Annotated in this window: 50 protein-coding genes (2 of these 50 cut by a window edge); 22 read left to right on the forward strand and 28 right to left on the reverse strand. The window is 63.2% G+C overall.

The genetic code is table 11. The annotated features are described in order from the left end of the window. On the reverse strand, positions 1-789 hold the 5' portion of the coding sequence (locus J3A71_RS27910; RefSeq protein WP_016484408.1) for an ATP-binding protein. It extends 525 nt beyond the left edge of the window; only the first 789 of its 1,314 coding nucleotides appear in the window; its start codon is at positions 787-789; the stop codon falls past the left edge of the window. A gap of 13 nt (positions 790-802) precedes the next feature. Beyond that, entirely contained in the window at positions 803-1,543 is a 741-nt protein-coding gene (gene ompR, locus J3A71_RS27915) for a two-component system response regulator OmpR (RefSeq protein WP_016484407.1), read from the reverse strand. 217 nt (positions 1,544-1,760) lie between these two features. On the opposite strand from ompR, the gene J3A71_RS27920 reads away from it, so the two are divergent. From J3A71_RS27920 to J3A71_RS27935, 4 genes are all read left to right on the forward strand, one after another. Then, entirely contained in the window at positions 1,761-4,085 is a 2,325-nt protein-coding gene (locus tag J3A71_RS27920) for a Tex family protein (protein ID WP_095116607.1), read from the forward strand. Continuing rightward, positions 4,085-4,468, forward strand: a complete 384-nt coding sequence (locus J3A71_RS27925; RefSeq protein WP_016484405.1) for a PaaI family thioesterase — start codon at positions 4,085-4,087, stop codon at positions 4,466-4,468. The genes J3A71_RS27920 and J3A71_RS27925 overlap by 1 nt, the downstream gene beginning before the upstream one ends. 154 nt (positions 4,469-4,622) lie before the next feature. Next, on the forward strand, positions 4,623-6,200 hold the full coding sequence (gshA, locus tag J3A71_RS27930) for a glutamate--cysteine ligase (RefSeq protein ID WP_172901720.1): 1,578 nt from the start codon (positions 4,623-4,625) through the stop codon (positions 6,198-6,200). Then, positions 6,200-6,832, forward strand: coding sequence for a TetR/AcrR family transcriptional regulator (locus J3A71_RS27935; RefSeq protein ID WP_023047204.1), 633 nt, complete (start codon positions 6,200-6,202; stop codon positions 6,830-6,832). Before gshA ends, J3A71_RS27935 begins: the two co-directional genes overlap by 1 nt. 123 nt (positions 6,833-6,955) lie before the next feature. Here J3A71_RS27935 and J3A71_RS27940 read toward each other — a convergent pair whose 3' ends face one another. From J3A71_RS27940 to J3A71_RS27975, 8 genes are all read right to left on the reverse strand, one after another. Further along, the gene (locus tag J3A71_RS27940) at positions 6,956-7,171 is read right to left on the reverse strand and encodes a molybdopterin-binding protein (RefSeq protein ID WP_008095172.1); all 216 of its coding nucleotides are present in this window, start codon (positions 7,169-7,171) and stop codon (positions 6,956-6,958) included. Positions 7,172-7,215: 44 nt separating this feature from the next. Further along, positions 7,216-8,028: an aliphatic sulfonates ABC transporter ATP-binding protein gene (ssuB, locus tag J3A71_RS27945; RefSeq protein WP_019096900.1), complete on the reverse strand. Its 813-nt coding sequence runs from the start codon at positions 8,026-8,028 to the stop codon at positions 7,216-7,218. Beyond that, positions 8,025-8,822, reverse strand: coding sequence for an aliphatic sulfonate ABC transporter permease SsuC (gene ssuC, locus J3A71_RS27950; RefSeq protein ID WP_016484401.1), 798 nt, complete (start codon positions 8,820-8,822; stop codon positions 8,025-8,027). The genes ssuB and ssuC overlap by 4 nt, the downstream gene beginning before the upstream one ends. 10 nt (positions 8,823-8,832) lie before the next feature. Continuing rightward, positions 8,833-9,981: an FMNH2-dependent alkanesulfonate monooxygenase gene (ssuD, locus tag J3A71_RS27955; RefSeq protein WP_016484400.1), complete on the reverse strand. Its 1,149-nt coding sequence runs from the start codon at positions 9,979-9,981 to the stop codon at positions 8,833-8,835. A gap of 59 nt (positions 9,982-10,040) precedes the next feature. After that, entirely contained in the window at positions 10,041-11,006 is a 966-nt protein-coding gene (locus J3A71_RS27960) for a sulfonate ABC transporter substrate-binding protein (protein ID WP_016484399.1), read from the reverse strand. Between the two features lie 85 nt (positions 11,007-11,091). After that, on the reverse strand, positions 11,092-11,685 hold the full coding sequence (ssuE, locus tag J3A71_RS27965; RefSeq protein ID WP_209953526.1) for an NADPH-dependent FMN reductase: 594 nt from the start codon (positions 11,683-11,685) through the stop codon (positions 11,092-11,094). A gap of 199 nt (positions 11,686-11,884) precedes the next feature. Next, positions 11,885-12,523, reverse strand: coding sequence for a peroxiredoxin (locus J3A71_RS27970; RefSeq protein WP_016497546.1), 639 nt, complete (start codon positions 12,521-12,523; stop codon positions 11,885-11,887). 165 nt (positions 12,524-12,688) lie between these two features. Next, the gene (locus J3A71_RS27975; protein ID WP_016484396.1) at positions 12,689-14,017 is read right to left on the reverse strand and encodes an OprD family porin; all 1,329 of its coding nucleotides are present in this window, start codon (positions 14,015-14,017) and stop codon (positions 12,689-12,691) included. 643 nt (positions 14,018-14,660) lie between these two features. On the opposite strand from J3A71_RS27975, the gene tauA reads away from it, so the two are divergent. From tauA to tauD, 4 genes are read left to right on the forward strand one after another with little or no spacing between them, the layout of a single operon-like run. Then, positions 14,661-15,632 carry a taurine ABC transporter substrate-binding protein gene (tauA, locus tag J3A71_RS27980; protein ID WP_016484395.1) on the forward strand — a complete coding sequence of 324 codons (972 nt, stop codon included), beginning with the start codon at positions 14,661-14,663 and terminating at the stop codon, positions 15,630-15,632. 13 nt (positions 15,633-15,645) lie between these two features. Continuing rightward, entirely contained in the window at positions 15,646-16,434 is a 789-nt protein-coding gene (gene tauB / locus J3A71_RS27985) for a taurine ABC transporter ATP-binding subunit (protein ID WP_016497543.1), read from the forward strand. Next, positions 16,431-17,270 (forward strand): taurine ABC transporter permease TauC, encoded by an 840-nt coding sequence (tauC, locus tag J3A71_RS27990; RefSeq protein WP_096425459.1) that lies wholly within the window; start codon positions 16,431-16,433, stop codon positions 17,268-17,270. Before tauB ends, tauC begins: the two co-directional genes overlap by 4 nt. A 48-nt stretch (positions 17,271-17,318) precedes the next feature. After that, positions 17,319-18,152, forward strand: coding sequence for a taurine dioxygenase (tauD, locus tag J3A71_RS27995; RefSeq protein ID WP_016484392.1), 834 nt, complete (start codon positions 17,319-17,321; stop codon positions 18,150-18,152). 118 nt (positions 18,153-18,270) lie between these two features. Here tauD and betT read toward each other — a convergent pair whose 3' ends face one another. After that, on the reverse strand, positions 18,271-20,274 hold the full coding sequence (gene betT, locus J3A71_RS28000; protein ID WP_023047206.1) for a choline transporter BetT: 2,004 nt from the start codon (positions 20,272-20,274) through the stop codon (positions 18,271-18,273). 290 nt (positions 20,275-20,564) lie between these two features. Then, entirely contained in the window at positions 20,565-21,497 is a 933-nt protein-coding gene (epsC, locus tag J3A71_RS28005) for a serine O-acetyltransferase EpsC (protein ID WP_060518080.1), read from the reverse strand. A gap of 390 nt (positions 21,498-21,887) precedes the next feature. Between epsC and tcyJ the strand changes: the two genes are divergently transcribed. From tcyJ to J3A71_RS28050, 9 genes are all read left to right on the forward strand, one after another. Continuing rightward, on the forward strand, positions 21,888-22,682 hold the full coding sequence (gene tcyJ, locus J3A71_RS28010; RefSeq protein ID WP_023047209.1) for a cystine ABC transporter substrate-binding protein: 795 nt from the start codon (positions 21,888-21,890) through the stop codon (positions 22,680-22,682). Beyond that, positions 22,679-23,347, forward strand: a complete 669-nt coding sequence (gene tcyL, locus J3A71_RS28015) for a cystine ABC transporter permease (RefSeq protein WP_016484387.1) — start codon at positions 22,679-22,681, stop codon at positions 23,345-23,347. The genes tcyJ and tcyL overlap by 4 nt, the downstream gene beginning before the upstream one ends. A 2-nt stretch (positions 23,348-23,349) precedes the next feature. Further along, positions 23,350-24,108: an L-cystine ABC transporter ATP-binding protein TcyN gene (tcyN, locus tag J3A71_RS28020; RefSeq protein ID WP_016484386.1), complete on the forward strand. Its 759-nt coding sequence runs from the start codon at positions 23,350-23,352 to the stop codon at positions 24,106-24,108. Positions 24,109-24,434: 326 nt separating this feature from the next. Beyond that, positions 24,435-25,676 (forward strand): SfnB family sulfur acquisition oxidoreductase, encoded by a 1,242-nt coding sequence (locus tag J3A71_RS28025; protein ID WP_096425458.1) that lies wholly within the window; start codon positions 24,435-24,437, stop codon positions 25,674-25,676. Positions 25,677-25,817: 141 nt separating this feature from the next. Then, positions 25,818-26,999 (forward strand): SfnB family sulfur acquisition oxidoreductase, encoded by a 1,182-nt coding sequence (locus J3A71_RS28030; protein ID WP_096425457.1) that lies wholly within the window; start codon positions 25,818-25,820, stop codon positions 26,997-26,999. Continuing rightward, positions 26,999-28,390, forward strand: coding sequence for an LLM class flavin-dependent oxidoreductase (locus J3A71_RS28035; RefSeq protein WP_096425456.1), 1,392 nt, complete (start codon positions 26,999-27,001; stop codon positions 28,388-28,390). Before J3A71_RS28030 ends, J3A71_RS28035 begins: the two co-directional genes overlap by 1 nt. Continuing rightward, positions 28,383-29,183 (forward strand): MetQ/NlpA family ABC transporter substrate-binding protein, encoded by an 801-nt coding sequence (locus tag J3A71_RS28040; protein ID WP_060518093.1) that lies wholly within the window; start codon positions 28,383-28,385, stop codon positions 29,181-29,183. Before J3A71_RS28035 ends, J3A71_RS28040 begins: the two co-directional genes overlap by 8 nt. Before the next feature lies 1 nt (position 29,184). Further along, on the forward strand, positions 29,185-30,294 hold the full coding sequence (locus tag J3A71_RS28045) for an ATP-binding cassette domain-containing protein (RefSeq protein ID WP_209953528.1): 1,110 nt from the start codon (positions 29,185-29,187) through the stop codon (positions 30,292-30,294). Beyond that, positions 30,284-30,928 (forward strand): methionine ABC transporter permease, encoded by a 645-nt coding sequence (locus tag J3A71_RS28050; RefSeq protein ID WP_096425454.1) that lies wholly within the window; start codon positions 30,284-30,286, stop codon positions 30,926-30,928. Before J3A71_RS28045 ends, J3A71_RS28050 begins: the two co-directional genes overlap by 11 nt. Before the next feature lie 28 nt (positions 30,929-30,956). Here J3A71_RS28050 and dibA read toward each other — a convergent pair whose 3' ends face one another. After that, positions 30,957-32,852, reverse strand: coding sequence for a phosphodiesterase DibA (gene dibA / locus J3A71_RS28055; protein WP_016484380.1), 1,896 nt, complete (start codon positions 32,850-32,852; stop codon positions 30,957-30,959). 146 nt (positions 32,853-32,998) lie between these two features. Here dibA and desA point away from each other — a divergent pair, with 146 nt between their 5' ends. Further along, positions 32,999-34,183, forward strand: a complete 1,185-nt coding sequence (desA, locus tag J3A71_RS28060) for a delta-9 fatty acid desaturase DesA (protein WP_016484379.1) — start codon at positions 32,999-33,001, stop codon at positions 34,181-34,183. A gap of 99 nt (positions 34,184-34,282) precedes the next feature. After that, positions 34,283-35,311 carry a sensor domain-containing diguanylate cyclase gene (locus tag J3A71_RS28065; protein WP_096425453.1) on the forward strand — a complete coding sequence of 343 codons (1,029 nt, stop codon included), beginning with the start codon at positions 34,283-34,285 and terminating at the stop codon, positions 35,309-35,311. Positions 35,312-35,364: 53 nt separating this feature from the next. Here J3A71_RS28065 and J3A71_RS28070 read toward each other — a convergent pair whose 3' ends face one another. The 5 genes from J3A71_RS28070 to J3A71_RS28090 all read right to left on the reverse strand — a co-directional run bounded on the left by J3A71_RS28070 (position 35,365) and on the right by J3A71_RS28090 (position 44,034). Further along, on the reverse strand, positions 35,365-36,624 hold the full coding sequence (locus tag J3A71_RS28070) for a response regulator (RefSeq protein WP_023048203.1): 1,260 nt from the start codon (positions 36,622-36,624) through the stop codon (positions 35,365-35,367). Positions 36,625-36,762: 138 nt separating this feature from the next. Then, complete coding sequence (gabT, locus tag J3A71_RS28075) at positions 36,763-38,040, reverse strand: 4-aminobutyrate--2-oxoglutarate transaminase (RefSeq protein WP_016484376.1); 1,278 nt, start codon at positions 38,038-38,040, stop codon at positions 36,763-36,765. A gap of 182 nt (positions 38,041-38,222) precedes the next feature. Next, the gene (gene gabD, locus J3A71_RS28080) at positions 38,223-39,665 is read right to left on the reverse strand and encodes an NADP-dependent succinate-semialdehyde dehydrogenase (RefSeq protein ID WP_016484375.1); all 1,443 of its coding nucleotides are present in this window, start codon (positions 39,663-39,665) and stop codon (positions 38,223-38,225) included. A gap of 338 nt (positions 39,666-40,003) precedes the next feature. Beyond that, positions 40,004-41,680 (reverse strand): aryl-sulfate sulfotransferase, encoded by a 1,677-nt coding sequence (locus J3A71_RS28085; protein ID WP_016484374.1) that lies wholly within the window; start codon positions 41,678-41,680, stop codon positions 40,004-40,006. A 17-nt stretch (positions 41,681-41,697) separates the two neighbouring features. Further along, positions 41,698-44,034 (reverse strand): TonB-dependent receptor, encoded by a 2,337-nt coding sequence (locus J3A71_RS28090; protein ID WP_096425452.1) that lies wholly within the window; start codon positions 44,032-44,034, stop codon positions 41,698-41,700. 192 nt (positions 44,035-44,226) lie between these two features. Here J3A71_RS28090 and J3A71_RS28095 point away from each other — a divergent pair, with 192 nt between their 5' ends. Next, positions 44,227-45,141 carry a LysR family transcriptional regulator gene (locus J3A71_RS28095; protein WP_016484372.1) on the forward strand — a complete coding sequence of 305 codons (915 nt, stop codon included), beginning with the start codon at positions 44,227-44,229 and terminating at the stop codon, positions 45,139-45,141. Positions 45,142-45,205: 64 nt separating this feature from the next. Here J3A71_RS28095 and J3A71_RS28100 read toward each other — a convergent pair whose 3' ends face one another. After that, positions 45,206-46,111: a TauD/TfdA family dioxygenase gene (locus tag J3A71_RS28100; protein ID WP_209953531.1), complete on the reverse strand. Its 906-nt coding sequence runs from the start codon at positions 46,109-46,111 to the stop codon at positions 45,206-45,208. A 39-nt stretch (positions 46,112-46,150) separates the two neighbouring features. After that, positions 46,151-47,188: an ABC transporter substrate-binding protein gene (locus J3A71_RS28105; RefSeq protein WP_023048650.1), complete on the reverse strand. Its 1,038-nt coding sequence runs from the start codon at positions 47,186-47,188 to the stop codon at positions 46,151-46,153. Positions 47,189-47,485: 297 nt separating this feature from the next. On the opposite strand from J3A71_RS28105, the gene J3A71_RS28110 reads away from it, so the two are divergent. Together J3A71_RS28110 and J3A71_RS28115 are read left to right on the forward strand one after the other, a co-directional pair. Then, complete coding sequence (locus J3A71_RS28110) at positions 47,486-49,090, forward strand: ABC transporter permease (RefSeq protein ID WP_256587408.1); 1,605 nt, start codon at positions 47,486-47,488, stop codon at positions 49,088-49,090. Beyond that, positions 49,087-49,950, forward strand: a complete 864-nt coding sequence (locus J3A71_RS28115; RefSeq protein WP_016484368.1) for an ABC transporter ATP-binding protein — start codon at positions 49,087-49,089, stop codon at positions 49,948-49,950. Before J3A71_RS28110 ends, J3A71_RS28115 begins: the two co-directional genes overlap by 4 nt. 66 nt (positions 49,951-50,016) lie before the next feature. Here J3A71_RS28115 and J3A71_RS28120 read toward each other — a convergent pair whose 3' ends face one another. The 8 genes from J3A71_RS28120 to J3A71_RS28155 all read right to left on the reverse strand — a co-directional run. Beyond that, positions 50,017-50,304 carry a gamma-butyrobetaine hydroxylase-like domain-containing protein gene (locus J3A71_RS28120; RefSeq protein WP_016484367.1) on the reverse strand — a complete coding sequence of 96 codons (288 nt, stop codon included), beginning with the start codon at positions 50,302-50,304 and terminating at the stop codon, positions 50,017-50,019. After that, entirely contained in the window at positions 50,304-51,269 is a 966-nt protein-coding gene (locus J3A71_RS28125; RefSeq protein ID WP_016484366.1) for a HEAT repeat domain-containing protein, read from the reverse strand. The genes J3A71_RS28120 and J3A71_RS28125 overlap by 1 nt, the downstream gene beginning before the upstream one ends. Further along, the gene (locus J3A71_RS28130) at positions 51,266-52,117 is read right to left on the reverse strand and encodes an ABC transporter ATP-binding protein (protein ID WP_096425451.1); all 852 of its coding nucleotides are present in this window, start codon (positions 52,115-52,117) and stop codon (positions 51,266-51,268) included. The genes J3A71_RS28125 and J3A71_RS28130 overlap by 4 nt, the downstream gene beginning before the upstream one ends. Beyond that, on the reverse strand, positions 52,117-52,899 hold the full coding sequence (locus J3A71_RS28135; protein ID WP_096425450.1) for an ABC transporter permease: 783 nt from the start codon (positions 52,897-52,899) through the stop codon (positions 52,117-52,119). Before J3A71_RS28135 ends, J3A71_RS28130 begins: the two co-directional genes overlap by 1 nt. Before the next feature lie 15 nt (positions 52,900-52,914). Further along, positions 52,915-54,321: an ABC transporter substrate-binding protein gene (locus J3A71_RS28140; protein ID WP_096425449.1), complete on the reverse strand. Its 1,407-nt coding sequence runs from the start codon at positions 54,319-54,321 to the stop codon at positions 52,915-52,917. Positions 54,322-54,439: 118 nt separating this feature from the next. Continuing rightward, positions 54,440-54,685, reverse strand: coding sequence for a ferredoxin family protein (locus tag J3A71_RS28145; protein WP_008096634.1), 246 nt, complete (start codon positions 54,683-54,685; stop codon positions 54,440-54,442). A gap of 162 nt (positions 54,686-54,847) precedes the next feature. Further along, positions 54,848-56,572, reverse strand: a complete 1,725-nt coding sequence (locus tag J3A71_RS28150) for a fumarate reductase/succinate dehydrogenase flavoprotein subunit (RefSeq protein WP_095116582.1) — start codon at positions 56,570-56,572, stop codon at positions 54,848-54,850. Further along, a protein-coding gene (locus tag J3A71_RS28155) for a GntR family transcriptional regulator (protein WP_016484361.1) crosses the window boundary here: on the reverse strand, positions 56,569-56,818 show its 3' end. The gene runs 500 nt beyond the window's last position; 250 of the gene's 750 nt are visible here — the last part of the coding sequence; the start codon falls outside the window, past its right edge; it ends in the stop codon at positions 56,569-56,571. Before J3A71_RS28155 ends, J3A71_RS28150 begins: the two co-directional genes overlap by 4 nt.

Raw genomic sequence — 56,818 nt, forward strand, 5'->3', positions numbered from 1 at the left:
GTCCTCGATATCGCGAACCATGTCGTCACTCAGGTCGCTGTCGCTGTTCAGCAATGACAACGACAGGCGCAGACGCGTCAACGGTGTGCGCAGGTCGTGGGAAACCCCGGCCAGCATCAGCTCGCGCTCGCGCCCGGCTTGTTCGACATCTTCGGCCATCTGGTTGAAGGCCTTGTATACCTCGGTCATCTCGCTGGGCGTGTCGCTGATCGGCAGACGCACACTGCGACCCTGGCCCAGCTGACGAGCGGCGAACACCAGGCGCTTGAGCGGCTGGTTCAACTGGCGCACGAAGATCCAGGCCGACGCGGTGGACAACAGGCCGATGGCCAGGAACCAACCCAGCACGTTCCAGATTTTCTGCCCACGCAGCGGGTGTGGGTACAGTGGCACTTTCAGCCAGCCAGGGCCCAGGCTTGGCGCATTGACCCACAACGCCGGTGGCGCATGGATGCGCAGCCGCACCTCGGTGTCTTCGCCCAGCTCCGCCTGCATCTGCCGTTGGTAGATTTCACTGTAGGGCCAGTGCTGCTCACCCTCGGGCACACCCGACCCGGTCACGCGGATGAGGCCCGCCGCTTCGGCAATCCTGTCGCGGTTTTCTTCGTCGGCAGCCCAATAGGCGCGCAAGGTCAACGCCACACCGTGGCTGTACTGACGGTCGACCAGCACGTCCTCGTTCATCAGCAGGTAGACCAGGGTCAAAGCCTTGCTGAACAGGACGACGATCAACACCAGCCACAGGGTGCGGGCGAAGAAACTCTGCGGAAACCAGAGCGGTGTTTTCATGGACGACGCAGCATCATTTGCCCGCGTTTCCGTCTGGCACGAACACGTAGCCCACGCCCCAGACGGTCTGGATGTAACGCGGCTTGGACGGGTCCGGCTCGATCATGCGGCGCAGGCGCGAAATCTGCACGTCGATGGAACGCTCCAGTGCATCCCACTCCCGACCACGGGCCAGGTTCATCAGCTTGTCGCGGGTCAGCGGCTCGCGGGCGTGCATCACCAGGGCCTTGAGCACGGCGAACTCGCCGGTGGTGAGCATGTGCACTTCGTCGCCACGCTTGAGTTCGCGGGTGGCCAGCGACAGCTCGTAATCACCGAAGGTGACCGATTCGTCCTCACTGCCAGGTGCACCTGGCACGGCAGGCGCCTGGCGGCGCAACACAGCCTTGACGCGGGCCATCAGCTCATCCGGGTTGAACGGCTTGCCCAGGTAGTCGTCAGCGCCCAGTTCCAGGCCCTTGATACGGCTCAGCTCGTCGCCCTTGGCGGTGAGCATGATGATCGGGATCTGGTTGTTCTGCTGGCGCAGGCGCTTGCACGCAGACAGGCCATCCTCGCCCGGCAGCATCAGGTCGAGCACCACCAGGTTGAACACCTCGCGCTGCAGCAGGCGGTCCATCTGCTCGGTGTTGGGCACCGCGCGGGCACGGTAGCCCTTGCTGGTGAAGAAACGTTCCAGCAGGCTGCTGAGCCCCGGATCGTCGTCGACGATGAGAATCTTGTCACCTTCAGCGGTGTTTGCGGTGCCGGTCATGAATAACTCCTCTGATATCGCCGCGCATTATGGCGTAGCCATTGCTGCACGTTGCGTGAGCATTGTTAGCAGATTTTTCCCCCGGCGCCAGTTCCAGCTGGCTGGGCGCCATCACCGCAAGCCGTTTGCGATGGGTATAATGCGCGGCTTTCATCCAGCGCCGCCGGGATAAAAGCCCACAGGCGACCCCCGTATTCACAAATGTCAGGTGGTTTACATGGACAGCATCAACAGCCGTATCGCCGAGGAACTGGGCGTACGCCCCCAGCAGGTCGAGGCGGCCGTGGGCCTGTTGGACGAAGGCTCGACCGTGCCCTTCATCGCCCGTTACCGCAAGGAAGTGACCGGTAGCCTGGACGACACCCAGCTGCGCCATCTGGAAGAGCGCCTGCGCTACCTGCGCGAACTCGACGACCGTCGCGCCAGCATCCTGTCCAGCATCGAGGAACAGGGCAAGCTGACCCCTGAACTGGCCCGCGAAATCAAGCTGGCCGACACCAAGACCCGCCTCGAAGACCTGTACCTGCCGTACAAGCAAAAGCGCCGCACCAAGGGCCAGATCGCCCTGGAAGCCGGCCTCGGCGAGCTGGCGGACGGCCTGTTCAACGATCCGGGCCTTGTGCCAGAGAGCGAAGCCGCACGCTTCGTCAACGCCGAAAAGGGCGTGGCCGACGTCAAGGCCGCGCTGGAGGGCGCCAAGTACATCCTGATGGAGCGCTTTGCCGAGGACGCCGCCCTGCTCGACAAGCTGCGCAATTTCCTCAAGCAGGAGGCCGTGCTCAGCGCCCGCGTGGTAGCCGGCAAGGAGGAAGAGGGCGCCAAGTTCCGCGACTACTTCGCCCACGACGAACTGCTGCGCAACGCACCGTCGCACCGTGCCCTGGCAATCTTCCGCGGGCGCAACGAAGGTGTGTTGAGCGCCTCGCTGAAAGTGGGCGAAGAACTGCCTGGCACCCTGCACCCGTGCGAAGTGATGATCGGCCACCACGTCGGCGTCGAAAACCGCGGCCGCCCGGCCGACAAATGGCTGGGCGAGGTGGTGCGCTGGACCTGGAAGGTCAAGCTGTACACCCACCTGGAAACCGACCTGTTCGGCGAACTGCGCGACAACGCCGAAGGCGAGGCAATCAACGTGTTCGCCCACAACCTGCACGACCTGCTGCTGGCCGCCCCGGCCGGCCCGCGCGCCACCCTGGGCTTCGACCCGGGCCTGCGCACCGGTTGCAAGATCGCCGTGGTCGACGCCACCGGCAAGCTGCTGGACTACACCACGGTGTATCCGCACGCGCCGAAGAATGACTGGGACCGCACCCTATCCATCATGGCTGCACTGTGCGCCAAGCACTCGGTGGAGCTGATCGCCATCGGCAACGGCACCGCCAGCCGCGAAAGCGACAAGCTGGTGGCAGAGCTGGTGAAAAAATACCCAGCGCTGAAAATCACCAAGATCATGGTTTCCGAAGCCGGCGCTTCGGTGTACTCGGCATCGGAACTGGCCGCCCGCGAGTTCCCGGACCTGGACGTGTCGATCCGTGGCGCCGTTTCGATTGCCCGCCGCCTGCAGGACCCGCTGGCGGAGCTTGTGAAGATCGACCCGAAATCCATCGGTGTCGGCCAGTACCAGCACGACGTGTCCCAGCTGAAACTGGCGCGTGGCCTGGACGCCGTGGTCGAGGACTGCGTGAACGCCGTGGGCGTGGACGTGAACACCGCCTCGGTGGCGCTGCTGACCCGTATCTCCGGCCTTAACGCCACGCTGGCGCAGAACATCGTCGCCCATCGCGATGCCAACGGCCCGTTCGCCACCCGTGCAGCCCTGAAAAAGGTCAGCCGCCTGGGTGAAAAAACCTTCGAACAGGCCGCCGGCTTCCTGCGTGTGATGAACGGCGACAACCCGCTGGACGCCTCCGCGGTGCACCCGGAGGCCTATCCGCTGGTGCAGCGCATCGCCGCCGACACCGACCGCGACATCCGCTCGCTGATCGGCGACAGCAGCTTCCTCAAGCGCCTGGACCCGAAGAAGTTCACCGACGAGTCCTTCGGCCTGCCGACCGTCACCGATATCCTGCAAGAGCTGGACAAGCCTGGCCGCGACCCACGGCCCGAGTTCAAGACCGCCACCTTCCAGGACGGCGTCGAAGACCTCAAGGACCTCGAACCCGGCATGATCCTGGAGGGTGTGGTGACCAACGTCACCAACTTTGGCGCCTTCGTCGACATCGGCGTGCACCAGGACGGCCTGGTGCACATCTCGGCGCTGTCGGAGAAGTTCATCAAAGACCCGCGTGAAGCGGTCAAGGCCGGCGACGTGGTCAAGGTCAAGGTCATGGAAGTGGATATCCCGCGCAAGCGTGTCGGCCTGTCCATGCGCATGAGCGACACCCCAGGCGAAAAAGTCGAAGGCAACCGCGGTGGCAACCGTGGCAATGGCGGCAACCGCCAGCAGCCGGCCCAACGCCCGCGTGAAACCGCCACCGCCGCGCCGGCCAACAATGCCATGGCCTCCCTGTTCGCCAACGCCAAGCAGTTGAAGAAGAAGTGATGGACGTACCCCGCGAATACGTCGAAAGCGCCTTCAGCCAGCTGCTGGGCTGCCGCCTGCAACGCCTGGACACGGGTGTTGCAGAGGTGGCCCTGCCGCTGGAGCCGCACTTGCGCAACCGTGGCCAGAAGCTGCACGGCGGGGCGATCTTCAGCCTGGTGGACATCGCCATGGGCCTGGCCTGCTCGGCCAGCCATGGCTTTGACCAGCAAAGCGTCACCATCGAGTGCAAGATCAACTACATGCGCGCCGTCAGCGATGGCGAAGTGCTGTGTACCGCCCGTGTGCTGCACGCCGGGCGGCGAACCCTGGTGGTCGACGCCGACGTAGTCCAGGGCGACAAGCTGGTGGCAAAAGCGCAAGGAACCTTCGCGGTTCTCTAGCTCACCAAGCAGTATCTGCGGTATTTTCAGCAGTGCGCTGGCACTGCTGGAACCCGCGTAAACCAGGCGACAACGCCAGTTCCTTTCTTCCTACCCTTGTAGACCGTTATCTCTACCCCCATATTGGGGCGACTGACGCGTGAAGGAATACATCTTGAGCGAACTCCTCAACCGCCGCCTGAGCCTGCTCGGCGCCAATCTTCCCCTGCTCAAGCAGTGCCTGCACGGTATTGAGCGCGAATGCCTGCGCGTGACCGATGAAGGTCGCCTGGCCCAGACCCCGCACCCGGAAGCACTGGGATCGGCGCTGACCAACGAGCAGATCACCACCGATTATTCCGAGTCGTTGCTGGAGTTCATCACCCCTGCGCTGGCCGACCCGGCCAAGGTGCTCGAAAGCCTCGAAGAGACCCACCGTTTCGTCTACAGCAAGCTGGGCGACGAATACCTGTGGAGCCCTTCGATGCCGTGCACGCTGCCGGCCGAGGAGGACATCCCGATCGCCGAGTACGGCAACTCGAACATCGGCAAGCTCAAGCACGTGTACCGCAAGGGCCTGGCCCTGCGCTACGGCCGCACCATGCAGTGCATTGCCGGCATACATTACAACTTCTCGCTGCCCGAAGCCCTGTGGCCACTGCTGCGCGAAGCCGAAGGCAGCACGCTAGACGACCGCGACTACCAGTCGTCGGCCTACATCGCGCTGATCCGCAACTTCCGCCGCTACAGCTGGCTGCTGATGTACCTGTTCGGCGCCTCGCCGGCGCTGGACAAAGGCTTCCTGCGTGGCCGCCCGCACCAGCTCGAAGAGCTGGACGCCGAAACCCTGTTCCTGCCCTATGCCACCAGCCTGCGCATGAGCGACCTGGGCTACCAGAGCAACGCCCAGGCCGGCCTCACGCCTTGCTACAACAACCTGGCCAGCTACACCGACAGCCTGCGCAAGGCCGTGGGCACGCCCTACCCGCCTTATGTTGAGGTCGGTACGCACGTGGACGGCGAATGGGTGCAGCTGAACACCAACATTCTGCAGATCGAGAACGAGTACTACTCGAACATCCGCCCCAAGCGCGTTACCTACACCGGCGAGCGGCCGATACAGGCCCTGACTTCGCGTGGCGTGCAGTACGTGGAAGTGCGTTGCCTGGACATCAACCCGTTCCTGCCGGTAGGTATCGACCTGACCGAGGCACGCTTCCTCGACGCGTTCCTGCTGTTCTGCGCCCTGGAACACAGCCCTCAGCTGGACAACGGCGAGTGCGGCCAGTGCACCGACAACTTCCTGACCGTGGTCAAGGAAGGTCGCCGCCCGGGCCTGGAGCTGCACCGCAATGGCCAGCCGATCAGCCTGAAAGGCTGGGCCGGCGAGCTGATCGAGCGCATCCGCCAATTGGCCAACCTGCTCGACCAGGCGCAAGGCTCTGATGAGCACGCCAAGGCGCTGGATGCCCAGCAGGCCAAGGTCGACGATGCCTCACTTACCCCGTCGGCCCAGGTGCTGGCACGCATGACCGAGCATGACGAAAGCTTCGTCCAGTTCTCGCTGCGCCAAAGCCGTGTGCACGCCGAGGCTTTCCGCGAGCAACCTCTGAGCAATGACAAGCAGCAGGCATTCGAAACGCTGGCCCGCGAATCGCTGGCCAAGCAGTCCGAGCTGGAACAAGACGAAGTCGGTGACTTCGACCTGTTCGTCGGCGCCTACCAGGCCAGCATCCTGGCAATCAGCAACTGATGAACCGCACCGCCACCCCGCGCAAGCCGCGCGCCAGCAGCCAGGCCAGGATCGAGGCGATCCTGGCGGCTGCGCGTGAGCTGCTGGCCGAACAAGGGGTGGCGGCACTTTCCATCTACAGCGTGGCTGAGCGGGCACAGATTCCGCCGTCGTCGGTGTATCACTTTTTCGCCAGCGTGCCGGCCTTGCTGGAAGCGCTGACGGCCGATGTGCACCGGGCGTTTCGCGAAGCGCTGGGCGCAGCGATCGACAGCAGCGCGTTCAGCACCTGGCACGAACTGTCACGGCTGATCGAAGAGCGCATGCTTGATATCTACAACGAGGATGCGGCGGCGCGGCAGCTGATTCTGGCGCAGCATGGCCTGAGCGAGGTGGTGCAGGCCGATCGGCAGCACGACATGGAACTGGGCGACTTGATGCACAAGTTGTTCGACCAGCATTTTCACCTGCCGGTGATGCCGCTGGATGTGGACGTGTTTGCGCTGGCCATGGAGCTGAGTGACCGGGTGTATGCGCGGTCGGTGCAGCTGCATGAGGCGATCACACCGCGCATGGCCGAAGAAGGCAAGCGGGTGTTCGAGGCGTATCTGGGGTTATACCTGCCGCCGTTTCTGGCCAAGCGTTCCTGCTGAAGTTATTGGGGCCGCGTTGCGGCCCATTCGCGGCAAGGCCGCTCCTACAGGAGATCGCATTCCCGTGTAGGAGCGGCCTTGTGTCGCGATAGGGCTGCCAAGCAGCCCCAATATCGAGCAGCATCACAGCTTGGCGATAGACACTTCAGTCGATTTCACAAAGGCAATCACTTCGCTGCCAACCTGCAGCTCCAGCTCCTTTACCGAGCGGGTGGTGATGACCGAAGTGACGATACCCGAAGCAGTCTGCACGTCGATTTCCGACAGTACCGGGCCTTCGAGGATCTCTTTCACGGTGCCTTTGAACTGGTTGCGGACGTTGATGGCTTTGATGGTCATGATGTCATTCCTTCTCTATGGCTTCAGTCTGGTGAGTGAGTCATTCAGTGCGCCCAACGCAGCTGCGTGGGCAGAGGGGCTACAGGATCCGGCTCGGGCGCAGTGCCCGGGGCCGACAGAACACGGTTGAGCACTTCGCTTTCCAGCGCGGCCAGGCGGTGCGAACCACGCGCGCGGGGCCGTGCCAGGTCGACGGTGAGGTCGAGCCCGACCTCGCCGTCCTCGATCAGGATCACCCGGTCAGCTACGGCTACCGCCTCGCTGACATCGTGAGTGACCAGCAGCACGGTGAAGCCGTGCTGACGCCACAGGCGTTCTATCAGTTGCTGCATCTCGATACGGGTCAATGCATCCAGCGCACCCAGCGGCTCGTCCAGCAGCAGCAGGCGTGGCTGGTGGATCAGCGCCCGCGCCAGGGCCACGCGCTGTTTTTGGCCACCCGACAGGGCTGCCGGCCATTCATTGGCGCGGTCGGCCAGGCCAACCGCCTCCAGCGCTTCCAGCGCACGTGGGCGCCAGTCACCCGACAGGCCCAGGCCAACGTTGTCGATCACCTTCTTCCAGGGCAGCAAGCGTGCGTCCTGGAACATCAGGCGGGTTTCTTCGCGGGCCTCTTCCAGCGGCGCAGCGCCGGCCAGCAACTGCCCGGCCGTAGGCTGGTCGAGCCCGGCCAGCAGCCGCAGCAGGGTGCTTTTGCCGCAGCCGCTGCGGCCGACGATGGCAACGAACTGCCCCGCCGGAATGTGCAGGTCGATGCCCTTCAATACTTCGCGCTGGCCAAAGGTCTTGCGCAGGCCGTTGGAGGCCAGCGGGATGCCACGCAACAGGCGTGGCGGCTGTTCCTTGAGCACGGTCATGCGCCCTCCTTCTTGGCCACTTGATAGGCCGGGTGCCAGCGCAGCCACACACGTTCCAGGCCGCGAGCGGCGAGGTCGGCGAGTTTGCCAAGCACGGCATACAGGACGATGGCCAGTACCACCACGTCGGTCTGCAAGAACTCCCGGGCGTTCATCGCCAGGTAACCGATACCGGCGTTCGCCGAAATGGTCTCGGCCACGATCAGGGTCAGCCACATGAAGCCCAGTGCGAAACGCACGCCCACCAGGATCGATGGCAGTGCACCCGGCAAGATCACCTGGCGGAACAGGCCGAAGCCGGACAAGCCATAGCTGCGCGCCATTTCTACCAGCGCCGGGTCGACATTGCGGATACCGTGGTAAGTGTTCAGGTAAATCGGGAACAGCGTGCCCAGCGCGACCAGGAAGATCTTTGCCGACTCGTCGATACCGAACCACAGGATCACCAGCGGGATCAGCGCCAAGTGCGGCACGTTGCGGATCATCTGCACCGAGCTGTCGAGCAGGCGTTCGCCCCAGTTCGACAGGCCAGTGATAAAGCCCAGCACCAGGCCGATGCTGCCGCCGATGGCGAAGCCCAGGCCGGCACGCCAGCCACTGATGGCCAGGTGTGTCCAGATATCGCCGCTGCGCACCAGCTCGACGCCGGCGCTGACGACAGCGCTAGGTGCCGGCAGGATGCGCGTCGACAGCCAGCCAGCGCTGACCGCCAGTTGCCAGACTGCCAGCAGCAGCACCGGCAGTGCCCACGGCGCCAGGCGCTGGGTCAGGGTGGAGGAAGTTGCACGACTCATGGCCCGGCCCTCAGCTCTGTGACACGGACTTGGGCAGGATGTCGTTGGCCACCATCTCGCCGAACGGGCTTACGTAGCCACCGGTTTTGGGTTGCTCCGGGCGCTGTACATCAAGGTGCGGGAAGAGCAGTTCGGCAACCCGATACGACTCTTCCAGGTGTGGATAACCCGAGAAGATGAAGGTATCGATCCCCAGGTCGGCATATTCCTTCACCCGCGCCGCGACAGTCGGGCCATCGCCTACCAGTGCGGTGCCGGCACCGCCACGTACCAGGCCAACGCCTGCCCACAGGTTGGGGCTGACTTCCAGGTTGTCACGGTTGCCGCCATGCAGGGCAGCCATGCGCTGCTGGCCCACCGAGTCGAAGCGCGCCAGCGAGGCCTGGGCACGGGCGATGGTGTCATCATCCAGGTGCGAAATCAGGCGGTCGGCGGCGGCCCACGCTTCTTCGTTGGTTTCGCGCACGATCACGTGCAGGCGGATACCGAAGCGTACTTCACGGCCTTGAGCAGCGGCTTTTTCGCGCACCTGGGCGATCTTTTCGGCAACGGCTGACGGTGGCTCGCCCCAGGTCAGGTACAACTCGACCTGTTCGGCGGCCAGGTCTTGGGCGGCCTCGGACGAACCGCCGAAATACAGCGGCGGGCGTGGTTGCTGAATCGGCGGGTAAAGCAGCTTGGCGCCCTTCACCTGGATGTGCTTGCCGTCGTAATCGACGTTTTCGCCTTCCAGCACCTTGCGCCAGATACGGGTGAACTCGACCGAGGCTTCGTAGCGCTCCTGGTGGTTCAGGTGCAGGCCATCACCGGCCAGCTCATCCGGGTCGCCACCGGTCACCAGGTTGAACAGCGCACGGCCATTGGACAGGCGGTCCAACGTTGCAGCCTGACGTGCTGCCACGGTCGGCGAAATGATGCCTGGGCGCAGGGCAACCAGGAATTTCAGATGCTGGGTCACAGGAATCAGCGACGCTGCCACCAGCCACGAGTCCTCGCAGGAGCGCCCGGTAGGGATCAGCACCCCACCAAAACCAAGGCGGTCGGCGGCCTGCGCGATCTGCTGCAGGTAACCGTGGTCGACCGCACGCGCGCCGTCGGAAGTGCCCAGGTACTTGCCGTCACCGTGGGTCGGGAGGAACCAGAAAATGTTAAGGCTCATTGGAGTTGTCTCCTCAAGGGTGGCTCAGCCAGGGCGGCGCCCCGGCACGGGCGAATCAATCAAGGCGCGCTAGCGACCTTGGCCGGGGGTGTCCAGATCACGTCCTTGATGCTCAGCGGCTTGGGTATGAGCTTGAGCGCCTGGAAGGTGTCGGCGATTTTCTGTTGCGCGGCCACTACCTCGGGGGTCAGCGGTGCAGCACCGTAGCCTTGGCGCTTGACCGAGGTCAGGGTGATGTCTGCGGGCAGGCCGAGCAGCGGTGCGACCTGATCGGTCACTTCCTGCGGGTTGGCCTGGGACCACTCGCCCACCGCGCGCACTTCTTCGACCAAGGTGTTGATCACCGTCGGGTGCTGGGTCGCATAGTTGCGGGTGGCCAGGTAGAACTGGTGGTTGTCGACCAGGCCCTTGCCATCACGCAGGGTGCGCGCCTGCAACTGTTGTTCGGCGGCGGCCTGGTACGGGTCCCAGATCACCCAGGCATCGACGCTGCCACGCTCGAATGCGGCGCGGGCATCGGCCGGGGGCAGGTAGACCGGCTGGATATCGCTGTACGTGAGGCCGGCGTCTTCCAGTGCGCGGACCAGCAGGTAGTGCACGTTGGAGCCTTTGTTGAGGGCGACTTTCTTGCCCTTGAGTTCCTTGACCGACTGGATTGGCGACCCCTTGGGCACCAGGATCGCCTCGCTGTGCGGCGCGGGCGGCTCGTAGGCCACGTAGAGCAGATCAGCGCCGGCGGCCTGGGCAAATACGGGTGGGGTCTCGCCGGTAACACCAAAGTCGATGGAGCCGACGTTCAACCCTTCAAGCAGCTGCGGGCCGCCGGGGAATTCGGTCCACTGCACCTGCACGCCTTGCTCGGCCAGGCGCTTCTCCAGCGTGCCCTTGGCCTTGAGCAGCACCAGGGTGCCGTATTTCTGGTAACCGATACGCAGGCTTTCGGCCTGGGCTTGGGTAATGGCGCCGAAGGACACAGCCGCCGCAAACAGGGCGACCAGACCGCGACGCAAGAAGACTGTGCGCATGGCGCTCTCCTGTGCGAATGAGGTTCGGGTTGCACCTGCTTGCCTCGTTGTCGGGCCAGTAAGGTGGTGAAGCGGGTAGTGCCGTTCAAATGCTCCAGCGGGCGCTGATCAGGCGTTCGTTCAGCACACCGGGGGCCACCGGGCGTGGCCGACGGGCCAAGGCAACGTGGAAGGTTTCAAGCGAGTCGTGCAGGCGCTCTTCCAGCGCTTGTACCAACTGCGCGGGCTTGGCGCCTTCTGCGTAAGCCACCTGGCTGTCGTCGGCGAAGATCCCTTGCAGGGTCTCTTGCGCCTTGAGTGCCGACAGCACCGGCTTCAATGCGTAATCCACCGCCAGCATGTGGGCGATGCTGCCGCCAGTGGCGATTGGCAACACGATCTTGTGGGCCAGGGCGCGTTCGGGCAGCAGGTCGAGCAAAGTTTTAAGGGCACCGGCAAACGAAGCGTTGTACACCGGGGTGGAAACGATCAGGCCATCGGCCTGGGCTACCAGCTGCTGGAAGTGCTGCACATGCGGGCTGTCGAAGCGGGCGTGCAGCAGGTCTTCGGCGGGGAAGTCACGTACCTGGAACGTCACCACCTCGACGCCACGGTCCTGTAGCCACTGGCGTGAACGCTCTAGCAGCACGCCGGAGCGTGAACGGAGACTTGGGCTACCACCGATTGAGACAACCAGCATTGCTGAGCTTCCTTGTGTTCTGTTGGAGGTGACATTAACAGCTGCTACATATATCTAGAAATCATATTTTTTCATTTGTTTATTCCATTATTGTCTTTGCTCGCGACGCGGCCCACACATTCTGCGCAGGCATAAAAAAGGGCCGTCGAAACGGCCCGAAAATCCCTGCTTGGCTAAGAGCAATGCAACGAGGAATCCATTAACGGTTTGGCTGAGGGGTCAGGCGCAGATAGGGTTTGACCGCCCGATATCCTTTGGGGAAGCGCTGCTTGATCTCTTCCTCATCTTTGAGCGAAGGCACGATCACCACCTCATCGCCGTCCTGCCAGTTACCGGGTGTGGCGACTTTGTGGTTGTCGGTCAGCTGCAGCGAGTCGATCACCCGCAGGATCTCATTGAAGTTGCGCCCGGTACTGGCCGGATAAGTGATGGTCAGGCGCACCTTTTTGTTCGGGTCGATGACGAACAGCGAGCGCACAGTCAGGGTGTCACTGGCGTTCGGGTGAATCAGGTCGTACAGGTCGGACACCTTGCGGTCGGCATCGGCAATGATCGGGAAGTTGACCACCGTGTTCTGGGTTTCGTTGATGTCCTCGATCCACTTATGGTGCGAGTCGACCGGGTCTACCGACAGGGCGATGGCCTTGACCCCGCGCTTGGCGAAGTCGTCCTTGAGTTTGGCGGTCAGGCCCAGCTCGGTGGTGCACACCGGGGTGAAGTCGGCCGGATGGGAGAACAACACCCCCCAGCTGTTGCCCAGCCACTCGTGGAAGCGAATTTTGCCTTCGCTGGAATCCTGTTCGAAATCGGGGGCGATATCGCCGAGTTTAAGGCTCATGGGCTGCGGCTCCTTGGCTGGGTTCTGTACCGTATGGGTTCAATGTGCCTGCATTCGGTTAAAAACAAAAAGAATAAATAACGATTTATTTATAACCATAATGCATACAAATTTGCAGGCACAAAAAAGCCTCGCATCACGCGAGGCTTCTTGTTCAGCTACGGCTTACAGGAAGTTGTAAGTGTAGTTGAAGATCAGACGGGTCTGATCCTGGTCAGCCAGCGAACTGGTGCCGGTGCCGCGGTACACACCGTGACGCAGGCTGGCGCCCAGGCCCTTGAAGGTGCCGTCCTGGATCACGTAGTCGATACGGGCATCACGCTCCCACTCGCTGAAGTGGCCGTTGCCGTTGGCATTTTTACCGTCTTCACCTTTCAGGTAGGCAACCGATGCTTTCAGGCCCGGCACGCCCAGGCGAGCGAAGTCGTAGGCGTACTGACCGAAGGTGGTGTTTTCACCGGCCTTGGCGAACTGGTTGATCATGCTGTCAGTGAACAGGTAGAAGCTGGAACCGCCGGCGCCTTCGTTGCGGCCATTACCATCTACCACGCTGCCCTGGTTCAGCCAGACGAAGCCACCGTCGTCATTGACGCGCTGATGGCCGAGCATCAGCGAGTGGCCACCCAGGGTGTAGGTGAACATCGCGGACCAGGTCTTGTTGTCGACCTCGCCAGTGTTCTTGGCATAGCCACCGTTGTTGTTGAAGCGGTAGCCGGCCTCGCCGTTCTTGCCGTCGCTGCTGCTGTCGAAGTAGCGCAGGTCGGTCTTGAACGACTGGTCGTCAGCGATCTTGAACACGTGAGTCGCGCCCAGGAAGTGCTGCTTGTAGAAGTCTTCCAGGTTCGAGTAGTAGTACTGCAGGGTCAGGTCTGGCGTGAGCTTGTAGTCCAGGCCGCCGTAACGGAACTTGTTGCTGTCCTGGGTAGCACCCGCTACCGACAGGCCGGTACGGTTGCTCGAAGCACGGCCCATGGCGTGGGTCAGCTGACCGGCGTTAATGGTCAGGTTGTCGATTTCCTTCGACTGGATGGTGCCACCCTCGAAGGTTTGCGGCAGCAGACGGCCATCGTTGGAGACCAGGATCGGCAGGTTCGGCGCCAGGGCGCTACCGTAGTGAACTTCGGTCTTCGAGAAGCGTGCCTTGGCGTTACCACCCACACGGGCCCACTGGCTTACAGCCGAACCGTCGGTGTCGCTTGGGAAGAAGGAGCTGTTGTCAGGGTGCTTGCCGCGGCCACCATCCAGGTGAATACCCCACAGGGCCTGGACGTCCACACCGAAACCAACGGTGCCTTCAGTGAAACCGGACAGGTAGTCGAGCTTGAAGCCCTGACCCGATTCACGGTTGTCAGCGCCACCGTCACGGTTGTCGTTGTTGAAGTACATGGTGCGCGAGCTAAGCGACAGTTTGCTGTCTTCGACGAAACCGGCAGCGCCTGCTTGTTGGGCGAGAACCCCCAGTGCCACGGCCAGGGCCAGGCTGGACTTGTACATGTTTTGCTCCTCTACGTTCTAATTTTTGTGTATCTCTGGCGGAGGGATCTGCTGCCCCTTCTCACCGTGGATTGGCGATTTAGTCCCAAAGCGTGACCACTAAGTCAATCGTTTCTAAACGTTTCGCGACTTTGGTCTAAGACGCCAGCTGCGCTACAGGATAATGACAATCCTATAAATCCAAAATGACCGTTTTATGAATTGGTAAGATTTTTACGGAATATGGTTGGAACCTTTACTGCCAAACGTTGTAGCAACTCCGCCATTCATAACCATCGGTTATTTGCAAACGTTTGCTCATAACCTAATACCGTATCGTTCTATAGGGACGACAAAGCCTAGCAGCCCGCTCTGATTTCGCCACTGGGCAGGTTGCCCCACAGAAGCGGCGGCCTTTTACGGTCTTTGTGGGAGCGGCCTTGTGTCGCGAAGCGGCCCCAGGACTTCAGCTTCGCCGCGTAAAATGCCGGGGCCGCATTGCGGCCCATCGCGACACAAGGCCGCTCCCACAAAGACCGCACTCCCCTTGGGCTTAAAGCATTTGGCTCCTAAGCTAATGCAAAAAAGTTATTTATTTAGAAATTCTTAGATCATTTAGTCTTCTCGCCATCCAACACCCTGATTGCCTGACGAGAGGTCCACCATGATCCCGCACGCTCCGCTGCGCCTGTTCGCTGCCCTGACCCTCGCCAGCACCAGCTGGTTTGCTCAGGCCGCCGACCTGACCGTGGCCTATCAGACCACCGTCGACCCGGCCAAAGTGGCCCAGGTCGATGGCGACTACGAAAAAGCCAGCAAGGCCAGCATCGACTGGCGCAAATTCGATAACGGCGCAGACGTGATCACTGCGGTGGCCAGCGGCGACGTGCAGATCGGCTACCTGGGCTCCAGCCCGCTGGCCGCTGCCGCCACCCGCAAACTGCCGGTCGAAACCTTCCTCATCGCCACCCAGATTGGTGCCGGTGAAGCCTTGGTCGCCCGCGACAGCATCAAGACGCCACAAGACCTGATCGGCAAGAAGGTCGCCGTGCCGTTCGTTTCCACCGGCCACTACAGCCTGCTGGCCGCCCTGAAAAGCTGGAACATCGACCCCTCCAAGGTCCAGATCCTCAACCTGGCGCCGCCGGCCATCATTGCCGCCTGGAAACGTGGTGACATCGACGCCACCTACGTCTGGGACCCAGCCTTGGGCGTGGCCAAGGAAAATGGCAAGGTGCTGATCACCTCTGGCGAACTGGCCCAGAAAGGCGCACCTACTTTCGATGCCTGGATTGTGCGCAAAGACTTCGCCGAGAAGCACCCCGAGGTGGTCAAAGCGTTTGCCAAAGTCACCCTCGATGCCTACGCCGACTACCGCAAGGACCCGAAAGCCTGGCTGGCCGACAAGGGCAACGTAGACAAGCTGGTGAAGCTGTCCGGCGCCAAGGCCAGCGACATCCCGGTGCTGCTGGAGGGCAACGTCTACCCACTGGCCGCAGACCAGGCCAACGCCCTGGGCGCGCCGACCACCCAGGCACTGACCGACACGGCCAACTTCCTCAAGCAGCAAGGCAAGGTCGACGCCGTACTGCCGGACTACTCGCCGTACGTCAGCGCCAAGTTCCTTCCAAACTGATCCGGAGCCCGTCATGGCCTTGCTCGAGCTGGAGCGCATCAGCGCACAGTACCCTGGCGCCAGCACCCCGGTGCTGGCCGACATCAACCTGAGCCTGGGGCCACGCCAGCTGCTGGTGGCCCTGGGGCCTTCCGGCAGCGGCAAGACCTCACTGCTCAACCTGATCGCCGGCTTTGTCGCCCCCAGCGGCGGGCGCATCACCCTCGACGGCGTACCGGTGCAAGGCCCTGGTGCCGAGCGCGGTGTGGTGTTCCAGGACGATGCCCTGCTGCCATGGCAGAACGTGCTGGGCAATGTCGCCTTCGGCCTCGAACTGGCCGGTGTACCCCGCGCCCAGCGTGAGGCCAAGGCCCGTGAAATGCTCGCCCTCGTCGACCTCGATGGCTTCGGCGAGCGGCGCATCTGGCAATTGTCCGGTGGCCAGAAGCAGCGCGTCGGCCTGGCCCGCGCGCTGGCAGCCGACCCACGGGTATTGCTGATGGACGAACCGTTCGGCGCCCTCGACGCGTTCACCCGCGAGCAGATGCAGGAATTGCTGCTGCAGGTGTGGCAACGCACCGCCAAGCCGGTGTTCCTGATTACCCACGACATCGAAGAAGCGGTGTTCCTCGCCAGCGAACTGGTACTGCTGGCGCCCAACCCGGGGCGCGTGGTGGAACGCCTGCAACTGGACTTCGGCCAGCGCTATGCGGCTGGCGAATCGGCCCGGGCCATCAAGTCCGACCCCGCCTTCATCGAAACCCGCGAGCATGTACTGGCGCGGGTGTTCTCCCAACGCCAAAGCCTGCAGGAGCGCGCATGAGCAGCCTGGACCTGCCGGTCGCCGGCAAACACACCGCACAAACCCGGCCCGCCGCCAAGCTGCGCCGACCACTGTCCACTCGCTGGATCAGCACCCTGACCTTGGCCAGCCTGCTGCTGGTCTGGTGGCTGGTGACGGCCGCCGGCTGGATCGAGCCCCTGTTCCTGCCCTCGCCCGGCGACATCCTGGCCAGGGCCTGGGCCCTGCTGACCCAGGGCTACATGGACGCCAGCCTGTGGCAGCACCTGGGCGCAAGCCTGGGCCGTATCGGCCTGGCGCTGGTGGCGGCGACCCTTACCGCGATCCCGGTCGGCATCGCCATCGGCTACAACCGCGTGGCCCGTGGCATCCTCGACCCGCTGATCGAGTTCTACCGGCCCATCCCGCCGCTGGCCTACCTGCCGTTGATCGTCATCTGGTGCGGTATCGGCGAGCTGTCGAAGGTGCTGCTGATCTACCTGGCGATCTTCGCCCCGATCGCCATTGCCACCGCCACCGGTGTGCGCACGGTCGACCCGGCCAAGCTGCGGGCGGCGCAGTCGCTGGGCGCGACCAAGGCCCAACTGATCCGCCATGTGATCCTGCCCAGTGCGCTGCCCGACATCCTCACCGGCATCCGCATCGGCCTGGGGGTCGGCTGGTCGACACTGGTAGCCGCCGAGCTGATTGCCGCCACCAGCGGCCTGGGCTTCATGGTCCAGTCGGCGGCGCAGTTCCTGGTCACCGATGTGGTGGTGCTGGGCATTTTGCTGATCGCCCTGATCGCCTTCGCCCTGGAAATGAGCCTGCGGGCCCTGCAACGCAAACTGGTGCCCTGGCACGGGCAGAGCCACTGATTGCCGACTGACCACGCCGGCAACCCGGCGCCTAGAACGAGAAAAAACATGAGCCTGACCGTTACCCCTCTCAGCCCGGCCCTCGGTGCCCAGATCAGCGGCGTGGACATCAGCCGCGATATCACTGCAGAAGAGCGCGACGCCATCGAGCAGGCGCTGCTCAAGCATCAGGTGCTGTTCTTCCGCGACCAGCCGATCAACCCGGAGCAGCAGGCGCGCTTTGCCGCCCGCTTCGGCGACCTGCACATTCACCCGATCTACCCCAACGTGCCGGAAACCCCGCAGGTGCTGGTGCTCGACACGGCAGTCACCGATGTACGCGACAACGCCGTGTGGCACACCGACGTGACCTTTTTGCCGACCCCGGCACTGGGCGCGGTGCTCAGCGCCAAGCAGCTGCCCGCTTACGGTGGCGATACCCTGTGGGCCAGCGGCATTGCGGCCTTCGAAGCCTTGTCGGCGCCGCTGCGTGAAATGCTTGATGGGCTGACCGCCACCCACGACTTCACCAAGTCGTTTCCGCTGGAGCGCTTTGGTACCACGCCGGAAGACCTGGCGCGCTGGGAGGCCACACGGCGTAACAACCCCCCGCTGTCGCACCCGGTAGTGCGCACACATCCGGTGAGCGGGCGCCAGGCGTTGTTCGTCAATGAAGGGTTCACTACACGCATCAATGAACTGAGCGAACTGGAGAGCGATGCGCTGCTGAGGCTGCTGTTCGCCCATGCGACGCGACCGGAGTTCAGCATTCGCTGGCGTTGGCAGGAAAATGATGTAGCGTTCTGGGACAACCGCGTGACCCAGCATTTTGCGGTGGATGATTACCGGCCGAACCGGCGGGTGATGCACCGGGCGACCATCCTGGGGGATGCACCTTTCTGACAGATTTTCGGAGGCCTTTGGCCTCCATTCGCAGCACAAGGCTGCTCCTGCAAGGGATCGCGTACCCTTGTAGGAGCAGCCTTGTGCTGCGAATGGGCCGCAAAGCGGCCCCGGCGATCTAACGGACCAGATGCAGGTACTGCATGTGCCGCTCGTACTGGTCGAGGATGTCGTTGATGATCTGCTCTTTGCTGTAGCCCACCAGGTCATAATTCTGGCTGCCTTCGCTCAAGTGCACCTCCGCACGGTAATAGCGGCGGTTCTTCAACTCCTGCGCACCCAACCCACCCAGGGCGAACGATGGCGTGAAATAGCCACGCATCTGCACCTGGTAAATGAACGGCTGCTCCTCGCCATGGCCAATTTTCAGGCTGACGTTGTCATGGCTCGGGTCATCCTGGGTGATCAGCACCAGGCCCTTCTGCTCGAACACTTCACGCACATCGGCAATCGCCGGGCGCACCACGTCGTCCATGAAGCGGTACACCTCATCACGCGACGGGAAGTGCACCGCCTGGCTCAGGCGCTGGCGCCAGCCGCCACGGCCGCGACGTGACTGGGCGAACGGGGCCAGCGAGTGCATCTGCGCGATCTGCCGTTGCGACTCCAGGTAGAACGCCTTGTGCAGCCCCCACATCATGCACAGCAGGATCAGCGAGAACGGCAACGAGGTCAGTACCACCGCCGACTTCAGCGAATCGATGCTGCCCGCGAACAGCAGTGCGCTGGTAATCAGTGCAGTCATGGCGCCCCAGAAGATACGCAGCCAGTTCGGGCCGTCCTCATCTGCATCGCCACCCTTGGCCGACAAGGTCGACAGCACCACGGTGCCTGAGTCGGCCGACGTCACGAAGAACACGAAGCTGATGAACACCGTGGTGGCGATCACCGCCTTGCTCCACGGGTAGGTTTCCAGCAGCAGGTAAAGGCTCATCGACGGGTTATCCAGTGCCGACTGGCCCAGCGCGGTCATGCCGTGATTGATGACCTGGTCCAGAGCGCTGTTACCGAAGATCGACATCCACGCCAGGGTAAAGCCCAGCGGAATCAGCAGCACGCCGAAGACAAACTCGCGAATGGTGCGGCCGCGGGAAATGCGCGCGATGAACAGGCCCACGAACGGTGCCCAGGCAATCCACCAGGCCCAGTAGAACACCGTCCAGCCGCCCAGCCAGTCGCGGTTTTCACCGTAGGCATACACGTCGAAGCTTTTGCGTGGCAACGCGCCCAGGTAATCGCCAAGGTTCTGGATCAGCGTGTTGAACAGGTGCTGTGTAGGCCCGGCAAACAATACGAACAACAGCAGCGCGCAGGCGAGGAACAGGTTGATGTCGCTCATCACCCGCACCCCCTTCTCTACCCCGGCGACGGCCACGGCCACCGCCGCGCCCATCATCAGGGTGATGAGGATCACCTGCACCCACTGGCTGTGGCTGATGCCGAACAGGTAGTCCAGACCGGCGTTCAAATGCAGCACGCCAAAGCCCATGTCGGCACCCAGGCCGAACACCGTGGCGATGATGCCGAAGCCATCCACTGCGTAGCCGATCGGCCCGTTGATGCGCTTGCCAATCAGCGGGTACAGCGCCGAACGTAATGCCAGCGGCAGGTTGTGGCGATAGGCGAAGTAGGCCAGCGCCATGCCGACGAAGGCGAATACGCCCCAGCCATGCAGGCCCCAGTGCAGGAACAGGATCTGCATCGCCTGGCGCCCGGCCTCGGCCGTGCCCGCTTCGCCCTGGGGCGGCTGCAACATGTGCGTCAGCGGCTCGGAGACACAGAAGAAGAACAGGGTAATGCTGATACCGGCGGCAAACAGCATGCCGGCCCATGAGAGGTAACTGAACTCGGGTTCGTCGTGGTCGGCACCGAGCTTGATCTTGCCATAGCCGGACAAGGCGGTGACCACCACGAAGACCAGGTACAGCGTCATGGCCAACATGTAATACCAGCCGACCGTATTGGCCGCCCAGTTCTGCGCCGCCAGCAGCCAGTCGCCTGCGGCTTGCGGGTTGGAGATGACCACCAGGCCAAAGATGAGGATAAAACTTGCCGCAAAGTAGAACACCGGGGGGTTCATGCGGATTTTGCCATTGGCAGCGGAAGTGTTCGGTGCACTCATCGGGCGTGCACCTCGTCGAATGACGTGAGGTTCGAAATGAACGGGTTCAGCAAAGGAATCCTCCTGTTGAACACCGGCAGCGGACCAGCGTTTTTCATTGAACAAGCGTTCAAGTTAAACATGGATCGGTTTTCAATGCGAATTGGGGCGCTGATTGGTGTTGTCCTGTACCGGCCCTTTCGCGGGTAAACCCGCTCCCACAGGTACTGCACAAGCCTCAGTCTTTGCGGGGTACCTGTGGGAGCGGGTTTACCCGCGAAAGGGCCGGTACAGGCTAAGCAAATGCTAGATCAATTCTTGTCCTGGCAATCCAGCTGCAGGTTGGCCTGGGTGATGTTGCTTTCAGCAGGCACACTGCGGGTCAGCCACACGTTACCGCCAATGGTCGAACCCTTGCCGATGGTAATACGCCCCAGCACCGTGGCCCCGGCGTAGATCACCACATCGTCCTCGACAATCGGATGGCGCGGCAGGCCTTTGTGCAGGGTGCCGGACTCATCGCTGGGGAAGCGTTTGGCGCCCAGGGTCACCGCCTGGTAGATACGCACGCGCTCGCCGATGATCGCGGTTTCACCAATGACCACCCCGGTACCGTGGTCGATGAAGAAGCTCGGGCCGATCTGTGCGCCCGGGTGAATATCGATACCGGTGGCCGAATGCGCCAGCTCCGAACTGATCCGTGCCAGCAGTGGCAGGCCGGCCCGGTACAGGTGGTGCGCCAGGCGGTGGTGGATGATCGCCAGGATACCCGGGTAGCACAGCAGCACTTCATCGACGCTGCGCGCGGCGGGGTCGCCGTGGTAGGCGGCCAGCACGTCGGTGTCGAGCAGCACCCGCAACTCCGGCAGCGCGGCGGCAAAGCCCTGGATGAGGCTCAATGCCTGGGCATCGACGCTGGCCAGCTCAGCCTTGCTTTGCCGGGCGGCATAGCGCAACTCCAGGCGCGCCTGGGTCAGCAATGCAGTCAGCGCGGCATCCAGGGTATGGCCAACGTAGAAGTCTTCGCTCTCTTCGCGCAGGTCCACAGGCCCAAGGCGCATGGGGAACAACGCGCCGCACAGTTGCTCCAGGATCTGCCGCATTGCTTCACGCGACGGCAGCTCACGCCCGCCCTGTTCGCCAATGCTACGGCCATTGCGGGTGCGCCATTGCTCACGGGCGCCACGCAGGCCAGTGACAATGCTGTGCAACTGCCAGTGCGCGGATGAAGGTTGTTCGCTCACGGTTTTCTCCTGCCGTATAGGCCATCTGGTTTTTCGCCAGGCCCGGCCCTTTCGCGGGCACGCCCGCTCCCACAGGTACAGCACCGCTATTGAGCCCTGTGCTGTACCTGTGGGAGCGGGCGTGCCCGCGAAAGGGCCGGGCCTGCCTACATGCGATCCACTCTACGGCAAATCCGTCCCTTGGAAAAAACAACGCTTTATTCCATCCTGCGCTAAGTCAGGCATAAGCCGCGATGACGTAGCGAGCATCCTCGCCTACCCTCAAAGCAGGCAGCACCTGGCACAAATCAAAAATGAAATAACAAAATAATCTTTTATTATTTCCTGGCCTAAGCAGCCAACCCTATAGTCGCCACCTCACTACTTACACAACAAGCGCGGGGCTCTGACATGTCGAAATTCGCCAAACCGCTACTCAACGCCAGCCTGGCCATCCTGCTGGGTGCCGGCCTGCTCAGCCAGGCGTTCGCCGGCGAGCAGTTGAAGACCATCCAGGAAAAAGGCGTGATCAACGTCGGCCTCGAGGGCACCTACCCACCGTTCAGCTTCCAGGACGAGAACGGCAAGCTGGCGGGCTTCGAAGTGGAGCTTTCGGAACTGCTGGCCAAGGAGCTGGGGGTCAAGGCCAAGATCCAGCCGACCAAGTGGGATGGCATCCTTGCCGCGCTGGAATCCAAGCGCCTGGACGTGGTGGTCAATCAGGTGACCATCTCCGAGGAGCGCAAGAAGAAATACGATTTCTCTGAGCCCTATACCGTTTCGGGCATCCAGGCCCTGATCCTGAAGAAGAAAGCCGCGGACCTGAACATCAAGACCGCGCAAGACCTGGCCGGCAAGAAAGTCGGCGTGGGCCTGGGCACCAACTACGAACAGTGGGTCAAGCAAGACGTCCCGAAAGCCGAAGTGCGCACCTATGAAGACGACCCGAGCAAGTTCGCCGACCTGCGCAACGGCCGTATCGATGCCATCCTGATCGACCGCCTGGCCGCGCTGGAATACGCGCAAAAAGCCAAAGACACCGAACTGGCCGGCGATGCCTTCTCGCGCCTGGAAAGCGGCGTGGCGCTGCGTAAGGGCGAGCCTGAACTGCTGGCGGCCATCAACAAGGCCATCGACAAGCTAAAGGCTGACGGCAGACTGGCCAAGCTGTCCGAAAAATACTTCGGTGCCGATGTCACCAAATGATTGCTGAAAGCCTGCAACTCGTTGTCGACTCCGCGCCCTTCCTGCTGAAGGGCGCGGGTTATACAGTGCTGCTCAGTGTCGGCGGCATGTTCTTCGGCCTGCTGCTGGGCTTTGCCCTGGCGCTGATGCGGCTGTCGAAGCTCTTGCCGCTGAACTGGCTGGCGCGGATCTACGTGTCGTTCTTCCGCGGCACGCCGCTGCTGGTGCAGTTGTTCGTGATCTATTTCGGCATGCCGCAGATCGGCATCGAACTCGACCCCATCCCGGCTTCGCTGATCGGCCTGTCGCTGAACATGGCGGCCTACATTTGCGAGATCCTGCGCGCTGCAATCTCCTCGATCGACCGTGGCCAGTGGGAAGCCGCAGCCAGTATCGGCATGACCCGCGTCCAGGCCATGCGCCGGGCGATCCTGCCACAAGCCTTGCGTACCGCCCTGCCCCCGCTGGGCAACAGCTTCATTTCACTGGTCAAGGACACTGCGCTGGCCGCGACCATCCAGGTGCCAGAGCTGTTCCGCCAGGCGCAGCTGATTACCGCACGCACCTTCGAAGTGTTCACCATGTACGTGGCGGTCGCAGTCATCTACTGGGTGCTGTGCAGCATCCTCGCGCACTTCCAGAACCGCATGGAAGCGCGGGTCAACCAGCATGACCAGGAGCAATGAGCATGATTGAAGTCAAAGGCCTGACCAAGCAGTTCAAGGGCCAGACCGTGCTCAACGGCATCGACCTGACCGTGCAGCCCGGCGAAGTGGTGGCCATCATCGGCCCCAGCGGCTCGGGCAAGACCACCTTCCTGCGCTGCCTGAACCTGCTGGAAACCCCCGACGCCGGGCAGATCAAGATAGGCGCCATCAGCATCGATGCCAACCGCCCGCTGGGTGGCCAGCAAAGTGCGATACGCCGCCTGCGCCAGCAGGCCGGGTTCGTATTCCAGAACTTCAACCTGTTCCCCCACCGTACCGCCCTGGAGAACGTGATCGAGGGGCCGGTGATCGTCAAGAAGACGCCCCGCGAGCAAGCCATCGAACTGGGCCGGCGCCTGCTGGCCAAGGTCGGTCTGGCAGGCAAGGAAGACGCCTACCCACGGCGCCTGTCGGGCGGACAGCAGCAGCGGGTGGCCATCGCCCGCGCCCTGGCCATGGAGCCGGAGGTGATCCTGTTCGACGAACCCACCTCGGCACTGGACCCGGAGCTGGTGGGTGAAGTGCTGGCGACCATCCGCGGCCTGGCCGAGGAGAAACGCACCATGATCATTGTCACCCACGAGATGAGCTTTGCCCGGGACGTAGCGAACCGGGTGATCTTCTTCGACAAGGGCGTGATCGTGGAACAGGGCGAGGCCAAGGCACTGTTTGCGGCGCCGAAGGAAGAGCGTACCCGCCAGTTCCTGCGCAAGTTCCTCGGCACTGCCGCCTCCGAGTAAACCTGTTCCGGCCTCTTCGCGGGCACGCCCGCTCCCACAGGTGTCGCACCGGTTTCAATACCTGTGCAGTACCTGTGGGAGCGGGCGTGCCCGCGAAAGGGCCGGCACATCTGTAACAAATCCCTCCTTCTATACATATTCCAAAGAGTTAGTTCATAAACTTTTTATAAAGCATTAGGGTATATAAACCGGACCACCGGACCAGCACACATTTGTCGCGACCAGCTGTAGCGACACAACTTTTTTGTGAGGTCAGGAATGGTCAGGATCACAATCACCCCAGTGCGTATCGCCAGGGCATTGAGTGCAGCCAAGGAGCGGTACTGATGTCCAGCCAGCCAAATACCCAATTCCATAGCGATCTCGACAGCTCGCCCCTGCTGCTGCCGGCCAAGGTACTGCGCACCGACGCCGAAGCCCTGCAAGCGGCCCGTGAACTGGCCGAGGTTGCCCGCGAGCAAGCCGCCCGCCGCGACCAGCAACGCAAACTGCCGTGGGCGGAGATCGAGCTGTTCACCCGCAGCGGCCTGGGCAGCATCAGCGTACCCAAGGCCCACGGCGGCCCCGACGTGACGTTCGAAACCGTGGCCGAAGTGTTCCGCCTGATCAGTGCCGCCGACCCGGCCCTGGGGCAGATCCCGCAGAACCAGTTCGGCATGCTGCAACTGATTCGCCTGACAGCCACCGAGGCGCAACAGGCGCTGATCTTCCGCAGCGTGCTCGACGGCTGGCGCATCGGCAATGCCGGCCCCGAACGCGGCACCAAGGACACCCTCACCCTCAAGGCCCGGATCACCCGCGCCGGCGACAGCTATCGCATCAGCGGCGAGAAGTTCTATTCCACCGGTGCCCTGTTCGCCCACTGGGTGGCGGTAAAAGCCCTCGACGAGGAAGGTCGTCAGCGCCTGGCGTTCGTGCGCCGTGGCAGCCCGGGGCTGCGCATCGTCGATGACTGGTCCGGGTTCGGCCAGCGCACCACCGCCAGCGGCACTGTATTGCTGGACGAGGTGCCGGTAGACGCGGAGCTGGTGATCGACAACTGGCGCCAGCGTGACATCCCCAACATCCAGGGCGCAGCCTCGCAGCTGATCCAGGCGGCGATCGACGCCGGCATTGCCGAAGCGGCAATCGACGATGCGATCACGTTCGTGCGGGAAAAGTCCCGCCCGTGGATCGAAGCCAACGTGGACCGCGCCAGTGACGACCCTTATGTGATTGCCGACATCGGCCGCCTGAAGCTCGAACTGCACGCTGCCGAAGCGCTGCTACGCAGAGCCGCGCGGGTACTCGACGAGGTCAATGCTGCGCCCATCGACGCAGCCAGCGCGGCACGCGCCTCGATTGCGGTGGCCGAGGCCAAGGTGCTGACCACCGAAATTGCCCTGCAGGCCAGCGAGAAGCTGTTCGAACTGGCCGGCAGCCGCGCCACCCTTGCCGAGTTCAACCTCGACCGCCACTGGCGCAATGCCCGGGTGCACACCCTGCACGACCCGGTGCGCTGGAAGTACCACGCGGTGGGCGCGTACCACCTCAACGGCACCCTGCCTGCGCGGCATTCCTGGATCTGATTTGCTGCCTTTGGGGCTGCTGCGCAGCCCTTCGCGGGCTTGCCCGCTCCCACAGGATTACCGCCGCCTGAACTGGCATCACTTTACCTGTGGGAGCGGGCAAGCCCGCGAAGGGCCGCGAAGCGGCCCCCGGAGAACTCTATGACAATCGCTATCATCACCAGCGACGCCCAGGCCCTGGCCGTCGCCGAAGACATCGCCCAGCAACTGCGCCGCGACAGCGCCCTGCGCGATCGCGAGCGCCGCCTGCCGCATACCGAGCTGGAGCTGTTCACCCGCTCCGGCCTGTGGGCCATCAGCGTGCCCAAGGCCTTTGGCGGCGCCGGCGTGTCCAACGTCACCCTGGCCAAGGTCATCGCCCGTATCGCCCAGGCCGACGGCTCGCTCGGGCAAATCCCGCAAAACCATTTCTACGGCCTGGAAGTGCTGCGGGTAAACGGCACCCCCGAGCAGCAACAGCGCCTGTACGCCGAAGTACTCGCCGGCCGGCGCTTCGGCAATGCGCTGGCCGAGCTGGGCACCAAAACCGCCAACGACCGCACCACCCGCCTGAGCCGTGACGGCGACGGCTTTCGCATCAACGGCCGCAAGTTCTATTCCACCGGCGCCATCTACGCCCAGCGCATTCCCACCTCGGTCGTCGATGAACAAGGCGTGCAGCAGCTGGCCTTCGTCCCGGCCGATAGCCAGGGCTTGCAGGTGATCGACGACTGGAGCGGCTTCGGTCAGCGGACCACTGGCAGCGGTTCGGTGGTGTTTGACAACGTGTACGTCAGCGCCGCCGATGTGGTGCCGTTCCAGAGCGCGTTCGAGCGCCCCACGCCGGTCGGGCCGCTGGCGCAAATTCTTCATGCTGCCATCGACACTGGCATCGCCCGCGCCGCTTATGAAGATGCCCTGCACTTCGTGCGCACCCGCAGCCGCCCGTGGGTCGACTCGGGCCTGGACAAGGCTACGGATGACCCGCTGACGCTGAAGAGTTTCGGCCACCTGGCGATCCGTCTGCATGCCGCCGAAGCCCTGCTGGAGCGCGCCGGCGAATACCTCGACCGCGCCCGCGACGACAGCACGGCCGACAACGTGGCCGCCGCCTCCATTGCCGTGGCCGAAGCACGTGCCATCAGCACCGAGATTTCGCTCGCTGCCGGTACTGCCCTGTTCGAACTGGGCGGCAGCCAGGCAACGCTGGCCGAGCACAACCTCGACCGCCACTGGCGCAACGCCCGCGTGCATACCCTGCACGACCCGGTGCGCTGGAAGTATCACGCCATCGGCAACTACTACCTCAACGATACCAACCCGCCACGCCGGGGGACCATCTGATGGCCAGGCAGATTCTGCTCAATGCCTTCAACATGAACTGCATCGGGCACATCAACCATGGCCTGTGGACCCACCCACGGGATACCTCGACCCAGTACAAGTCCCTGGAATACTGGACCGATCTGGCCCGCCTGCTGGAGCGCGGCCTGTTCGACGGGCTATTCATTGCCGACATCGTCGGCACCTACGACATCTACGGCCAGTCGCTGGACGTCACCCTCAAGGAGTCGATCCAGCTGCCGGTCAACGACCCGCTGCTGCTGGTTTCGGCCATGGCTGCCGTCACCCGCCACCTGGGGTTCGGCCTTACCGCCAACCTCACCTACGAAGCGCCATACCTGTTCGGCCGGCGGCTTTCCACCCTCGACCACCTGAGCAATGGCCGGGTGGGCTGGAACATCGTCACCGGCTACCTCGACAGCGCCGCCCGGGCCATGGGCCTTGAGCAGCAACCCGAGCATGACCGTCGCTACGACCAGGCCGACGAATACCTGCAAGTGCTTTACAAGCTGCTGGAAGGCAGCTGGGCCGATGACGCGGTGGTCGCAGACCGCAAGCAGCGCGTCTATGCCCGGCCCGACAAGGTGCGCAAGGTCAGCCACCACGGCGAGTTCTACAACGTCGAGGGCTATCACCTGAGCGAACCCTCGCCGCAACGCACCCCGGTACTGTTCCAGGCCGGCAGCTCGCAGCGTGGCCTGGCGTTCGCCGGCAACCATGCCGAATGCGTGTTCATCAGTGGCCAGGACAAGGCCGCCACCCGCGCCCAGGTCGACAAGGTGCGCGCTGCCGCCCAGGCCGCCGGGCGCGACCCGCAAGCGATCAAAGTGTTCATGGGCATCACGGTGGTCGTCGCCCCTACCGAGCAAGCGGCCCAGGCCAAGCATGCCGAATACCTGCGCCATGCAAGCCCCGAGGCCGGCGTCGCGCACTTCGCCGCCTCCACCGGCATCGACTTTGCGGCCTACGGGCTGGACGAGCCGATTGGCTTCAGCCAGGGCAATGCCATCCAGTCCGCCACGCGCCAGTTGCAGAACAACGCCTGGACCCGCCGTCGCCTGCTTGAACAGCACGCCCTGGGTGGCCGCTACGTAACCCTGGTCGGCTCACCGGAACAAGTGGCCGAACAGTTGATCGCCTGGATCGACGAAACCGGGCTGGACGGTTTCAACCTGACCCGCACCGTCACCCCGGAAAGTTTCGAGGACTTCATCGACCTGGTCATCCCGCAGTTGCAACAGCGTGGCCGCTACAAGACCGCCTATGCCGAAGGCACCCTGCGCGAAAAGCTGTTCCAGGCCGACCACCCGCACCTGCCCGCCGACCACCCGGGCTCGACCTACCGCTTTACCCCAACCCCTGCCCCGACTGGAGCCCTGCACCATGCTTGAGAAACTGTTCCGGCCCGTCGCGGCCATTGCCCTCACCCTGGGCCTGTCCGCCAGTGCCCTGGCTGCCGAACCGCTGAAGATCGGCACCACCTCGGCTTTCGCCATTCCGCTGGAAGCCGCCGTGGAAGAAGCGCACAAGCAAGGCCTGGAAGTGAAGCTGATCGAATTCAGCGACTGGATCGCGCCCAACGTCAGCCTCAACAGCGGCGACATCGACGTGAACTACTTCCAGCACATCCCGTTCCTGGAGAACGCCAAGGCTGCTGCGGGCTTCAACCTGGTGCCTTACGCCTCGGGCATCATCAACAACGTTGGCCTGTACTCGAAAAAGTACAAGAGCTTTGCCGAGCTGCCTGAGGGCGCCAGCGTGGCGATCGCCAACGACCCGATCAACAGCGGCCGTGGCCTGCAACTGCTGGCCAAGGCCGGGCTGATCACCCTGAAGCCAGGTGTTGGTTACAAGGCCACCGAGGACGACATCGTCGCCAACCCGAAAAAGCTGAAAATCCTTCAGGTCGAGGCGGTTCAGCTGGTCCGCGCCTACGACGACGCCGACCTGGTGCAGGGCTACCCGGCCTACATCCGCCTGGCCAACACCTTCGATGCCACCTCGGCATTGCTGTTCGACGGCCTGGAAAACAAGGAATACGTGATCCAGTTCGTCATCCGCCCGCAAAGCAAGGACGACCCACGGCTGGCCAGGTTCGTCGACATCTACCAGCACTCTCCGGTGGTGCGCGCAGCATTGGACAAAGCCCACGGCAAGCTCTACCAAGCCGGTTGGGAAGGCTGACATGCGCCAGGCCCACGCGCTCAGGGCGCCTGCACCACAACCATCGCCGCCACCGGTCAAGGAACAGGCCCTGCGCCCGGAGGTCAATGAAGCCCATGTACGCTTTATCGGCCTGGGCAAGACCTACCCTGGCCAGCCGCAACCGGCCTTGCAAGGCATCGACCTGAACATCCCCCATGGCGAGATCTTCGGCATCATCGGCCGCAGCGGTGCCGGCAAGTCTTCACTGCTGCGTACCATCAACCGCCTGGAGCAACCCAGCCAGGGCCGGGTGCTGATCGACCAGGTGGACATCGCGCCTTTCGATGAGGACCACCTGGTGGCGCTGCGCAGGCGCATCGGCATGATCTTCCAGCACTTCAACCTGATGTCGGCCAAGACCGTATGGCAAAACGTCGAACTGCCGTTGAAAGTGGCCGGCGTGGCCAAGGCCGAGCGCCAGCGCAAGGTGCGCGCTTTGCTTGAGCTGGTCGGTTTGCAGGAAAAGCACCACGTGTACCCGGCGCAGCTGTCTGGCGGGCAGAAACAGCGCGTCGGCATTGCCCGGGCGCTGGTACACGACCCCGCGATTTTGCTGTGCGACGAAGCTACCTCGGCGCTGGACCCGGAAACCACCGCTTCGATCCTTGAGTTGCTGCGCGACATCAACCAGCGGCTGGGCCTGACCATCGTGCTGATCACCCACGAAATGGCGGTAATCCGCGATATCTGCCACCGGGTGGTCGTGCTGGAGCGCGGCGAAGTGGTCGAGCAGGGCGAAGTCTGGCGGGTGTTCGGTGCCCCACGCCACGAGGTCACCCGCACCCTGCTAGCGCCGTTGCAGGCCAGGTTGCCTGCCGCACTGCAAGCCAGCTTGCGGGCCAGCCCGGTAAGCCGCGACAGCGCTGTAGTGCTGAAACTGACCCTGCTCGGTGAGCCCGAGCTGTCTGCTTTGTTCAACGATCTGGGCGGCCGCGTACGCCTGCTGCAGGGCGGCGTGGAAACCATCGGCGAGCATGCCTTGGGGCAACTGATCCTGTCGGTGCAACATTCGCCGCACGACACCCATCAACTGCTGGAACGTGCCCGCCGCTGGGCCGAGGACGTGGAGGTACTGGGCCATGTGGTTTGATCGCCTGCTGGACGGCTTGCTCGACACCTTGCTGATGGTCGGCGTGTCGTCGCTGATCGCCCTGCTGGTGGGGGTGCCCATGGCGGTGCTGCTGGTCACCAGCGACAAGGGCGGAATCTTCGAGGCACCGTTGCTGAACCGGGTGCTGGGCGCCTTCGTCAACCTGTTCCGCTCGATCCCGTTCCTGATCCTGATGGTCGCGCTGATCCCCTTCACCCGCCTGGTGGTAGGTACCACCTACGGGGTGTGGGCGGCGGTGGTGCCGCTGACCATTGCCGCCACGCCGTTTTTTGCGCGCATTGCCGAGGTCAGCCTGCGCGAAGTCGACCATGGTTTGGTGGAAGCTGCACAGGCCATGGGCTGTCGGCGTTGGCACATCGTCTGGCACGTGCTGTTGCCCGAGGCGCTGCCGGGCATCGTCGGGGGTTTCACCATTACCCTGGTGACCCTGATCAACTCCTCGGCCATGGCCGGTGCGATCGGTGCCGGGGGCTTGGGCGACATTGCCTACCGGTATGGCTACCAGCGCTTTGACAGCCAGATCATGCTGACCGTGATTGCCATGCTGGTGGCGTTGGTGGCGTTGATCCAGCTGAGTGGGGACCGCCTGGCGAAGGGCCTGAACAAGCGATAGACGAGGGCCGCAAAGCGGGCCCTGGGTCTCAATCCCAGCGAAGATCCGCAGCCGGCACCGGCCGCCCGAACCAGTACCCCTGCCCCAGCTGACACTGCTCCAGCAGCAGGAAGCTGGCCTGCTCCGCCTGCTCGATGCCCTCGGCATGCACCTGCATGCCCATGCTGCGTGCCAGGGCAATGATTACCCGCACGATCGCGATGTCATCCTCATCCAGAGGCAACCCGGCAACGAAGCCCTGATCAATTTTCAGCTTCTGCACCGGCAAACGCTTGAGCCGCAGCAACGACGAATACCCGGTGCCAAAGTCGTCGATGGCCAGGGTCACGCCCAGCTCGCGCAAACGGTGCAACTGCTCCAGCGCCACTTCCGGGTCTTCCATCACGGCGCTCTCGGTGACTTCCAGCTCCAGCAGCGCCGGCGCCAGGCCGGTGTCGTGCAGCACTTCGGCAACCTGCTGGTACAGCTCGTGCTGGCCAAACAGCCGGCTGGAGATGTTCACCGCCACAAATGCCAACTGCCGGCCTTCGGCCTGCCACTGCACCATTTGCAGGCAGGCCTGGCGCAGCACCCAGGTGTCGATTTCGGCAATCAGCCCGGTGCGCTCGGCAATCGGGATGAACTCGCCCGGCGGCACAAGGCCGCGCTGGGGGTGCTGCCAGCGCACCAGTGTCTCGACCCCGACCTGCCGGCCTGTCGCCAGGTCATGTACCGGCTGGAAGTACACCCGCAGCTCATCCTGCTCCAGGGCCCGGCGTAGCTCACCGGCGGTCTCGACCCGCTGTTGGGCGTGAGCAGTCAGCTCTTCGGTGTACAGCGCATAGCAGGCCCTGCCGTTGCTTTTGGCCTTGTACAACGCCGCGTCGGCATTACGCAGCAACTGCTCGGCGCTCAGGGCGTCGCTGGGGAACAGGCTGATACCGACGCTGGCACTGATGAACAGGCGATTTTCCTCGAACAGGAACGGCTCGCGCATGCGTTCGATAATGCACTGCGCCAGCTTGCCCGCCTGGCCGACCTGCTGGCAGTTCTCGGCCAGCACACCGAACTCGTCGCCACCCAGGCGTGCCAGGGTCACGCCATTGCCCAGCACCTCGCCCAGGCGCTCGCCCACCAGCTTCAGCAACTGATCACCGATGGTGTGGCCCAGGCCGTCGTTGATACTCTGGAAATGGTCCAGGTCCAACAGCAGCAGGGCACAACCGCGCTTGTTGGCCTGAGCGGCCGCCAGGGCCTGCTCGACCCGGTCGGTGAACAGCAGGCGGTTGGGCAGGCCGGTGAGCGGATCGTGGTGGGCCAGGTAGGCCAGTTCCTGCTCCGAATGCTTGATCGCACTGATATCACTGAACACCGCCACGTAATGGCTCAGCTCACCGTCGTCATCGCGGATGGCGCAGATGGTCTGCCATTGCGGATAGATTTCGCCGCTTTTGCGCCGGTTCCAGATTTCGCCGCTCCACTCCCCCTGCTCGGCCAGGGTGGCAAAGATCTGCTGGTAGAACGCCTGGCCGTGGCGGCCCGATTTGAACTTGCTCGGGCGCTGGCCGATCACCTCATCCTGCTGGTAGCCGGTGATGCGCATGAAGGCACGATTGACGTGCACAATCAGGCCCTGGCGGTCGGTGACCAGCACACCTTCGAGGGTACTGTCGAACACTGCAGCAGCCATGCGCAGCCGCTCGCGGTCCTCGCAGCGCAAGCGCGCACCAATGCCGATGAAGTTCAGCAGCCGCACCCTCGAAACATAGATCAGCACGGCACTGAACAACACCCACAGCACCACATTGATCTGCCGCCCCACGGCCAGTGCCAGGGGATCGTCAGCCATGCCGTGCAGCATCACCTCGGCCAGCGCCAGCCAGAGGATCGAGAGCACCACATACAGCGCAGCCATGCGCAAGGCGTCGCGAACGGAAACAGACATGTCGGGTGGAAAAGCCCATCAAAAAGGAGTGGGCATTATAAAGGCTGAAACATGTCGTGACCTCCTATCTAAACGGTTGACTGGTTTTATTTCCCCGCCAAGGGATAATCAGCCCTTCCCCCCGCATTTCGAGGGTATTTACATCTATGTGGTATAACGGCCTGCTCGACTTGTCGGCCTGGCAACTGGTCGGCATCACTCTGCTGATGACCCACGTGACCATTGTCAGCGTCACGGTCTACCTGCATCGCTACTCCGCGCACCGGGCCCTGGAGCTCAATGGCGCGCTCAAGCATTTCTTCCGCTTCTGGCTGTGGCTGACCACGGCGCAGAACACCCGTGAATGGACCGCCGTCCACCGCAAGCATCACGCCAAGTGCGAAACCCCCGACGACCCGCACAGCCCGGTGTACAAGGGCCTGGGCACGGTGCTGCGCAAGGGTGCCGAGCTGTACCGTGAAGAGGCGCGCAACCCCGAAACCCTGCGCATCTATGGCAAAAACTGCCCGGATGACTGGATCGAGCGCAACCTCTACTCGCGCTACAAGCTGGGTGGGATCGCGCTGATGGCGGTGATCGACCTGCTGCTGTTCGGTACCGCCGGCATCACCATCTGGGCTGTACAGATGATGTGGATTCCATTCTGGGCCGCCGGTGTGGTCAACGGCCTGGGCCATGCCCTCGGCTATCGCAACTTCGAATGCCGCGATGCTGCCACCAACCTGGTGCCTTGGGGCATCGTCATCGGGGGCGAAGAGCTACACAACAACCACCACACCTACCCCAACTCGGCCAAGCTGTCGGTCAAGCGTTGGGAGTTCGACATGGGCTGGGCGTGGATACGCCTGTTTTGCCTGCTGCGCCTGGCCAAGGTGCAGCGCGTGGCGCCAATCGCCCACCGGGTGGCCGGCAAGGCAAGCCTGGACATGGACACCGCCATGGCTATCCTCAACAACCGCTTCCAGATCATGGCCCAGTACCGCAAGCTGGTGATCGGCCCGCTGGTCAAGCAGGAGCTGGCCCGGGTGGACGCTTCGGTGCGCCACCACTTCCGCCGCGCCAAGCGCCTGCTGTCGCGTGAAACCAGCTTGTTGGAAGACCGCCACCATGTGCGTATCGAGTCCATGCTTGCCCATAGCCAGGCGCTGAAGACCATTTACGAAAAGCGCCTGGCCCTGCAGCAGATCTGGGCGCGCACCAGCGCCAACGGCCACGACATGCTGGCTGCCATGAAGGACTGGATACACGAGGCCGAAACCAGCGGCATCCACGCCCTGCGCGACTTCGCAGCACAACTCAAGACCTACTCCCTGCGCCCGACCGGCGCCTGACCGCCGTTGATCGGCACGCCCCATTTCGGTGCGTGCCGTTCGGAACTTAGCCACCTCGACTCCACTCAAATTTGGCACATCGCCCGCGTGGCGGGCCGGATGCTGGCCGCACGCTTTTACGTCGAGACCCGCTTCGTGCACATGGCCAAGAATATTCCAACGACATTGCCCGGCACCCCGCCTCCCGAAGCCGCCAAGACTTTACTTGCGCTCCTGCACGCCCAAGGCGAGGTAGCCCGCCTGAGCGAGCGCGATCAGCTGTTCAGTTCGTTGCTGGACAGCGTCAACGCGGTGCTCTGGGCATTTGACTGGGAAACTCGTCAGGTGCTGTACGTAAGCCCCGCATACGAACGCATCTTCGGCCGCCCGGTCAGCCTGTTGCTGGCCGATTACAACGAATGGCGTGACAGTATCTACCCTGACGACCTCGAGTTCGCCGAGCGCAGCCTGGCCCAAGTGCTGCTCAAGGGCGCTGTGGAAGACCGCGAGTACCGCATCCTGAATGCCGACGGGCAACTGCGCTGGCTGAGCGACAAGTGCTATATCAACCAGCAACACGTGGGCGACCGGGTAATCATTGTCGGTATCGCCGAAGACATCACCGAGAAGAAGCAGCTTGAAGGCGAACTGCAGCGCCTGGCCACCACTGACGTGCTGACCCAGAGCAGCAACCGCAGGCACTTCTTCGAATGCGCCCAGCAGGCCTTCGACAGCGCCCGAGAAGACGGTACACCGCTGGCCTTCCTGCTGCTGGACATCGACGACTTCAAACGCATCAACGACAGCTACGGCCACCAGGAAGGTGACCAGGTACTGCAACACATCGCCGACAGCGGCAAGGCCGTGCTACGCCGTGGCGACCTGTTCGGGCGCATTGGCGGCGAGGAGTTTGCGGCCGTGTTCCCCGGTTGCAATACGCAGGTGGCCGAGCAGATTGCCGAACGCTTGCAGCGGCAGATCCAGCGGTTGAGTTTCATCCACGGTGAGCAGACGTACGGGGTGACGGTGAGCCAGGGGCTGACCGGGCTGACCGAAGAAGATGTGGCACTGGACAGCCTGTATGCCCGGGCCGATGCGGCGATGTACCAAGCCAAGCGGCAAGGCAAGAACCAGATCGTCCGCGGCTGACCCATCCTGCGCAGGTAATGGTATGACTGGGGCTGCAAAGCGGCCCCAACATCTCAGCTGGGCGCTTCAGCCTCCGCCACAGGCGGCTCTTCCTGGGGCTTCACCTCCGGGTTATCCACCTTGCGCAGCCGGTTCAGCTCCGGCAGGCCCATCTTCAGCAAGCGCGCGGTCTTGCCACTGGCCACTTTCTCCAGCCCCTGCTCGGCCGGCAGCCGCGACAACTGCCCCGCCAGGTTCATGGCCAGGATCTCCCGCGAATACACGCCGCCGCCCAACTGGTAGATCGCCGCGATCAATTCGCGCAAGGCCAGCGGCAAACGCCAGCGTGTCCGCAGCGCCGAGCCGAACGCTGCTCCGAACTCATCCAACGATTGCTGCACGTTATGTTCGTCTAGCTCGCCCCCGGCCAACCGCCACTCTTGCAGGCAGCGCAACACGGCCAGGTCGCCCAGGCAATGCAGCAACCCCGCGCAATAGCAGCGCCCTTCGTCCAGCTCGAGCATGCGCGCCAATGTACGGCCATATTCGGCCGTATGCAGTGAAAGCTGCCAATACCCGGCCGCGTGCTGCGCCAGCAACGGGTCGCTGAGCCGTGCACTGCGCTTGAGGGTCATGCCCAGAATCAGATTCATGCTCTGGGTGCTGCCAAGCTTGTTCAGGGCCTGCAGCAAGGTTTGCACCGGCGCTTCACGGTGCAACGCAGCGCTGTTGGCAGCCGCGATAAGGACGGCGGTAACCTGAGGGTCGTTACGCACTTCCTCTTCGAGCACCTTCAGGTTCAGGCCCTGAGGGTTGAGCGCCCGCTTGATCGCCACCTGCACGTCGGCCAACAGCGGCCCGCCATCGGCGGTAGCACGGCGCTGCTCAAGGTAGGTGGGCAGGCTGGCACCTGCCTGCAACGCCGGCACCGGGCAGGCGATTTCTTCGCCAACGGCCAGCAGCAGCTCTTCCAGGCGCTTGCGCAGGTTGTCCAGGTTCAGGGGTTTGCTCAGGTAGGCAGTGGGGTGCAGGGGCAACACCTCGCGCACACTGGCGCTGTCGCTGCGGTTGCTCATGAGGATGAACGGCAAGCCCGGCCCTTTGGCGCGCACCTTGCGCAACAGGTCCAGGCCATCGACACCGGCCAGCTCGCGGGCGGCGATAATCAGGTCTGGCTTGCTGGACAGCGCGCTGAGTGCCTGCGCCCCATCGGCGCACACCTGCAGGCGGGCATCGCAGCGCACACTGAGCAGCATCTCGCTGAGCATGTCACGCACCCACGGGTCGCCTTCCACAATCAGTACGCTGGGTGGGGTGGGGTCTGCAGCGTTCATCGCCAACTACTCCTGAATAGCCTGACACACGTTCCGTCGCAGCTTCCAAAGCCAGTCCTCCGACAACCATAGCGCCACATGGCTTTTCAGGGCACAAAAAAAACCCGCCGAAGCGGGTTTTTTCAGAAGCGCGTCACATCAAGCGAGTTCAGCGAAGCACTCTTCGATGATGGCCAGGCCTTTGTCCAGCAGTGCGTCTTCGGCAGTCAGCGGTACCAGGATACGCAGAACGTTGCCGTAGGTGCCGCAGGACAGCAGGATCAGACCCTTGTCGCGTGCCTTGGCAACAACCTGGCCAACAGCAGCAGCGTTCGGGGTGTGAGTGCCTTTCTCGAAGACTTCAACAGCAATCATCGAGCCCAGACCACGGACGTCGCCGATGATCGGGTGCTTCTTCTGGATTTCGCGCAGGCCAGCGGTCAGGCGCTCACCTACAGCCTTGCTGCGGTCCAGCAGTTTTTCTTCTTCGAACACTTCGATCACGGCCAGGGCCGCGGCGCAAGCGATCGGCGAACCGGCGTAGGTGCCGCCCAGGCCGCCCGGGGCGATGGCGTCCATGTACTCGGCCTTGCCGCACACACCGGCCAGCGGGAAGCCGCCAGCGATGGATTTGGCGAAGGTGGTCAGGTCAGGCGCAACGCCCATCTGTTCCATGGCGAAGAAGGTACCGGTACGGCCAGCACCCGTCTGAACTTCGTCGGCGATCAGCAGGATGCCGTGCTGGTCGCACAGCGCGCGCAGGCGCTTCATCAGCTCTTTCGGCGCTGGCAGGAAGCCGCCTTCGCCTTGTACCGGCTCGAGGATGATCGCGGCGATGTCACGCGGCTCGGCGTCGTTCTTGAAGATGCGCTCGACCGAAGCAATCGCGTCGTCAACGCTGATACCGTGCAGTTCGCTCGGGAACAGGGCGCGGAAGATGCCGCCTGGCATCAGGCCCATGCCAGCGGAGTACGGCACGACCTTGCCGGTCAGGCCCAGCGTCATCATGGTACGGCCGTGGTAGCCGCCGGTGAAGGCGATGACGCCAGCACGGCCAGTGGCAGCACGGGCGATCTTGACGGCGTTTTCAACGGCTTCGGAGCCGGTGGTGACCAGCAGGGTCTTCTTGTCGAAGTCGCCTGGGACCAGCTTGTTGATCTTTTCGCACAGCTCTACGTAGGGTTCGTAGGCCAGCACCTGGAAGCAGGTGTGGCTGACTTTGGTCAGCTGCTCTTGCACGGCTGCAACCACTTTCGGGTGCAGGTGGCCGGTGTTCAGTACTGCGATGCCGCCGGCGAAGTCGATCAGTTCGCGGCCTTCAACGTCGATCACGGTCGAGTTCTTCGCGGTGTCGACGAAGATCGGGTGGATCTGGCCAACGCCACGTGGGACGGCAGCTACACGACGTTGCATCAAGGATTCGTTGGTCTTGCTCATAATGCCCTCATTGCGCCGACAGGAATGGCGCTTTTATTCGGGGGTGGCTGGGAGTGCTCGCGCACAGTATTCGTTGATCGACTGCCGTAAACGCCCTGGCCACCAGGTACTGCGATGTAAAAAAGGCCAGCGAGACGTCGCTCTCGCGCCCCGCTGGCAGAGGTAAAGCCTTTACCGTGCTATCAGACGCTGATGCACAGGTATTTGATTTCGAGGTAGTCCTCGATACCGTATTTGGAACCTTCGCGGCCCAGGCCCGAAGCCTTGATGCCACCAAACGGTGCCACTTCGTTGGAGATCAGGCCGGTGTTGATACCCACCATGCCGTATTCCAGGGCTTCGGCAACACGGAACACACGGCTCATGTCGCGGGCATAGAAGTACGAAGCCAGGCCGAACTCGGTGTCGTTGGACATGGCGATGACTTCGGCTTCGTCTTTGAAGCGGAACAGCGGCGCCAGTGGGCCGAAGGTCTCTTCCTTGGCGACAGCGGCGGTTTTAGGCACGTCGACCAGGATGGTCGGCTCGAAGAAGTTGCCTTCGATCAGCTTGCCACCGGACAGCACCTTGGCGCCTTTGGAGACGGCGTCTTCGATGTGTTCCTGAACCTTGGCGACAGCTTTACCGTCGATCAGCGGGCCCGTGGTGGTGCCGTCTTCCAGGCCGTTACCGATCTTCAGCTTGGCAACTGCAGCGGCCAGCTTCTGGGCGAACGCGTCATAAACGCCGTCCTGCACGTAGATACGGTTGGCGCAGACGCAGGTCTGGCCGTTGTTGCGGTACTTGGAGATGATCGCGCCTTCAACCGCCTTGTCCAGGTCGGCATCGTCGAACACGATGAAGGGGGCGTTGCCACCCAGCTCCAGGGAAACCTTCTTGATGTCCTTGGCGCACTCTTGCATCAGCTGGCGACCGATTTCGGTCGAGCCGGTGAAGGACAGCTTGCGTACCAGGGAGTTGCCGGTCAGTTCGCCGCCAACTTCGCCAGCGCTGCCGGTCACGACGCTCAGCACGCCAGCCGGGATACCGGCACGGTGGGCCAGCTCGACCAGGGCCAGGGCGGAGTAAGGGGTTTGCGAAGCAGGCTTGAGCACCATGGTGCAGCCAGCGGCCAGGGCCGGGCCGGCTTTACGGGTGATCATGGCGGCCGGGAAGTTCCACGGGGTGATGGCCGCGGTAACACCGATTGGCTGTTTGATGACGATCAGGCGCTTGTCTGGCTGGTGGCCCGGGATGGTGTCACCGTAGACGCGCTTGGCCTCTTCGGCGAACCACTCGATGAACGAGGCGGCGTAGGCGATTTCGCCCTTGGCTTCGGCCAGTGGCTTACCTTGTTCGGTGGTCATCAGGCGAGCCAGGTCGTCCTGGTTCTCGATCATCAGTTCGAACCAGCGACGCAGCTTGGCCGAACGCTCTTTGGCGGTCAGTGCACGCCAAGCCGGCAGGGCCTTGTCGGCAGCTTCGATGGCACGGCGGGTTTCCGCGGTACCCATCTTCGGCACGGTGCCGATGACTTCACCGGTGGCCGGGTTGGTCACCTTGATGGTCTGGCCATTGTCCGCATCCAGCCACTCACCATTGATGTAGGCTTGCTGGCGGAACAACTGAGCGTCTTTGAGCTGCATGTCGGCTTCCCGAATTGTTGATTGTTGAAAAGCGCCCAAGGCAGGGCATCGAGCGTTTGAAATCTCAAACGAATGCTAAGCGGCTGCTGGGGTGTTGGACAATAGGCTGTTCGAAAAAAAGAACGAATGGTTGAACAGCCGGGCGGAAATTTCATCATTTGGGTAGTGGCAACCGGCCTCTTCGCGGGCACGCCCGCTCCCACAGGTACTGCACCGAATTGGAGACCGGTGGGGTACCTGTGGGAGCGGGCGTGCCCGCGAAAGGGCCAGTACAGGTTAGACGAACGGGCTGAAGGAAATGTGAAGGGAGGACCGACGGCCCTCCCGAAGGGGATGGATCAGAATGCCTTGGCCAGGTCGATCACCAGAGCCCGGTAGCCAACACTGCCCGGCTGCCGGCTATGCACCTTCAACTCCACCAGCACCTCCTGGGTCCCGCGCCGTACTTCGTTGAGCACGGTGGTGGTCAGTTTCTCGGGGGTCAGGAAGTTCACCGAAGCCGAATAGATGAACTGGGTGTCGGTCTCTGGCCGGTAAGCCACCACCGAGGTCACCGGGCTGTACCACTCGTCGCCACGCTCCTTGCCGTACTCCCACACCTGCTCGACCGTGCCCTTGGCCTCGTCGATACGGTACTCCACCGCCCGGCTGTAGTTGCCGGCAAGCCTGGTTGGCGCAAAGTCGCGCCCCCAGCCGTTATCGAACACCGTCAGCGTGCCTTTGCCGGTCAGCCAGGCGGTGTGCTGGGTCCACGACCAGTCGAAGCTTGCGCTCGCAACCGGCGTCAGCACTTTATCGCGCAGGCGCTCAGGCCAGCCTTGGGGCGAGGCCAGAATCCACTTCACCTGCTTGTCGCGACCAATCTTCACCACGCCCTGATGCCGTGCTGAAACGATGATGCTGTCGTCATCGGCGTCGTAATCGATGGCATTGACGTGTGCCCAGTTGCGCCCGGTACCCACCCCCGGGGTGTCGCCGAAGGGCAAGTCGCCCTCGGCCAGTTCATTCGCCAGACGCTCGTCTTGCTTCTGCACCCCTTCCGGCAACTGGATAGCCGCTTTACCCAACGTTTCCAGCAGATCGCCACGGTAGGGGTCGAGGATCTGGTTGAGGTCCCAGAAGTCCAGTACGTCCCCGGCCTCACTGACCTCGATGATGTGGTCGCGAATCGAACGTACACGTTTGCCGTCGGGGCGCCGGTAGTCGCTGGTGCCCACCCGCAGCAGGTAGGTGCCGTTGGCGGTTTCGCGGATTTCGTGGGAGAAGTCGGCGAACTTGTCGGGCAGGCTGCGCTGCCAGATGCGCCGACCCAGCAGGTCGTACTTGGAGTAGGTCTGGCCCTGGCCCCAGATGAGCTTGCCGTCGCGGGTCTGCTGGAAGCCCATGGTGCCGCCCAAGCCATCGCGACGGTTGGAGTCGTGGATCTGTTCGATATCCAGGTACCAGCGCACATCGCCATTGCTGTCGGCAATCCAGTTGTTGCCCACCTGGTCCCATTCCGCTGCGCCACCCAGGGCATTCCACTTGAAGGCGCGGCCGCCCGGGATGTCACCCTGCAGGTGGTTGAACAGGTACAGGCGCTTTTCAAAGCCTGGCGCTACCTTGACCGGCTGCACTTCCGGCAACGCGGCGGTCTGCCTGGCCACCACCGGCAGGCGCACGGCCGGGGCGTAGATCTGGTACTGCTCGCGAATGCGCTCGCCGTCGAGCTTGTAGGTCACCTCGACCTGGTTGACGTAGTCCGGGTACAGCCCGAATACCGGGATGCCGCCGTAGGTCCACAACGAACGGTCAGACACGTCATAGACAATGTCCACACCGCGCTCGCCACGCCCCAGTACACGCACATGCGCATCACTCAGGCTGCGCCCGCCGTCGCGGATGATCGCGGTCAGCGGCGCCAGGCGGTACGGGTTCACAACCACATCGCCGAGCAGCGCCTCGTCACGCTCGGGAACCTTGGCGGTCAGGCAGGCGCCTTCAGGCAGTGCAGGGGTTTCGGTCTTGGCATTCATGGCAAAGCTCCTTGTGCTCAGAAGTCGTAACGGGCAGTGGCGCCGAAGGTGCGCGGGGTGCCGAGCACGCCGGCATAGCCACCGTTGGCGGAGTTCCACAGGCTGGTGAAGTAGGTTTTGTCGCCGGCGTTTTTCACCCACAGCGACAGGTCGACCACGCCATCGCCCTGGTCCAGGCGCACACCGGCGGAAAGGTTGACCAGCGCATAGCTGGGGATCTGGCCGAAATCGGAATCATCGATGGTGCCCACGGCCTTCGAGCGGAAGGCATAGCTGGCAGTGACGTAAGGCTCGACATGCTCGGTGGCTTGCCACTTGTACTGGGTGTTGAGGTTGGCGATGTACTTGGAGGCGCCGACCACCTGGTGGCCGGACAGGTCGCAGGTGGCGGTGGCATTGGCCAGGCTCACCTCAGGCGGGCATGGGGCATCCTTGTATTCGGTGTAGCGCACGTCGTTCCACGAGCCGTTGAAGTTGACCGTGAGGCCGCGGATCGGCAGCGCCGTGGCTTCGAACTCCAGGCCGCGCGAGCGCACGCTGCCGGCGTTGGCCAGGTACTGCACGCGGTTGATCTGGTCGTAAACGTTGGCCTGGTAGCCATGCACCTCGGCCCAGAACAGGTTGCTGTTGAGTTGCAGGCGACCGTCGAACAGGGTGCTTTTCAGGCCCAGTTCGGCGTTGTTTACCCGCTCGGTACCCACCAGCAGCGAATCGGTGCCCAGCCGTGGTGCAGCGCCAACAGTAAGGTTGACGCCACCAGACTTCTCACCGTGGGTCAGGGTGGCATAGCCCAGCAGCTGCTCGTTGAAACGGTAGCTCAGGCCCAACAGGCCGGAAGGGCTGAAGCTGTACTGGTTGAGGTCGCCCGAATCGTAGGCCCCTATCCGGGCTTGGCGCGCGGCAGCAGCGGCCCCGGTTACAGCGGTGCCGCCGTCAGGTGCGTCGCGGGTCACCCAGGCGCTCTTTTCTTCATAGGTACCGCGCACGCCGGCGGTGAAGTCCAGGCGGTCGGTGACATGCCAGGTGCCCTGGGCGAACAACGCATAGCTGTCGGTATCGATGTGCCCGTCACCAATGCTGTTGACGTTGTTCAGCGCACCGGCCGGTGTGAGGTTCCAGACATCCGCCTGCGGCCCGTAGTAAGTAAAGGATTTGTTGTCCAGGTCCTGCTTGAAGTAATAGGCACCCAGCACGTAGTCGAAGGCGCCACCCGTAGGCGAAGCCAGGCGGATTTCCTGCGAGTACTGCTTGTCACGTACCGAAACCCCGGCGCTGTAGAACACCGGTACGTCAAGACCATCGTCGTTGCGCGGGGTGAAGTCCCACCAGCGGTAGGCAGTGATCGAAGTCAGGGTGAAATCATTGGGCAAGGTCCAGTTGGCCTCCACCGAAGTGCCGCCCTGGAACACCGTCACCTGCTGGTCGGCGTCGAAATTGACCTTGCGATCCTTGCCCGACACCAGCGTCGCGCCCGCCTGGGCGGCCAGGCTTTCGTAGCGGTTGACGCCATTGATGGTGGGGCCGGTGCTGTACAGGCTGAGGATGCCGTTGTTGGAGTCTTCTTCGTTGTATTCGCCAATCCAGCGCAGGTTGAATGTTTCGCTGGGCTTGAACAGCAATTGTGTGCGGAAGCCTTGGCGCTTGCCGCCGTTGAGGTCGTCACCGTTGTGGATGTTCTTCACATAGCCGTCGTCTTCGGTGCGGTAGGCACTGATGCGCCCGGCCAGGGTCTCGCTGATCGGCCCCGAGAAGCTGCCTTGGGTTTGCAGATAGCCGTCTTCGCCAATCGACTGCTGGATGCTGCCTTCGCGGTGGAAGGTCGGCTTGCGCGTAGTGATGTTGAGCACGCCGGCCGTAGTGTTCTTGCCGAATAGCGTGCCCTGCGGGCCGCGCAGCACTTCCAGTTGCTCCACATCCAGCAGGTCGAATACCGCCATGCCGGGGCGGCCGAGGTAGACGTTGTCCAGGTAGATGCCGACGCTGCCCTCCAGGCCATCACTGGCCGGATTGTTGCCCAGGCCACGGATCGAGATGCTCGACTGACGGGCATGCACGTAGGCGACGTTGGTGCTGGGTACCAGTTGTTGCAAATCCTGCACGCGGTAGATGCGCTGGGTTTCCAGGGTTTCGCTGTCCAGCACGCTGATCGGCGTGGGCACGCTTTGCGCGGTTTCCTCGCGGCGGCGGGCATTGACCGTGACGGTGCCGAGCTTGGCCTCCTGCTCCACCGCCGGGGTGGCGCTGACCGGCTCTTCGGCGAAGCTGCCAGAGGACGCCGCCAGTAGCACGCCGGCGGCCAAGGGTTGCAAGGTGAAACGCGACGCGCGCGCAGGCCAACGAGAAAGTCCGGACATGCAAATGCTCCTTGAGGCGTGGGCCCTGGCGAGCATTTCCGTTGGCGGAACCGAATCGCGGTCAGTCGGGCTTATATTCTTTTAAGTGATATAAATATTTGTAATTCATATTTAGTGGAATAAGTAACACCCTTTATAAGGGGACTCACCCTTGTCAGCAATTGCATTTGACCGAAGGTTTTAATGTAGAAAATGCATATCGATCTGCGTCAGCTGCGCCACTACATCGCCCTTGTCGAGCACCGCAGTTTCGTGGCCGCTGCGGCGGCGGTGAACCTGTCGCAATCGGCCTTCAGCCGCAGTATCCAGACCCTGGAGCACAACATCGGCTGCCGCCTGGTCGACCGCGCCAGCAAGGAACTGGCGCCCACCCGCCAAGGCTTGCTGGTGCTGGAGCATTCGCGGCGGCTGGTGCATGGGGCGCACAATCTGGTCAATGAGATCCACCAGTTCAACGGCGCCACGACCGGGGTGGTGCGCTTTGGCTCGGGCCCTGCGCCAGCCGGTGGCCTGGTGCCGCGGGCGGTGGCGCGCTTCGTGGCCGAGTACCCGGCGGCGCGCACCTGCTTCCAGGTGGACAACTGGCAGGCGCTGAACCGCAAGCTGGTTGCCGAAGAGATCGAGTTCTTTGTCGCCGACACGCGCCAGTTCGAGTCCGACCCGGACTATCAGGTGCACAAGCTGACGCCACAACGCTGGCATTTCTGCTGCCGCGCCGGGCACCCTTTGACCGAGCAGGAGGCCGTGCAGGCACGCGACCTGTTCGACTACCCGATGGCCACTACCTTCCGCCCGCCGAACATCCGCAAGATCCTCAGCGACCTCAGCGGGCGCCAGGACTTCTTGCCAGCGGTGGAGTGCGAGCACGGGTATGCGTTGCTGAATGTGGTGATGCATTCGGACACCATCGGCATTGCCTGCAATGCCAATTTGCGGCCGTATCAACGCGAGGGCGGGCTGGTGCAGTTGAAGCTGGCTGACCTGACACCGGAGCAGGAAGAGGCGTGCCATACCCGCTATGGGGTGGTAAGCCGGGTGGGGTATGGCTTGTCGCCGTTGGCGCAGGGGCTGGTCAGGCAGTTGATTGCCTGTGATACCGAAATGTGAAGGCGTGCGAAGCCAGATGTAGGAGCAGCCTTGTGCTGCTCCTACACAGGGTTCTCTACTGGGCTCAGCCCTTGCGGGTAGTCCGGCTCAATTGGCCATCCACGCCCACCGGCACCTCTCCCGCCAAGGTCACACGCCGTACCACCCGTGGCTGGGTCCCGTAGTCATCCACCGCATAATGCTGCGTCGCGCGGTTATCCCAGATCGCCACATCCCCCGCCTGCCAGCGCCAGCGCACAGTGTTCTCCAGGCGCGTCACATGCCCTTGCAGCACAGCAAACAGGTGCTGCGAATCCGCCAGCGAATAGCCTTTGATGCGTTTCACGAAATGCCCCAGTTGCAGCGCCCGCTCTCCGCTGATCGGGTGTACGCGCACCACCGGGTGTTCGGTTTCGTACACCGTGGAGGTGAACACCTTGCGGTAGCGCTCCAGCTTGGCCGGGTCCACGTCGGGCTTGATGCTGGCGTAGTCGTATTCGTTGCTGTGCACCGCCCACAGCTTGTCGGCCAGTTCGCGCAGCGGCTCGGGCAGCTCCTGATAAGCCGCAGCCGTGTTGGCCCAAACGGTATCGCCACCCGAAGCCGGCGCTACCACGCTACGTAGGATCGAAGCCTTGGGGTAGGCGTCGACGAACGTCACGTCGGTGTGCCAGGAGTTGGCCCGCTGGCCTTCGGCGCCATCGAGTTGCAGCAGGTAGCTGGTGCCATCCACCACCGGCACGGTGGGGTGGGCTACCGGCTCGCCAAGCCGTTTGGCAAAGCCTTCCTGGCTTTGGTCATCCAGGTGGGTCTGATCACGGAAGAAGATCACCTTGTGCTGCACCAGTGCAGCCTGGATGGCCTCGATGGTGGCGGAATCGAGGTCGGCGGACAGCCTGACCCCGCGAATTTCCGCGCCGATACGGCCGGCAACCGGGTGAATGTCGAGTTCAAGGGCTTGTGGCGCGGTGGCCAGGGCGGCATTGCTCATGGTCATGGTCCTTGCGGTCATTGTCGGGTTTTTGAAGGTTCAACGGGCGGCCTGCACGGGCTGTTCCTGTTGCAGCGCCGCATCGAGGAAGCGTGGCTCGACCCAGTCGGCTACCTGGAAGCCACGGCGGATCAGGCGCTCCTTGGCGGCCAGGTCTACGCCCTGCTGCAGCTGGCCTACGAAGTCAGCGTCCAGGCGTGGATCGAAGTAATGGGCAAGGTCTTCCTTGGCCAGGTCATCGCTGAGGATGTTGCGCGGCCAGTTGGCGTTGCTGGCCACCAGATCGATATAGGCCTGGCGGTTGTGTTCATCGCGCAGCCAGGCACTGGCTTGCTGCTGGGCATTGATCAGGCGCTGGACCAGCTCGGGGTATTTACGGATGAAATCGCCGGTGCCCAGCAGCACCGCCTGAGTGCTGCCGGCCCCTTCCAGGTCACGCGAATTGACCGGGAGCTCGACCAGCCCGCGCTCTCGCAAAGACAGCAGGTTCGACAAACCCCAGGTGGCGTCGATCTGTTTGGCGGCCAGCGCAGCATTGGCGGCGTTTAAATCCAGGTTGATCACTTTCAGCTCACGCTCGGAAAGCCCCTGGCTGGCCAGGGCGCTGGCGAACGACAGCTGGTTGGCTGTGCCGCGGAACACCGCCACGCGCTTGCCCTTGAGGTCTTGCAGGGTCTTGATGCCAGAGCCGGGCACCACGCCCAGGTAGCTCTTGACCCCACGCACGCCAGCCGACAGCACGCGGGTGTCCAGGCCATTGGCCTTGCCGACGATCGCGGCCAGGTCGCCCAGATAGGCGAAGTCAGCCTGGCCGTTTGCCAACGCCTCGTTCACCACGGGCCCGGCGCCTTTGAAGAAGTGCCAGTCGATGCGGATGCCGTCCTTGGCAAATGCCTTCTCCAGTAGCTGCTGGTCACGCAGCACATCGACCACGCCACCGGCGCTGGGCTTGCTGCCGGCACTGAGGTCGGGCACGGCGATGCGAATGCTTTCTGGCTTGGCGGGTTCAGCCGCGTGGGCACCGAGGGTGAAAGCCAGCCCAAGGGCGGTAATCAGGTGGCGCAACGGGGTTTTCATGGCAAGGCTCCTTGGCAGGCTGCCACCGGCGATGGCCGGCGCTTTGGCCAGAAGCTAGGCAGGTCTGGTTAGAACCTACAAAGATCAAAACTTCATCTTTCAGTAACTGGAAGGCATAAATCAGGCGACATGCGGGGCTGCGGGGAGCTTGCGGAAAACGCATGGAAAATATGAGGAAAACGCAACGCAACAGGGCTTCCGTATGCAGGGAACGCATGCTCTTATCTCTTGAAGATCACTTTATAGTTTTTTTAATTCCATAAGTGAATAACCTAACAACGCTTCGAGAGATGGCCGATGAATGGAGTGCTGAGCAGGAATCGGGGGGGGCCGCTACGCGACCCATTCGCGGCGCAAGGCCGCTCCCACAGGGATCGCATACGCTCTGGGAAACGGGTTCTTCCCTGGTTGTTGCCTGTGATGATTGCACTGCTTTGGGGGGTGGCGAGCCGCCAGCACTGGATGAGCGAGCAGATCCTGCCGGCACCGGCACTGGTGTGGCAAAGCGCACTGGAGTTTGGCTCCGGCGAGCTGTGGGGGCACCTGTGGATAAGCCTGCAACGGCTGTTCTGGGGGTTGGCGGCGGGCATTGCCAGCGGCCTGCTGCTGGGGGTATGGCTGGGTGCTTCGCGCCGGGCGCAGACGCTGGTACTGCCGACGTTCGTGGCGCTTGCCCAGGTCCCCACCCTGGCCTGGATTCCGTTGTTCATGTTGTTCTTCGGCATCGGCGAGCTGCTCAAGCTGGTGGTGCTGGTAAAAGCCGTGGTGGTCCCCGTGACCTTGCACACGCTGGTGGGTGTACGCGATGCCCAGCCAAAACTGCGCGAGGCCGCTGCGGCTCTGCGCCTGCCAAAGCACCTGCTGTTCCTGCGCCTGTTGCTGCCAGCTGCCCTGCCCGCCTTCCTCACGGGCGTGCGCCTGGCCCTGGCTACTGGCTGGACATCGCTGTTGGCGGTCGAGTTGCTGGCCTCCAGCGAAGGGATCGGGTACCTGATGGTTTGGGGGCGACAGCTGTTCATGCTCGACCTGGTGATGCTGTGCATCCTGGTGATCGGCCTGGTCGGCGCCGCGCTGGAGCGCAGCTTCTCAGCGCTGGAAAAGCGCCTGCTGTATTGGCCGCAACCGGCCACTGGCGAGCAGCAGCGCGGGCCTCTGCCGCGCGGCTGGCAAAGCCTGCTGCTGCCACTGGGGATAGTGGTGCTGTGGCAGGCCAGCAACAGCTTCGGCTGGGTTGACCCGAACATCCTCACCTCGCCATTGGAGGTAGTGCGCACGCTGCTCGTCGGCCTGGCCGATGGGTCGCTGCCGCAAGCCTTGTTGCTGAGCCTGCAACGCACCCTGAGCGGCCTGTTGCTGGGCGGCGCCGCGGGCTTGCTGGCCGGATTGCTGCTGGGGCTCTCCAGCACAGCCGAACGCCTCTTCGGGCCGAGCCTGTCGGCCTTGCGCCAGGTGGCGCTGTTTGCTTGGGTGCCTTTGCTCACTGCGTGGTTCGGGCTGGGTGAAGGGGCCAAGCTTGTGTTCGTTGGCCTGGCCGCCTTCTTCCCGCTGCTGATCGCTACCCAGCGCGGTATCGCCAGCCTGTCGCCACAGCTGGGCGAAGCGGCCCGCACCCTGCGCCTGAACCTGTGGCAGCGCCTGCGCCTGCTGGTGCTGCCCGGCGCGGCACCGGCGATTTTCGCCGGCCTGCGCCTGTCGCTGATCTACGCCTGGCTGGGCACCATCGGCGCGGAATACTTCATGCCGTCGGACGGCGGCATCGCCAGCCTGATGATCGGTGCCCAGCAACTGTTCCGCATGGACCAGGTGATGGCTGCCATGGTCCTGATCGGCCTGGTCGGCGCCCTGCTCGGCACCCTTGGACAACGCCTCGAATCGCGCGCTACGCGCTGGAGAACCGCATGAACGCATTCAACACGGCCCACCTGCAGGCGGCCAACCAGCCCAACAGCACCCCGCCTCTGGTCAGCTTCGAGGGGGTCGGCAAGGTGTTCAGCGTGGACGGCCAGCCGTTCGAAGCTATCCGCAACTTCAACCTGTCGATCAACGAAGGTGAGTTCATTGCCATCGTCGGCGCATCCGGTTGTGGCAAATCCACCTTGCTGCGCTTGCTGGTGGGGCTTGATACCGAATACAGCGGCAGCATCCGTGTCGACGGCCAAGCGGTCAGCGGCATTGGTGGCGAACGCGGCATCGTGTTCCAGGAGCACCGGCTGTTCCCGTGGTTGAACGTGGAACAGAACATTGCCTTGGGGCTGGTCAACGAGTCGCTCACCCAGGGTGAACGCGCCAGGCGGGTGCATGAATTCGTGCAACTGGTGGGACTGGTCGGCTTCGAGTCGGCCTATCCACACCAGCTATCGGGCGGCATGGCGCAGCGCGTGGCGATCGCCCGTGGCCTTGTGGCCAGCCCGCGTATCCTGCTGCTCGACGAGCCGTTCGGCGCCCTGGATGCTCTGACCCGCCAGCAACTGCAAGACGAGCTGCTGGCCATTCGCGAACGAGCAGGTATCACAACTTTGCTGGTGACCCACGATGCCGAGGAGGCAACATACCTGGCTGATCGGGTTGTGGTGCTGGAGCCACGCCCGGGCAGGATCAAATCGGTGGTCGAGATAGACCTGCCACACCCGCGGTTACGTACGGGTGTGGCACTGCATGGGCTGCGCGAGAAGGTGCTGCACCAGATCACCGGGGATGGCGGTTACCTGCCACCGCCGGGGCGACGGGTGGAAGGGCTGCGGCCGGAGCTGATTGCATTGTGAATGACCGGCGACAATTTCAGGGCAGATACAAGGCTGCTCCTATAGGGGATGCGGTAGCCTGAGGGATCAGCCTCCCTTGCTGACTAGGTCACGCAAGTAAGCCCAAGGGTAGATCCCGCGCTCATGCCCATCGCTGAACACCAGCTGCACGCCATATCCCTGCGAGGTAATCCGCTCCACCCGCACATCGTCGCGCACCAGGCTGATCCCCCCCGCCAGCCGCGCCGCACGGCATTGTGAGCAAGGGCAAGCACCGCGCAAACGGGTATGGCTGAGGCTGTGCTCGCCGTCTTCCCATTGCAGCAGCAGCTGCCCTGGCCCGCGCAAGTTGCGAATGGCTTGCGGGGCGTTCATCAGGCAGCCCCGCGCAATTGCGCCAGGGCAATCCGTACAGCCTTGCGCACCTCGGGGTCGCTGTCAGCCTCGGCGGCCTGCAGCACCGGCAAGGCACGCGCCTGGCCCAGCTCGCCCAGCGCCAGCGCTGCCTCCTTGCGCAAGTTGGCAATGCCATGGCCCAGCAATAAGCCAAGCGCGTCCAGTGCAGCGGCATAGCGCAGCCGACCCAGTGAGCGCGCTGCCCGCAGGCGGACCTGCCAAAAGTCGTCGGCAAGGGCATCCACCAGCGCCGGGCCTGCTTGGTCCTGACCGACTTTGCCTAACGTGGTGGCAGCTTCCTCGCGCACTTGCCAGGCCTGGTCAGCCAATGCCGTCACCAGCGCAGGCAACACCGAGTTGTCCCGGGCAAGGCCCAGCGCGCCGATGGCCGCACGGCGCACCTCGGTGTCCGGCTCGGCCTGGGCGAGCCCTGCCAGCGCCAGCAACGCCGGCTGGTGCTTGAGCCAGCCAAGAATGCCCACTGCCTCACGCCGCACGGCCGCATCGTCATCGGCCAGCGCCAGCAGCGCTGGTTCGGCAGCATCCTCCAGGCGCAGCTCGCGCAAGGCTCGCAAGGCACTGGCGCGGACGAAGGCATCGGCGTGCTTGACCCAAGGCAGGATCAGCTGACCGGCTTCAAGGCTCTTGAGTTCGCTGAGGCTCTGCGCTGCTGCCAGCCGTACCGGCTCGGCGACATCGGCCAGCGCAGCGCACAGGGCTTGCACAACTTCGGGTTCTTCCCAGGCCTCAAGCAGGCGCGCGGCCTCGGCACGCACCTCGTCGGCGGCGTCCACCAGCAGGGCATCGGTGAGCCAAGGCAAGCCATCCGGGTCTTCCAGGTCGGCCAGCTCGATCAGGGCGATGCGGCGCACGCCAGCGTCGGTGGCATCAAGGCGAGGCAACAGGGCAAGGATGTCGGGGTTGTCGGTCGTTCTGTCAGTCATAGCGCGATCCGTAGCGGTGGGTGGTCGGTGGCCGGCAGGCCCAACGGGGTCAGGCGCGGCAGTTCGCGGCCTTCCTCGTGGCGCAGCAACGCCAGGCAGTGACGCTTGAGGTGGGTGAATTCAGGGGTGGTCAGCAGGCGGGTGCGGCGTGGCCGCGCAAAGTCCAGGCGCATGTCTTCGATAAAGCGACCGGGGCGCGGGCTCATCACCAGAATACGGTCGGCCAGGAACAGCGCTTCGTCGATATCGTGGGTGACGAACACCACGGTGGTACGGATGCTTGCCCAGATATCCAGCAACAGCTCCTGCATGCGTGCACGGGTTTGCGCATCCAGGGCGCCGAAGGGTTCATCCATCAGCAATAGCCCCGGGCGGTTGATCAGCACCCGGGCAATTTCGGCCCGTTGCTGCATACCGCCTGACAGCTGGCTGGGCCAGCGCCCGGCAAAGTCGGCCAGCCCTACCAGTTGCAACATTTCGCGTGCTTGCCGGTGACGTTCGGCCCGGCCCAGGCCCTGCATCTTCAGGCCGAAGGCCACGTTGTCGAGCACGCTTCGCCAAGGCAGCAAGGTGTGATGCTGGAATACCATGCCACGCTGCGGCGACGGACCGGAAACGGGCTGGCCGTCCACCTTCAACTGGCCGCCGCTGGGCACCAGGTGCCCGGCCAAGGCGCCGAGCAACGTTGACTTGCCACAACCAGAGGGGCCGAGGATGCAGACAAACTCGCCAGGCTCTACGGCAAAGTCCAAGCGCTGCACCGCCTCGAACGCGTCGCTGCCGTGCCCCAGGTGTATCGACAGGCCATGCCCTTCGATACGCCCTGGCGCAAGTTGAAAGCTGTTCATCACCCGGCCCTCCGCGTGCGGTACCAGGGCGTGGCCAGCTCGCCGATGCGCTTGACCAGGGCACTGCTACCCATGCCCAGCACGCCGATCAGCAGCATGCCGACGATGATGTCCGGGTAGTTTTGCAAGGTGTAGGACTCCCAGGTGTAGTAGCCGATGCCGAACTGCCCGGAAATCATCTCGGCAGTGACCAGACAGAACCATGAAGTCCCCATGCCGATGGCCAGGCCTGTGACGATACTGGGCAACGCCCCAGGCAATACCACTTCGCGCAGGATCGCCCAGCGCCCGGCACCGAGGCTGCGCGCCGATGCCACCAGCCGCGGGTCGACAGCCTCCACGCCGTGCACGGTATTGAGCAGGATGGGGAACAACGCGCCGGTGAACGTGATGAACACCATCGACAGTTCCGACGACGGGAACATCAGGATCGCCAGCGGAATCCACGCCACCGCCGGAATCGGCCGTAGCACTTCCAGCGGCGGCAGCAGGGTGTCTTCAGCCCATTTCGAGCGGCCGATCAGCAACCCCAGGGCCACGCCAGTCAGCGCCGCAGTGGCATAACCGGCAAATACCCGCGACAGGCTGCTGCCCAGGTGCGCCAGCAGCGTGCTGGAGGTCAGCAATTTCCAGGCAGCTTCCAGCACCGCCTTGGGTGTGGGGACATAGGTGAACGTCAGCAGACCGAGGTCCAGCTTCACGCTTGCCGCCAGTTGCCAGAACAGCAGGCAGGCCAGCAGCGAAGCCAGGCGCAGCGGCCAGCGCTTGAGGTTGCGGGTCATGTCGGTGGCTCCCGGTCAGCGCTGGGCGACCAGCTTCTGGTTGGCACTGACGAAGTCCAGCGCCTCGCCACCATGAGCCTTGGCGTACTGCTCGGCTTGGTCCTTGAGCAGGAACGCCGCCAGTTCGCCGTTGCCGTTGCGCACGAACCAGGCCTGGTTGGCCAGCAACTTGATCCCGCTGTCGGCGGCCTGGGCGTAGATGGCGCGGATGTCCTTGCCTTCCTGCTCCAGTTGGGCCAGGGCGCCAAGGGCCGCTTCTGGCGAAGCGTAGTGGCGTACCTTGTCTTCACCACGCACCCAGACCTGTGCCAGGCGGCTGAAATCGGTGATCGGCTTGCCGGTCAGCGCATCATTGGCTTTGAGCGGTAACGGGTCGTAGTTCTTCAGCGCCTTGTCGTAATCCAGCCCAGCTTCCTTGAAGGCCCCGCGGATGTACTGGTCGTCGATGAACTTGTCGGTGTCCAGACCACGGTCGGTCTTTTTCAGCAGTTTGAGCGTATCGATGGACGTTGCGACTGCCTGGCGATATTCAGGCTTCCAGGTCAGGTCGCGGGTCTGCAGGCCGAGCGGGCCATGGAACAGGTAATTGACCTCGGCTTCGATCCCCGTGACCTTCTCGATCAATTCGCTGTACTTTTCAGGCTCCGCAGCGATCAGGCGGTCGGCTTCAAGGCTGGCGCGCAGGTAGGCGGCGACCACTTCCGGGTACTTCTTCGCGTAGTCGGCATCGACCAGGGCACCATGGAACGTCGGTGCGTTGGCCTGGGCGCCGTCATAGATCTTGCGGGCAAAACCCCGGTTGGGGAACAGCTCGGCGAACGGCACAAAGTCGGCGTGGGCCTCGATGCGGTTGCTGCGCAGGGCGGAACCGGCGATCTCCGGCGCCTGGGCGATGATCCGCACATCCTTCTGCGGGTCCCAACCCTGGGCTGCGACGGCGCGCAACAGCATGCCGTGGGCAGTGGAAGCAAACGGCACCGAAATGGTCTTGCCCTTGAGCTCCGCCAGCGACTGCACGCTGGACGCTGCGGGCACGACGATGCCGTTGCCGCTGCCATGCACGCTGCCTGACAGCACACTGATGAACAGGCTGCGCTTGCCGGCATCCAGGTGTGCAACGCCGTTGAACGACCCCGGGAAGTCGGCCATGGCGCCGAAGTCGAGTTTGCCGGCGACCATTTCGTTGGTCAGCGGCGCACCGCTGGTGAAGTTCTTCCATTCGATCTGGTAGGTCGCATCCTTATACTTGCCGTCGTGCGGCAGGTACTTGTCCAGCAGGCCCAGCTCACGTATCAGCAGGCCGCCGGTGGCGCAGTTGATGGTGGTGTCCTGGGTGCCGATCGCGATGCGGATGGTTTCGGCGCTGGCGTTCAGGCCAGTGAGCGCCAGCGCGAGGCCGGCCACGGTTGCTGCAAGGCGCATGGGTATTTCCCCTCGAATCGTTATAAGAGTTGGCGTCGTCTCCGCCCCCGGCTTGGGTGGTGGGAAACGAGGGGCACAGCAGGAGGGCGTCCGGGGGTTGACCGGATGGCAGGATGAATCAGCGGAGCAGGTACGGAATGTCGACCTTCACCGCGCCAGTGGGGCAATCCTTCTCGCAGGGCATGCAGTACCAGCATTCATCGAAGGCCATGTAGGCCTTTTGCGTGGCTGGGTTGATCGCCAGCAGGTCCATGGGGCAAACCTCGACGCACACGGTGCAGCCTTTTTCGGCGATGCATTTGTCTTCGTCGATGGTGACCGGGGCGCTGCTGCGAAAGAAGATTTCTTGCGGCTGGTAGGCCATTTCACGGAGTCCTTGGGGCCTGTGGCCCTCGTTCTGTTTTTTGCAGAGGCTGATGGCCTCATCGCCGGCAAGCCAGCTCCCACAGGAGGGTGCAGACTTCACCGCCGATGCAGTACCTGTGGGAGCCGGCTTGCCGGCGACTGGGCTGTGAAGCAGCCCCATTCACGCTGCATCAGCCTTCACCCGCAACCGGTCATAAGCGGTCTGCTCATCGGCTTCCAGGGCAATCAGGTAGGGTTCGACAGCCTTCTTGAAACTGGTCATTTCACCGTTCTCACCTTTTTTCAGGTGGCAATGGCAAAACCACTCGCCATCGTTGCGCTCAGGGAAATCCACCCGGTGGTGGTACAACCCCCACCGACTTTCCTCGCGGAACAGCGAGGCGCGCGCCGCCATCTCGGCGCAGTCGCGAATCACTGACACTTCCATCGCACGCATCAGTTCATGAGGGTTGCTGGCTTTCATCTGCTCAAGGTCACGCTCGATCTCGGCAAAGCGCGCCAGGCCAATTTCCATCTTCTTGGTCACCTTGGGCGGCTGCAGGTAATCGTTGACCATGCGCCTGAGCTTGTACTCGACCTGGGCGGGCGGCAGGCCATGCTCACGCTGCAGCGGGGCAAACACCCGCGCGCGCTCGCGCTCCACCTGTGCGGCATCAACCTCGGCGAGTTCGCGCCCGGCCACGTAGTGCGCGGCGTTTACGCCGGCGAACCAGCCATAGGTAAAGGCGCCGAGCATGTAGTTGTGCGGCACCGCAGCCATATCGCCTGCGGCATACAACCCTTTGACGCTGGTTTCGGCCTTTTCATTGACCCACACGCCGGATGCCGAATGCCCGGAGCAAAAACCGATTTCGGAGATGTGCATTTCGACCATGTGCTGGCGATAGTCGGTGCCACGCCCGGCGTGGAACTGGCCACGGCTGGGGCGCTCGTTGCTGTGCAGGATCTCTTCGATATTCTGGATGGTCTCTTCGGCCAGGTGATCAAGCTTGAGGAACACCGGGCCATTGCCGCCTTCGAGCTCCTGGTGGAACTCCCACATCATCTGGCCGCTCCAGTAGTCGCACTCGATGAAGCGCTCACCCTTGCTGTTGGCGGTGTACCCACCCAGCGGACCGGTAACGTAGGCACAGGCCGGGCCGTTGTAGTCCTTGATCAGCGGGTTGATCTGGAAGCACTCGAGGTTGGCCAGCTCGGCACCTGCATGGTAGGCCATGGCGTAACCGTCGCCGGCGTTGGTCGGGTTCTCGTAGGTACCCATCAAATAGCCTGACGACGGCAGGCCCAGCCGCCCGGCGGCGCCACAGGCCAGGATCACCGCCTTGGCCCGCACCACGCGAAACTCGCCGCTGCGGCAGTCGAAGCCCAGCACACCCGCGGCGGCGCCTTCGCCATCGAGCAGCACACGGGTGCAGACCATACGGTTGCTGATCTCGACCCGGGCACGCTTGAGCTGGCGGTACAACACCTTCTTGATGTCGTGCCCTTCGGGCATGGGCAACACGTAGGCGCCCATGTGGTGAACCTTTTTCACCGCGTAGTCGCCCGTCTCGTCCTTCTCGAACTTCACGCCCCAGCGGTCGAGCTGCTCGATGGTTTCAAAACTGTGGGTAGCGTAGGCATGCACCGTGGCCTGGTTGACGATACCGTCATTGGCTACGGTGATTTCCTTGGTGTACTGCTCGGGGGTGGCGTGGCCGGGGATAATGGCGTTGTTCAGCCCGTCCATACCCATGCTGATCGCGCCGCTGCGCTTGACGTTGGCCTTGTCCAGCAGCAGCACGCGCAGGCTTTTGTCCTGCTCCTTGGCCTTGATCGCCGCCATTGGCCCGGCGGTGCCGCCACCGATGACGATGATGTCGTAGTCCTGGGTCTGGATGCTCATGCCTTGCCCCCCTTCTGACGGTCAATGCGCAGGCGGTACTGGAAGGCATCGCCGCGGTAGTAAAGGTGTTCGAAGTCCAGTGGCGTGCCGTCGGCAGCATGGGTCAGGCGCTCGATGCGCATGATCGGGGAGCCTTCTTCAACATCCAGGGCCTGAGTCAGGTCGCTGTCGGCCAGCACCGCATCGATGGCCAGGTCGGCATGGCCAAGGGCGATGCCGCAGTCGTTTTCCAGCAACAGGAAGATG

The organism is Pseudomonas sp. PvP089 (assembly GCF_017875165.1).
Lineage (GTDB): Bacteria > Pseudomonadota > Gammaproteobacteria > Pseudomonadales > Pseudomonadaceae > Aquipseudomonas > Aquipseudomonas fortuita.

What these genes read in the sequence shown, in the direction of transcription:
- J3A71_RS27940 (WP_008095172.1), bottom strand. Translation starts at nt 7,171, where the DNA reads ATGACCATCAAAGCCATCAACGTCCGCAACCAGTTCAAAGGCACCGTG.
- desA (WP_016484379.1), top strand. Translation starts at nt 32,999, where the DNA reads ATGTGGTATAACGGCCTGCTCGACTTGTCGGCCTGGCAACTGGTCGGC.
- ssuC (WP_016484401.1), bottom strand. Translation starts at nt 8,822, where the DNA reads ATGAGTCGTGCAACTTCCTCCACCCTGACCCAGCGCCTGGCGCCGTGG.
- J3A71_RS28045 (WP_209953528.1), top strand. Translation starts at nt 29,185, where the DNA reads ATGCGCCAGGCCCACGCGCTCAGGGCGCCTGCACCACAACCATCGCCG.
- tcyL (WP_016484387.1), top strand. Translation starts at nt 22,679, where the DNA reads ATGATTGCTGAAAGCCTGCAACTCGTTGTCGACTCCGCGCCCTTCCTG.
- J3A71_RS28095 (WP_016484372.1), top strand. Translation starts at nt 44,227, where the DNA reads ATGCATATCGATCTGCGTCAGCTGCGCCACTACATCGCCCTTGTCGAG.
- J3A71_RS28025 (WP_096425458.1), top strand. Translation starts at nt 24,435, where the DNA reads ATGTCCAGCCAGCCAAATACCCAATTCCATAGCGATCTCGACAGCTCG.
- tcyN (WP_016484386.1), top strand. Translation starts at nt 23,350, where the DNA reads ATGATTGAAGTCAAAGGCCTGACCAAGCAGTTCAAGGGCCAGACCGTG.
- tauA (WP_016484395.1), top strand. Translation starts at nt 14,661, where the DNA reads ATGATCCCGCACGCTCCGCTGCGCCTGTTCGCTGCCCTGACCCTCGCC.
- J3A71_RS28145 (WP_008096634.1), bottom strand. Translation starts at nt 54,685, where the DNA reads ATGGCCTACCAGCCGCAAGAAATCTTCTTTCGCAGCAGCGCCCCGGTC.
- J3A71_RS27975 (WP_016484396.1), bottom strand. Translation starts at nt 14,017, where the DNA reads ATGTACAAGTCCAGCCTGGCCCTGGCCGTGGCACTGGGGGTTCTCGCC.
- gabD (WP_016484375.1), bottom strand. Translation starts at nt 39,665, where the DNA reads ATGCAGCTCAAAGACGCTCAGTTGTTCCGCCAGCAAGCCTACATCAAT.
- ssuD (WP_016484400.1), bottom strand. Translation starts at nt 9,981, where the DNA reads ATGAGCCTTAACATTTTCTGGTTCCTCCCGACCCACGGTGACGGCAAG.
- tauC (WP_096425459.1), top strand. Translation starts at nt 16,431, where the DNA reads ATGAGCAGCCTGGACCTGCCGGTCGCCGGCAAACACACCGCACAAACC.
- tauD (WP_016484392.1), top strand. Translation starts at nt 17,319, where the DNA reads ATGAGCCTGACCGTTACCCCTCTCAGCCCGGCCCTCGGTGCCCAGATC.
- dibA (WP_016484380.1), bottom strand. Translation starts at nt 32,852, where the DNA reads ATGTCTGTTTCCGTTCGCGACGCCTTGCGCATGGCTGCGCTGTATGTG.
- J3A71_RS28150 (WP_095116582.1), bottom strand. Translation starts at nt 56,572, where the DNA reads ATGAGCATCCAGACCCAGGACTACGACATCATCGTCATCGGTGGCGGC.
- J3A71_RS28125 (WP_016484366.1), bottom strand. Translation starts at nt 51,269, where the DNA reads ATGACTGACAGAACGACCGACAACCCCGACATCCTTGCCCTGTTGCCT.
- J3A71_RS28100 (WP_209953531.1), bottom strand. Translation starts at nt 46,111, where the DNA reads ATGAGCAATGCCGCCCTGGCCACCGCGCCACAAGCCCTTGAACTCGAC.
- J3A71_RS28085 (WP_016484374.1), bottom strand. Translation starts at nt 41,680, where the DNA reads ATGAATGCCAAGACCGAAACCCCTGCACTGCCTGAAGGCGCCTGCCTG.
- J3A71_RS28130 (WP_096425451.1), bottom strand. Translation starts at nt 52,117, where the DNA reads ATGAACAGCTTTCAACTTGCGCCAGGGCGTATCGAAGGGCATGGCCTG.
- J3A71_RS28050 (WP_096425454.1), top strand. Translation starts at nt 30,284, where the DNA reads ATGTGGTTTGATCGCCTGCTGGACGGCTTGCTCGACACCTTGCTGATG.
- tcyJ (WP_023047209.1), top strand. Translation starts at nt 21,888, where the DNA reads ATGTCGAAATTCGCCAAACCGCTACTCAACGCCAGCCTGGCCATCCTG.
- J3A71_RS28030 (WP_096425457.1), top strand. Translation starts at nt 25,818, where the DNA reads ATGACAATCGCTATCATCACCAGCGACGCCCAGGCCCTGGCCGTCGCC.
- J3A71_RS28105 (WP_023048650.1), bottom strand. Translation starts at nt 47,188, where the DNA reads ATGAAAACCCCGTTGCGCCACCTGATTACCGCCCTTGGGCTGGCTTTC.
- J3A71_RS27925 (WP_016484405.1), top strand. Translation starts at nt 4,085, where the DNA reads ATGGACGTACCCCGCGAATACGTCGAAAGCGCCTTCAGCCAGCTGCTG.
- J3A71_RS27960 (WP_016484399.1), bottom strand. Translation starts at nt 11,006, where the DNA reads ATGCGCACAGTCTTCTTGCGTCGCGGTCTGGTCGCCCTGTTTGCGGCG.
- J3A71_RS27935 (WP_023047204.1), top strand. Translation starts at nt 6,200, where the DNA reads ATGAACCGCACCGCCACCCCGCGCAAGCCGCGCGCCAGCAGCCAGGCC.
- J3A71_RS28070 (WP_023048203.1), bottom strand. Translation starts at nt 36,624, where the DNA reads ATGAACGCTGCAGACCCCACCCCACCCAGCGTACTGATTGTGGAAGGC.
- J3A71_RS28115 (WP_016484368.1), top strand. Translation starts at nt 49,087, where the DNA reads ATGAACGCATTCAACACGGCCCACCTGCAGGCGGCCAACCAGCCCAAC.
- J3A71_RS28090 (WP_096425452.1), bottom strand. Translation starts at nt 44,034, where the DNA reads ATGTCCGGACTTTCTCGTTGGCCTGCGCGCGCGTCGCGTTTCACCTTG.
- J3A71_RS28120 (WP_016484367.1), bottom strand. Translation starts at nt 50,304, where the DNA reads ATGAACGCCCCGCAAGCCATTCGCAACTTGCGCGGGCCAGGGCAGCTG.
- J3A71_RS28110 (WP_256587408.1), top strand. Translation starts at nt 47,486, where the DNA reads ATGAATGGAGTGCTGAGCAGGAATCGGGGGGGGCCGCTACGCGACCCA.
- tauB (WP_016497543.1), top strand. Translation starts at nt 15,646, where the DNA reads ATGGCCTTGCTCGAGCTGGAGCGCATCAGCGCACAGTACCCTGGCGCC.
- betT (WP_023047206.1), bottom strand. Translation starts at nt 20,274, where the DNA reads ATGAGTGCACCGAACACTTCCGCTGCCAATGGCAAAATCCGCATGAAC.
- J3A71_RS27920 (WP_095116607.1), top strand. Translation starts at nt 1,761, where the DNA reads ATGGACAGCATCAACAGCCGTATCGCCGAGGAACTGGGCGTACGCCCC.
- J3A71_RS28065 (WP_096425453.1), top strand. Translation starts at nt 34,283, where the DNA reads ATGCTGGCCGCACGCTTTTACGTCGAGACCCGCTTCGTGCACATGGCC.
- J3A71_RS28035 (WP_096425456.1), top strand. Translation starts at nt 26,999, where the DNA reads ATGGCCAGGCAGATTCTGCTCAATGCCTTCAACATGAACTGCATCGGG.
- J3A71_RS27970 (WP_016497546.1), bottom strand. Translation starts at nt 12,523, where the DNA reads ATGAGCCTTAAACTCGGCGATATCGCCCCCGATTTCGAACAGGATTCC.
- J3A71_RS28040 (WP_060518093.1), top strand. Translation starts at nt 28,383, where the DNA reads ATGCTTGAGAAACTGTTCCGGCCCGTCGCGGCCATTGCCCTCACCCTG.
- J3A71_RS28135 (WP_096425450.1), bottom strand. Translation starts at nt 52,899, where the DNA reads ATGACCCGCAACCTCAAGCGCTGGCCGCTGCGCCTGGCTTCGCTGCTG.
- J3A71_RS28140 (WP_096425449.1), bottom strand. Translation starts at nt 54,321, where the DNA reads ATGCGCCTTGCAGCAACCGTGGCCGGCCTCGCGCTGGCGCTCACTGGC.
- ssuB (WP_019096900.1), bottom strand. Translation starts at nt 8,028, where the DNA reads ATGACCGTGCTCAAGGAACAGCCGCCACGCCTGTTGCGTGGCATCCCG.
- gabT (WP_016484376.1), bottom strand. Translation starts at nt 38,040, where the DNA reads ATGAGCAAGACCAACGAATCCTTGATGCAACGTCGTGTAGCTGCCGTC.
- ompR (WP_016484407.1), bottom strand. Translation starts at nt 1,543, where the DNA reads ATGACCGGCACCGCAAACACCGCTGAAGGTGACAAGATTCTCATCGTC.
- ssuE (WP_209953526.1), bottom strand. Translation starts at nt 11,685, where the DNA reads ATGCTGGTTGTCTCAATCGGTGGTAGCCCAAGTCTCCGTTCACGCTCC.